Origin of the sequence: Staphylococcus simulans (assembly GCF_003043455.1) — a bacterium.
Taxonomy (GTDB): domain Bacteria; phylum Bacillota; class Bacilli; order Staphylococcales; family Staphylococcaceae; genus Staphylococcus; species Staphylococcus simulans_A.
Genome location: NZ_PZGG01000002.1, coordinates 1 through 57,671 on the forward strand (window position 1 = coordinate 1; position 57,671 = coordinate 57,671).

54 protein-coding genes and 1 riboswitch (1 of these 55 running past the window's edge) are annotated in these 57,671 nt (G+C 36.0%); of the genes, 18 read left to right on the forward strand and 36 right to left on the reverse strand.

The features are described from left to right. Window positions 1-247: 247 nt before the first annotated feature. From nrdF to nrdI, 3 genes are all read right to left on the reverse strand, one after another. The gene (gene nrdF / locus BU038_RS00500) at window positions 248-1,222 is read right to left on the reverse strand and encodes a class 1b ribonucleoside-diphosphate reductase subunit beta (RefSeq protein WP_107604336.1); all 975 of its coding nucleotides are present in this window, start codon (window positions 1,220-1,222) and stop codon (window positions 248-250) included. Between the two features lie 112 nt (window positions 1,223-1,334). After that, window positions 1,335-3,440 carry a class 1b ribonucleoside-diphosphate reductase subunit alpha gene (nrdE, locus tag BU038_RS00505; RefSeq protein WP_107604337.1) on the reverse strand — a complete coding sequence of 702 codons (2,106 nt, stop codon included), beginning with the start codon at window positions 3,438-3,440 and terminating at the stop codon, window positions 1,335-1,337. Beyond that, window positions 3,403-3,804, reverse strand: coding sequence for a class Ib ribonucleoside-diphosphate reductase assembly flavoprotein NrdI (gene nrdI, locus BU038_RS00510; protein WP_107604338.1), 402 nt, complete (start codon window positions 3,802-3,804; stop codon window positions 3,403-3,405). The genes nrdE and nrdI overlap by 38 nt, the downstream gene beginning before the upstream one ends. Before the next feature lie 884 nt (window positions 3,805-4,688). On the opposite strand from nrdI, the gene BU038_RS00515 reads away from it, so the two are divergent. From BU038_RS00515 to BU038_RS00530, 4 genes are all read left to right on the forward strand, one after another. After that, window positions 4,689-5,576 carry a DMT family transporter gene (locus BU038_RS00515; RefSeq protein WP_107604339.1) on the forward strand — a complete coding sequence of 296 codons (888 nt, stop codon included), beginning with the start codon at window positions 4,689-4,691 and terminating at the stop codon, window positions 5,574-5,576. A 2-nt stretch (window positions 5,577-5,578) separates the two neighbouring features. After that, window positions 5,579-6,082: a preQ(1) synthase gene (queF, locus tag BU038_RS00520; RefSeq protein ID WP_107604340.1), complete on the forward strand. Its 504-nt coding sequence runs from the start codon at window positions 5,579-5,581 to the stop codon at window positions 6,080-6,082. Between the two features lie 181 nt (window positions 6,083-6,263). Next, complete coding sequence (locus tag BU038_RS00525; protein ID WP_107604341.1) at window positions 6,264-7,787, forward strand: peptide MFS transporter; 1,524 nt, start codon at window positions 6,264-6,266, stop codon at window positions 7,785-7,787. Window positions 7,788-8,093: 306 nt separating this feature from the next. After that, window positions 8,094-9,596 (forward strand): peptide MFS transporter, encoded by a 1,503-nt coding sequence (locus tag BU038_RS00530; RefSeq protein ID WP_107604342.1) that lies wholly within the window; start codon window positions 8,094-8,096, stop codon window positions 9,594-9,596. Window positions 9,597-9,730: 134 nt separating this feature from the next. Here BU038_RS00530 and BU038_RS00535 read toward each other — a convergent pair whose 3' ends face one another. From BU038_RS00535 to BU038_RS00595, 12 genes are all read right to left on the reverse strand, one after another. After that, the gene (locus BU038_RS00535) at window positions 9,731-10,267 is read right to left on the reverse strand and encodes a 5' nucleotidase, NT5C type (RefSeq protein WP_107604343.1); all 537 of its coding nucleotides are present in this window, start codon (window positions 10,265-10,267) and stop codon (window positions 9,731-9,733) included. 143 nt (window positions 10,268-10,410) lie between these two features. Then, window positions 10,411-11,475 (reverse strand): histidinol-phosphate transaminase, encoded by a 1,065-nt coding sequence (gene hisC, locus BU038_RS00540; RefSeq protein WP_107604344.1) that lies wholly within the window; start codon window positions 11,473-11,475, stop codon window positions 10,411-10,413. 162 nt (window positions 11,476-11,637) lie between these two features. Further along, on the reverse strand, window positions 11,638-13,152 hold the full coding sequence (locus BU038_RS00545) for an ABC transporter permease/substrate-binding protein (protein WP_107604345.1): 1,515 nt from the start codon (window positions 13,150-13,152) through the stop codon (window positions 11,638-11,640). Then, entirely contained in the window at window positions 13,149-14,105 is a 957-nt protein-coding gene (locus BU038_RS00550) for an ABC transporter ATP-binding protein (protein WP_107604346.1), read from the reverse strand. The genes BU038_RS00545 and BU038_RS00550 overlap by 4 nt, the downstream gene beginning before the upstream one ends. A 97-nt stretch (window positions 14,106-14,202) precedes the next feature. Next, window positions 14,203-15,981, reverse strand: coding sequence for a DNA helicase RecQ (gene recQ / locus BU038_RS00555; RefSeq protein WP_107604347.1), 1,779 nt, complete (start codon window positions 15,979-15,981; stop codon window positions 14,203-14,205). A gap of 12 nt (window positions 15,982-15,993) precedes the next feature. Beyond that, on the reverse strand, window positions 15,994-17,865 hold the full coding sequence (locus tag BU038_RS00560) for an ABC-F family ATP-binding cassette domain-containing protein (RefSeq protein WP_107604348.1): 1,872 nt from the start codon (window positions 17,863-17,865) through the stop codon (window positions 15,994-15,996). A gap of 222 nt (window positions 17,866-18,087) precedes the next feature. Next, window positions 18,088-20,034, reverse strand: coding sequence for a polyglycerol-phosphate lipoteichoic acid synthase LtaS (ltaS, locus tag BU038_RS00565; protein WP_107604349.1), 1,947 nt, complete (start codon window positions 20,032-20,034; stop codon window positions 18,088-18,090). Between the two features lie 565 nt (window positions 20,035-20,599). Continuing rightward, a complete protein-coding gene (locus BU038_RS00570) occupies window positions 20,600-21,604 on the reverse strand; it encodes a biotin-dependent carboxyltransferase family protein (RefSeq protein ID WP_107604350.1) in 1,005 nt (334 codons plus the stop codon). After that, a complete protein-coding gene (pxpB, locus tag BU038_RS00575) occupies window positions 21,592-22,299 on the reverse strand; it encodes a 5-oxoprolinase subunit PxpB (protein ID WP_107604351.1) in 708 nt (235 codons plus the stop codon). The genes BU038_RS00570 and pxpB overlap by 13 nt, the downstream gene beginning before the upstream one ends. Before the next feature lie 276 nt (window positions 22,300-22,575). After that, window positions 22,576-23,184, reverse strand: a complete 609-nt coding sequence (locus tag BU038_RS00585; protein WP_241963119.1) for an aminotransferase class IV — start codon at window positions 23,182-23,184, stop codon at window positions 22,576-22,578. A gap of 5 nt (window positions 23,185-23,189) precedes the next feature. Further along, the gene (locus BU038_RS00590; protein WP_107604354.1) at window positions 23,190-24,326 is read right to left on the reverse strand and encodes a chorismate-binding protein; all 1,137 of its coding nucleotides are present in this window, start codon (window positions 24,324-24,326) and stop codon (window positions 23,190-23,192) included. After that, the gene (locus tag BU038_RS00595) at window positions 24,310-24,903 is read right to left on the reverse strand and encodes an anthranilate synthase component II (protein WP_107604355.1); all 594 of its coding nucleotides are present in this window, start codon (window positions 24,901-24,903) and stop codon (window positions 24,310-24,312) included. The genes BU038_RS00590 and BU038_RS00595 overlap by 17 nt, the downstream gene beginning before the upstream one ends. A 365-nt stretch (window positions 24,904-25,268) precedes the next feature. Here BU038_RS00595 and queC point away from each other — a divergent pair, with 365 nt between their 5' ends. From queC to scdA, 7 genes are all read left to right on the forward strand, one after another. After that, complete coding sequence (gene queC, locus BU038_RS00600) at window positions 25,269-25,940, forward strand: 7-cyano-7-deazaguanine synthase QueC (RefSeq protein ID WP_107604356.1); 672 nt, start codon at window positions 25,269-25,271, stop codon at window positions 25,938-25,940. A 1-nt stretch (window position 25,941) separates the two neighbouring features. Then, window positions 25,942-26,367, forward strand: coding sequence for a 6-carboxytetrahydropterin synthase QueD (queD, locus tag BU038_RS00605; RefSeq protein ID WP_107604357.1), 426 nt, complete (start codon window positions 25,942-25,944; stop codon window positions 26,365-26,367). Next, a complete protein-coding gene (queE, locus tag BU038_RS00610; protein WP_107604358.1) occupies window positions 26,360-27,073 on the forward strand; it encodes a 7-carboxy-7-deazaguanine synthase QueE in 714 nt (237 codons plus the stop codon). Before queD ends, queE begins: the two co-directional genes overlap by 8 nt. A gap of 115 nt (window positions 27,074-27,188) precedes the next feature. Beyond that, window positions 27,189-27,791 (forward strand): hypothetical protein, encoded by a 603-nt coding sequence (locus BU038_RS00615; protein WP_107604359.1) that lies wholly within the window; start codon window positions 27,189-27,191, stop codon window positions 27,789-27,791. 83 nt (window positions 27,792-27,874) lie between these two features. Beyond that, on the forward strand, window positions 27,875-28,138 hold the full coding sequence (locus tag BU038_RS00620) for a GlsB/YeaQ/YmgE family stress response membrane protein (protein WP_031262612.1): 264 nt from the start codon (window positions 27,875-27,877) through the stop codon (window positions 28,136-28,138). 183 nt (window positions 28,139-28,321) lie between these two features. Continuing rightward, on the forward strand, window positions 28,322-29,161 hold the full coding sequence (locus tag BU038_RS00625) for an aldo/keto reductase (protein ID WP_428843584.1): 840 nt from the start codon (window positions 28,322-28,324) through the stop codon (window positions 29,159-29,161). Window positions 29,162-29,534: 373 nt separating this feature from the next. Beyond that, complete coding sequence (scdA, locus tag BU038_RS00630; protein ID WP_107604361.1) at window positions 29,535-30,230, forward strand: iron-sulfur cluster repair di-iron protein ScdA; 696 nt, start codon at window positions 29,535-29,537, stop codon at window positions 30,228-30,230. A gap of 172 nt (window positions 30,231-30,402) precedes the next feature. Here the strand turns inward: scdA and BU038_RS00635 are convergent, their stop codons facing one another. The 13 genes from BU038_RS00635 to norA form a co-directional block, all read right to left on the reverse strand. After that, entirely contained in the window at window positions 30,403-31,437 is a 1,035-nt protein-coding gene (locus BU038_RS00635) for a HAMP domain-containing sensor histidine kinase (RefSeq protein WP_107604362.1), read from the reverse strand. Next, window positions 31,438-32,088, reverse strand: coding sequence for a response regulator transcription factor (locus BU038_RS00640; RefSeq protein WP_428843585.1), 651 nt, complete (start codon window positions 32,086-32,088; stop codon window positions 31,438-31,440). It abuts the gene before it with no gap. A gap of 13 nt (window positions 32,089-32,101) precedes the next feature. Next, complete coding sequence (locus tag BU038_RS00645; protein WP_107604364.1) at window positions 32,102-32,575, reverse strand: DoxX family membrane protein; 474 nt, start codon at window positions 32,573-32,575, stop codon at window positions 32,102-32,104. A 40-nt stretch (window positions 32,576-32,615) separates the two neighbouring features. Then, a complete protein-coding gene (locus BU038_RS00650) occupies window positions 32,616-33,044 on the reverse strand; it encodes a DM13 domain-containing protein (protein WP_107604365.1) in 429 nt (142 codons plus the stop codon). A 192-nt stretch (window positions 33,045-33,236) separates the two neighbouring features. After that, on the reverse strand, window positions 33,237-34,616 hold the full coding sequence (locus BU038_RS00655) for a hemolysin family protein (protein WP_107604366.1): 1,380 nt from the start codon (window positions 34,614-34,616) through the stop codon (window positions 33,237-33,239). Between the two features lie 413 nt (window positions 34,617-35,029). After that, window positions 35,030-36,973, reverse strand: coding sequence for a PTS fructose transporter subunit IIABC (locus tag BU038_RS00660; protein WP_107604367.1), 1,944 nt, complete (start codon window positions 36,971-36,973; stop codon window positions 35,030-35,032). Between the two features lie 13 nt (window positions 36,974-36,986). Next, complete coding sequence (gene pfkB / locus BU038_RS00665) at window positions 36,987-37,901, reverse strand: 1-phosphofructokinase (RefSeq protein ID WP_107604368.1); 915 nt, start codon at window positions 37,899-37,901, stop codon at window positions 36,987-36,989. Window positions 37,902-37,905: 4 nt separating this feature from the next. After that, on the reverse strand, window positions 37,906-38,664 hold the full coding sequence (locus BU038_RS00670) for a DeoR/GlpR family DNA-binding transcription regulator (RefSeq protein ID WP_107604369.1): 759 nt from the start codon (window positions 38,662-38,664) through the stop codon (window positions 37,906-37,908). A gap of 131 nt (window positions 38,665-38,795) precedes the next feature. Further along, complete coding sequence (gene ybaK, locus BU038_RS00675; RefSeq protein ID WP_107604370.1) at window positions 38,796-39,284, reverse strand: Cys-tRNA(Pro) deacylase; 489 nt, start codon at window positions 39,282-39,284, stop codon at window positions 38,796-38,798. Between the two features lie 93 nt (window positions 39,285-39,377). Next, entirely contained in the window at window positions 39,378-39,719 is a 342-nt protein-coding gene (locus tag BU038_RS00680; RefSeq protein ID WP_107604371.1) for a hypothetical protein, read from the reverse strand. A gap of 343 nt (window positions 39,720-40,062) precedes the next feature. Further along, window positions 40,063-41,016, reverse strand: a complete 954-nt coding sequence (locus BU038_RS00685) for a lactate/malate family dehydrogenase (RefSeq protein WP_107604372.1) — start codon at window positions 41,014-41,016, stop codon at window positions 40,063-40,065. Window positions 41,017-41,031: 15 nt separating this feature from the next. Beyond that, window positions 41,032-41,844: a MetQ/NlpA family ABC transporter substrate-binding protein gene (locus tag BU038_RS00690; RefSeq protein WP_107604373.1), complete on the reverse strand. Its 813-nt coding sequence runs from the start codon at window positions 41,842-41,844 to the stop codon at window positions 41,032-41,034. A gap of 95 nt (window positions 41,845-41,939) precedes the next feature. Next, a riboswitch (SAM riboswitch) is annotated at window positions 41,940-42,045 on the reverse strand. A 132-nt stretch (window positions 42,046-42,177) separates the two neighbouring features. After that, window positions 42,178-43,347 (reverse strand): multidrug efflux MFS transporter NorA, encoded by a 1,170-nt coding sequence (norA, locus tag BU038_RS00695; RefSeq protein WP_107604374.1) that lies wholly within the window; start codon window positions 43,345-43,347, stop codon window positions 42,178-42,180. Window positions 43,348-43,631: 284 nt separating this feature from the next. On the opposite strand from norA, the gene BU038_RS00700 reads away from it, so the two are divergent. After that, window positions 43,632-44,249, forward strand: a complete 618-nt coding sequence (locus BU038_RS00700; protein WP_107604375.1) for a DUF1361 domain-containing protein — start codon at window positions 43,632-43,634, stop codon at window positions 44,247-44,249. Further along, complete coding sequence (locus BU038_RS00705) at window positions 44,246-44,521, forward strand: hypothetical protein (RefSeq protein ID WP_107604376.1); 276 nt, start codon at window positions 44,246-44,248, stop codon at window positions 44,519-44,521. The genes BU038_RS00700 and BU038_RS00705 overlap by 4 nt, the downstream gene beginning before the upstream one ends. Window positions 44,522-44,596: 75 nt before the next feature. Here the strand turns inward: BU038_RS00705 and BU038_RS00710 are convergent, their stop codons facing one another. The 5 genes from BU038_RS00710 to BU038_RS00730 form a co-directional block, all read right to left on the reverse strand. Then, window positions 44,597-46,135: an SLC13 family permease gene (locus BU038_RS00710; protein ID WP_428843583.1), complete on the reverse strand. Its 1,539-nt coding sequence runs from the start codon at window positions 46,133-46,135 to the stop codon at window positions 44,597-44,599. 277 nt (window positions 46,136-46,412) lie between these two features. After that, window positions 46,413-47,351 (reverse strand): malate dehydrogenase, encoded by a 939-nt coding sequence (gene mdh, locus BU038_RS00715; protein ID WP_107604378.1) that lies wholly within the window; start codon window positions 47,349-47,351, stop codon window positions 46,413-46,415. A gap of 190 nt (window positions 47,352-47,541) precedes the next feature. Next, entirely contained in the window at window positions 47,542-47,829 is a 288-nt protein-coding gene (locus BU038_RS00720; RefSeq protein ID WP_107604379.1) for a hypothetical protein, read from the reverse strand. 25 nt (window positions 47,830-47,854) lie between these two features. Next, the gene (locus tag BU038_RS00725) at window positions 47,855-48,763 is read right to left on the reverse strand and encodes an aldo/keto reductase (protein WP_107604380.1); all 909 of its coding nucleotides are present in this window, start codon (window positions 48,761-48,763) and stop codon (window positions 47,855-47,857) included. Between the two features lie 196 nt (window positions 48,764-48,959). After that, window positions 48,960-49,889, reverse strand: a complete 930-nt coding sequence (locus tag BU038_RS00730; protein ID WP_107604381.1) for a CobW family GTP-binding protein — start codon at window positions 49,887-49,889, stop codon at window positions 48,960-48,962. 248 nt (window positions 49,890-50,137) lie between these two features. Between BU038_RS00730 and BU038_RS00735 the strand changes: the two genes are divergently transcribed. After that, window positions 50,138-50,578: a MarR family winged helix-turn-helix transcriptional regulator gene (locus tag BU038_RS00735; RefSeq protein WP_023015420.1), complete on the forward strand. Its 441-nt coding sequence runs from the start codon at window positions 50,138-50,140 to the stop codon at window positions 50,576-50,578. 115 nt (window positions 50,579-50,693) lie between these two features. Here the strand turns inward: BU038_RS00735 and cydC are convergent, their stop codons facing one another. Continuing rightward, window positions 50,694-52,367: a thiol reductant ABC exporter subunit CydC gene (gene cydC, locus BU038_RS00740; RefSeq protein WP_107604382.1), complete on the reverse strand. Its 1,674-nt coding sequence runs from the start codon at window positions 52,365-52,367 to the stop codon at window positions 50,694-50,696. After that, window positions 52,364-54,004, reverse strand: coding sequence for an ABC transporter ATP-binding protein/permease (locus BU038_RS00745; RefSeq protein ID WP_107604383.1), 1,641 nt, complete (start codon window positions 54,002-54,004; stop codon window positions 52,364-52,366). Before BU038_RS00745 ends, cydC begins: the two co-directional genes overlap by 4 nt. 415 nt (window positions 54,005-54,419) lie before the next feature. Between BU038_RS00745 and BU038_RS00750 the strand changes: the two genes are divergently transcribed. The 4 genes from BU038_RS00750 to BU038_RS00765 all read left to right on the forward strand — a co-directional run bounded on the left by BU038_RS00750 (window position 54,420) and on the right by BU038_RS00765 (window position 57,228). Further along, window positions 54,420-55,319, forward strand: a complete 900-nt coding sequence (locus tag BU038_RS00750) for an undecaprenyl-diphosphate phosphatase (protein ID WP_107604384.1) — start codon at window positions 54,420-54,422, stop codon at window positions 55,317-55,319. A 166-nt stretch (window positions 55,320-55,485) separates the two neighbouring features. Continuing rightward, entirely contained in the window at window positions 55,486-56,187 is a 702-nt protein-coding gene (locus tag BU038_RS00755) for a hypothetical protein (protein WP_107604385.1), read from the forward strand. Continuing rightward, the gene (locus tag BU038_RS00760; RefSeq protein WP_107604386.1) at window positions 56,188-56,640 is read left to right on the forward strand and encodes a YaiI/YqxD family protein; all 453 of its coding nucleotides are present in this window, start codon (window positions 56,188-56,190) and stop codon (window positions 56,638-56,640) included. 12 nt (window positions 56,641-56,652) lie between these two features. Further along, on the forward strand, window positions 56,653-57,228 hold the full coding sequence (locus BU038_RS00765) for a TIGR00730 family Rossman fold protein (protein ID WP_107604387.1): 576 nt from the start codon (window positions 56,653-56,655) through the stop codon (window positions 57,226-57,228). A gap of 70 nt (window positions 57,229-57,298) precedes the next feature. Here BU038_RS00765 and BU038_RS00770 read toward each other — a convergent pair whose 3' ends face one another. Continuing rightward, window positions 57,299-57,671, reverse strand: the 3' portion of a protein-coding gene (locus BU038_RS00770; RefSeq protein ID WP_107604388.1) for a GNAT family N-acetyltransferase. It continues 173 nt past the right edge of the window; only the last 373 of its 546 coding nucleotides appear in the window; its start codon lies off the right edge, out of view; the stop codon is at window positions 57,299-57,301.

Genomic DNA, 57,671 nt, shown 5'->3' on the forward strand with positions numbered 1-57,671 from the left:
ATTTTCACTTACTATCTATCTTATCAGTTTCTCCACTGTTATCAATGCTTTTCAAACTTTTTCAGGACAATTCTTATACAATGATATGCTATTCCCTAATATAAAATGTATTTTTTCTCTCTTTATTTCCATTAACTCTTTTACTCCACGCATTTTTAATCTTGTTTATATTTTTCTCAAACAAAAAAGAGCACTGACTTCAAACTGTTTTTACAGTCAGAATCAATGCTCTTCAAAATAATATTATTTATTTTTCATCATCAAAAATAAAGTCTTCATCACGCAATGCTTCTACGTTTAACGCTAATGTATAGCCGTCACCTTTAACTGAGAAGAAGTCGTGGTTTTTCGTAGACGTATCTAATGCGTTTTCGATAATTGGGTTGAATTCGCGTTCTTCGAAGTAAGGTTCGAAACCTAAGTTAGATAATGCTTTGTTTCCGTTATAACGTACATAATTTAATACATCATCAGTTAAACCGATTTGATCATATAGTGAGTGTGTATAAGAAACTTCGTTTTTGTATAACTCATCTAATAGTTTATACATTTCTTGATCTGCACGTTGTTTTTCATTTTCTGAGAGTTCATTACGCATTTGTTGTGCATCTAAACCTGTGAACACACCGTGGATAGACTCATCTAATAAAATTTTACGGATAATTTCACCAGATGTTGTCATACGACCTTGTCCAGCAAGATAAAGTGGATAGTAGAATCCAGAATAGAATAAGAATGTTTCTAAGAACACACTAGATACACGTGCCATATATTGATCATATACTGATGCATCTTTTCTCCATAGTTTATGGTAGTTGCCCACAATTTTATCTGATTTGAATTTTAAATGTGGTTCTTCAAGTACCCATGTATCTAATAAATAGTTAGTCTCACTAGATGGTAATAACGTTGTGAAAATGTGAGAATAACTTTTCGCATGGATTTGTTCCATCATACCCATAAATGAGTATACAGCTTTTTTACGTAAATCTTTCGTATGCATCATGACTAAAGGCATGCCGTCATCAGCTTGATGTGTATCTAAACCTGTTAAACCTGCAAGTGCCTTCTTAAATGTATCTTGTTCTTCTGGTGTTAATGTTTTCCAACTCGCAATATCTTTAGAAACTTTAAATTCAGTTTCAACCCACATTTGGGAGATGTTTTGTCGCCAAAACATGTTTGTCATATCTTCTTGCGTGTTCCAATTGACAGCAATCATCAAAGTGCATTTCCCCATTCTTGATTTTTAATTTTACTCGTTCAAATTCCGTTTAAAAATTTTATATGATTAGAGGAACAACCTGATAAAGATTGTTCCTGGATAGGCTTCATTAGATTGCGCAGCTTGTACATTCTTCTACGCTTAATAATTTGTTACGTGTATAATAAAGTGATTTTAGACCTTTATAGTGTGCATAAACATATAAACGTGCTAATTCACGTGTTGAAATTTCTGAGTTAACGTAAAGGATTGTTGAGATACCTTGGTCAACGTGTTGTTGAATCGTTGCGACTAAATCAATTAAACGCATTTGATCTGTATTGAATGCTGATTTGTAGAACCACATAGTTTGTGGTGATAAGAATGGCATTGGATAGAATGTTTCTGCGTTGCCATACGTACGACGTTCGATTTGGTCAACAATCGGCATTACTGAGCTTGTTGCGTTTTGTACATAAGAAATACTTTGTGTTGGCGCAATCGCAAGACGGTAAGCGTGATATAAACCATATTGCTTAACATCTTCTGCTAAAGCTTTCCAATCTTCTGCAGTCGGAATTTCTAAACCTTCGAATAAAGGTTTAACTTTTTCGTATTCAGGCACGATATCCGCTTCTGTATATTTCTCAAAGTATTTACCGCTCGCATAATCTGATTTCTCGAAGTCTTTATACGCTTCGCCACGTTCTTTCGCAATTTGCATTGAACGTTCGATTGAATAATAGTTCATCATCATGAAGAACACATTCGCAAAGTCTTTCGCTTCTTCAGATTCATAACCGATTTGGTTCTTCGCAAGGTAACCATGCAAGTTCATTACACCTAAACCAACAGAGTGCAATTCACTGTTTGCTTTACGTACACCTGGTGCGTTTTGGATATTTGCTTCGTCACTTACAACTGTTAAAGCGTCCATACCTGTGTGTACAGAATCTCTGAATTTACCTGATTCCATCACATTGACAATGTTTAATGAACCTAAGTTACATGAAATGTCACGTTTAATTTCATCTTCAACACCATAGTCATTGATGACAGATGTTTCTTGTAATTGGAAGATTTCAGTACATAAGTTACTCATTTTGATTTGACCGATGTTTGAGTTTGCATGTACTTTGTTTGCGTTATCTTTAAACATTAAGTAAGGATAACCTGATTGTAATTGCGTTTGTGCAATCGTATTTAACATTTCACGTGCATCTTTTTTACGTTTTAAGATGTTTGGATTTTCAACCATTTCATCATAGTATTTCTCAAGATCGATATCATCTAATGTCACACCATATTCATTGTAAACCGTATGTGGTGCGAACATATAGAAGTCTTTACCTTCTTTTGCAAGTTCAAAGAATTTAGCAGGTACAATTAAGCCTGTTGAAATTGTTGATAAACGGATATCTTCGTCCGCGTTAACTTTCTTAGTATCTAAGAATTCTTCAACGTCATAGTGGAAGATATTTAGGTAAACAGCACCAGCACCTGGTCTTTGACCTAATTGGTCTGCATAGCTGAAGCCGCCTTCAAGTGATTTCGCTACAGGTAATACGCCTTTTGCGACACCTTTGATACCTTTGATTGCTTCACCGCGTGCACGAAGTTTAGATAAGTTAATTGCGACACCGCCGCCGATTTTACTTAATTGTTTCGCTGTTGAATCAATAAAGTTGATAGAGTTTAAGCTGTCATCTACTTCTAATAAGAAACATGATACAAGCTCACCTCTACGTGCACGACCTGCGTTTAAGAATGTTGGTGTTGCAGGTTGGTAGCGTTGTTCAATCATAGATGAAATAAACTGTTTCGCTTGTGCTTTATCGCCATCTGCTAGATAAAGCGCAACAATTGTCACGTGTTGTGTATAGTCTTCTAAATATTGTTTTTTATCATTTGTTTTTAATGCATAATCTTTGAAGAATTTACTTGCTGACATATAGCTCGCAAATGTAAATGGAATGCTGCGTGCATATTCAGTAATTTCTTTTAAGTCTTCTTCACTATATGTTTGGAATACATCTACATAGAAATCATTATCTACAAGATAGTGCAAACGTTCGATTTCTGAATCGAAATAAATCGTATGATCTTTGATTTCTTCTAAATAAACTTCTAGCGCTTCTTGGTCTTTTTCTAAGCTGAAGAAACCATTTTCTTTACGCTTTGTAACCTCGTTATTTAACTCAATATGATTGTACTGCTTTTCGTTCATAGTCTTCATATAAATGCCCCACCTTATCTTTAAACTCTTCTACGTCTTTTTTTGTACCTTGTACTTCAAATTTCATTAATAGCGGAACGAGATATTCTCGAGAAATGGTCTCGCTGGCTTTCGCAAAGTTTTGCCCCCAGTTACGGTTACCGCTGCCGACCACTGCTCTGATCATGTTTCCGTTATGACTTAAAAATGTTTTGACAACATCTGGCACTTCTCCAAAACCGATTGTACTAGTGACCAATACATAAGGCTCGTCCAAGCGCACATCCGCGCAGTTATCATTTGTAATCTCTAAAGTGTCCTCAAATTCAGTTCTTGCAACAAATCGTTTCACGTTACCAGTAAATGAAAAATATACTACCTTCATTGAATCACCCGCTTTCTTACAAAGAACGCGCTTAATCGTCACATAGCGTCATGCACATATTATTCATAATTAAAAAACATGCCAGGCTGCCGTACTGGTATTGCTGTTTCTAAAAAGAAGTTGTGACTGCTGCATGTTTTTAGTTTATTTCGATATGTTGATGCATTGCTCCCTGCCACTACATATTGTGTTGGCATATTTTCAACCGAGTATTCCTTCACAATACTCTTATCCATATAAGAACAATTATTTTTGTTTCAGTTTGTTTAGACATTACTTGTCATCACAAGATTGAATACGATTTCCTATCTTTACAGACAAACACGGTTAATCCCCTAACCTATCTGTTCATCTTGCAAAATCTGTGTGAAATTGCCATAAAGTAGTGAAATATAATTTTCTTATTTTTGGACTCGACCACAATATATAGTGTTAGGTTCCGTTCTTCAATACTATATTATGTGATTCATTATACCGAACACCTATTATAATTTCAAAGAGATTCACACCTGAAAATTTTCTTTAATTTTGTCAAAATTGATGAAAGTAGCGTCATCTCTATGCTTGACGTTCTTAATTTTTCCCAAAAATCATTTTAAAATAAAAAATTGTAATTTTGCTCTTGATTTTTTGAGAATTTGTGTACCGCTTGTCATCACAAGATTCCGTTGATTTGCGTCATGAAAGGCTTAACACAATTTATTCATCAACACAAAATAATCATTCCTTTCAGTTAGTGACGTGTCATTCAATTTAGAATATAGAACGTATGTTCGTTTTCTAGTATACCACGCTCATTTTCTTTAGCAAGTCTATATAGGCACTTATTTCTATATATGCTAAGATGATATACGTTAAGTTTTGAGGAAAGTTGAGGAAAGTATATGGATCCAAAAATAAAAGGAATCATTGCGATACTTGTTTCAGCTGTAGGGTTCAGCTTTATGTCCCTATTTTTCAGACTCGCTGGTGATTTACCTGTCTTCCAGAAATCACTCGCTAGAAACTTAGTCGCAATGCTTATTCCACTGTATTTCTTATATAAATACAAACAGCCCATGTTTGGTAAATTAAGCAGTCAACCCTTATTAATCGCACGTTCGACACTTGGTTTAATCGGTGTCTTGCTCAATATTTATGCTATCGATCATATGCTGTTAAGTGACGCAGATACATTGATGAAACTCAATCCTTTCTGGACGATTTTACTCAGCATGATTTTCTTACATGAGAAAATACGTAAATATCAAATTACAGCGATGTTGGTCGCAATTGTAGGTATGTTGTTTGTCGTACAACCACAATTCTCTTCAGAAATGATTCCAGGTATCGTTGGATTATTTTCAGGTATTTTCGCCGCATCAGCTTATACTTGTGTACGTGCATTAAGTACAAGAGAAGCACCTTATACAATTGTCTTTTACTTCTCTTTCTTCTCAATTGTTGCTTTAATTCCATTCGTTATCTTTACGTATGTACCGATGTCAGGTCTGCAAATGATTTATTTAGTCGGAGCTGGCTTGTCAGCAGCTGTCGGCCAAATCGGAATTACATTAGCATATAGTTTTGCACCTGCAAAAGACATTTCAATCTTTACGTATGCTTCCATTATCTTCACAGCATTAATGGGTATTGTCATTTTCGGAGAATCGCCAGATTTATATGCTACACTAGGATATGTCATTATTATCAGTGCCAGCTACTATATGTTCGAAAAAGCACGTAGACAAAGCAGAAAACCAACACAATCGTCTCATAGAGGAGGAAAATAAACATGTCACAACAAGGCAGAAGCAAAGAAGATTTAGAAGATCTTACATTGCTTGGTAATCAAAATAACCAATATGACTTTAATTATCGTCCAGATGTGTTAGAGTCTTTCGATAATAAACATCAAGGACGCGACTATTTTGTAAAATTTAATTGCCCTGAATTTACGTCATTATGTCCGATTACAGGACAACCAGATTTCGCTACAATCTATATTTCATATATTCCGAATGTCAAAATGGTAGAATCTAAATCATTGAAACTTTATTTATTCAGTTTTAGAAACCATGGTGATTTCCACGAAGATTGTATGAATATCATTATGAATGACTTAATTGAATTAATGGATCCGCATTATATTGAAGTTTGGGGGAATTTTACGCCACGTGGCGGCATTTCTATCGACCCTTATACAAACTATGGTCGTCCAGATTCTAAGTATGAAAAAATGGCTGAATATCGCATGATGAATCACGATTTATATCCTGAAAAGATAGATAATAGATAATTGCAGATTCACTTGAAGAACAACCTGATTAAATTCGGGTTGTTTTTTATTTTGTGGGAAGCGGATTCATAACTTTTTATTGTAAGAATGTAAAAGGTATCTTCATTAATTTTCAGAATTTTCTTGTATATGCACTTTTAATAGCTTAAAATTATTTTAAGTCATTCTTAGGGGGAAATTTATGAACAAGAAACAATATACACGCGAAGAAGTCATTCAAAGCACACCACGAACTGGTTTCTTTGGTCATCCGAAGGGATTAAGCACCTTATTCTTTACTGAGTTTTGGGAGAGATTCAGTTACTATGGTATGAAAGCCATTTTAGTTTACTACCTGTATTATTCTGTGGCTAAAGGCGGGTTCGGCCTAGACGAATCTGTAGCCATGCAGATTGTTGCCTTATACGGGACGTTAATCTATATGTCTGGTGTAATCGGGGGCTGGATTGCTGACCGAATCACAGGTACACAACACGCCGTGTTCTTTGGCGGTATTCTCATTATGTTCGGTCACATCATTTTAAGCTTACCAGGCAGTTTAACCGCCGTTATGATTGCTTTATTACTTTTGATTATCGGGACAGGTTTATTAAAACCAAACATTTCTACAACAGTTGGCGAATTATACGACAAAAACGACAATCGTGTAGATGCAGCTTTTACCATTTTCTACATGGGGATTAACTTAGGTGCCTTAATTTCACCTATTTTAACAGGTTACTTGCAAACACGTGTCGGTTTCCATGCTGGTTTCGCCACAGCAGCCATCGGGATGTTTATCGGTTTAGTTGTTTACTGGTCTAAACGTAAGAAGTATTTAAACTTAGCAGGGTTATCTGTACATAATCCATTAACAAAAGAAGATACTAAGAAATTCTCTTTAATTGCTTTAGCCATCGTAGCAGCATTCGCAATTTATTTAATCATTTTAAAATCATTCAATGCATTAACAATCGAAAACTTCAGTTTATTAGTTACATTTATCGGTATTGCGTTACCGATTTATATCGTAATTTACATGCTTGTCAGCAAGAAAGTGACACCAGAAGAAAAATCTCGTGTCGGCAGTTATGTACCGTTATACATCACGTCTGTAGCTTTCTGGATGATCCAAGAACAAGGGTCTACTATCTTGGCAAACTTTGCAGATAAGAAAACAGAATTAAGCCTAGCTAAATTAACAGGTGGCGCGATTAACTTTGATATTCCAGCCGCTTGGTTCCAATCATTAAACCCTATCTTTATCGTTGCGTTAGCACCACTTTTTGCGATGATGTGGGTCAAACTCGGCAAACATAACCCGCCTACTGTAATCAAATTTGCATTAGGTGCGATTATCGGTGGGGTTTCTTACTTAATTATGGTAGTTCCTTTAGCAGGAGGCTTAGCACCGGGTGAACTGATTCACCCTATCTGGTTAGTTCTAAGCTTCTTATTAATCACAATCGGTGAGTTATGTATCTCACCTGTCGGTCTAGCCACTACAACAAAACTTGCGCCATATGCGTTTACAGCGCAAATGATGAGCTTATGGATGTTAAGTAATGCGACTGCACAGGGTCTCAATGCGCAGCTTGTAGTCATCTACGCTAAAATGGATTCAGGTCAATACTTCTTATACTCTGGCTTATTAACATTAGCTATCGGGGTATTGCTTGTGATTATTTCACCATTTGTACGTCGTGCAATGAAAGGTATCCACTAATACAAAATCAATCAAATTCAGTCTGAAATTCTTCAAGGATTTCAGGCTTTTTTATATGGTCAATTTTTCACTTTCACTTTTTTGCCATATTTCAACCCACACACTTTATCGCACTTTCTCCAGTAAGTTTCTCCCTCAAACTACGCCTTTTCTTCTAATTATGCTTGATTAATCGCATTTTATATCTTATTCTTTTCTGAAAATTGTCAATATTTTTATTTTTAGAAAATTATTGAAACTCTCTTTTTTACATAGTAGAATCGAATATAATCCACTCCGTTATAGGATAGAAAGGTCGGGGTTAGTTTGCAGAACAATTTACATCAAAAGCATGTCCAAGAAATACCACAGAAAGGTTTCTTTGGACATCCAAAAGGATTAGGAGTCCTCTTCTTCGTAGAATTTTGGGAGAGATTCAGCTATTACGGAATGCGCGCACTCTTAATCTTCTACATGTTCTTCGCTATTAAAGATGGCGGATTAGGCATGGACAAAACTACTGCACAGTCAGTCATGTCAGTGTATGGGTCACTGATCTTTATGACCAGCGTACTTGGCGGCTGGGTCGCAGATAGAATCACAGGTACACGCCGAGCGACAATGTACGGCGCTATTTTAATTATTATCGGTCACGTTTTCTTAAGCTTGCCATTAGCGCAAACAGGGTTATTCATTTCAATGTTCTTTATCATTGTAGGTTCAGGGTTAATGAAACCGAATATCTCTAATATTGTAGGTCGCTTATATCCTGAAAACGATAAACGTATCGATTCAGGGTTTGTTATTTTCTACATGTCCGTAAACATGGGTGCGCTTGCTGCGCCATTAATTTTAGACCAATTCTCTAAAGGTCATATGTTCCACCAAGGTTTCTTAATCGCAGCAATCGGTATGACACTCGCATTGATTATTTATCTTCTATTCAACAGACGTAACTTAGGTGACGTTGGTTCAGCACCGACAAACCCACTAAATACAGTTGAAAAGAAACGTTATTCAATGATTACAGGCATTGTAGTCGTAGTCATCGCACTTGTCTTAATCATCACTGGTTTAACAGGCACATTATCATTCAATTTAGTCAGCACGACTGTCTTAATCTTAGGTATTGCCTTACCAATCGCTTACTTTACAACTATGATCAGAAGTAAAGAAGTCACAGATGATGAACGTTCACGTGTTATTTCATTTATTCCATTATTTATTATCGGTGTGATTTTCTGGTCGATCCAGGAACAAGGTTCTAACGTATTAAACATTTACGCATTTACAGGCACAGATATGAAATTGAATTTATTCGGTTGGACGACTGATTTTGGTAAAACATACTTCCAATCAATCAACCCATTATTCATTGTGTTATTTGCGCCAGTACTGTCTTATGTTTGGAAGAAAATGGGAGAACGCCAACCAAGCCTTGCGACTAAATTTATTTGGGGTGCTTGGTTAGCAGGTATTTCATACATCTTAGTTGCGGTTGTTATGATGACATCTGGCGGTGGCACAGTATCCGTAAACTGGGTAATTCTGTCATACATCATTTGTGTTATCGGTGAACTTTGCTTATCACCAACAGGCAGCAGTGCCGCAGTTAAATTAGCACCAAAAGCTTTCAACTCTCAAATGATGAGCTTATGGTTACTAACAAACGCAACTGCACAAGCCATTAACGGAACACTTGTTAAATTAATTGAACCGTTAGGCTATCAAAACTACTTCTTATTCCTAGGTGTCCTAGCAGTAGTGATCGGCCTCATCGCATTTATGTTTGTACCGAAAATTATTAAAGGTATGCGTGGCATACGTTAACACATAGTAGAAGCATCAAACGCTATTCATAGTAGTGGTTTGATGCTTCTTTATTTATATATCTTCTAATTAAATTACTAATGAAGGGTTATATCGATACAAAAAAGACGGGCACCCCCGTCTTTAAAATTTGCTTATTTATTTCCTAAGAAATATTGCTCAACTTCTTTCCAGTTGTTAACGCGATCGAAGTCTTCATTGTGAATGTTATGTTGTGCAGTATACATCACTGGTTTCCCTGTAAAACGTGCCAGTTGTCTTGGGTTATCGTCAATTAAATAATCTGCTTTGACAATATTTTTTCTGCCACAGAAAACAAATTGTTGCGGATCTAAGAATGGGAAATGCACTCTTAACCATTCATATTTTTCATGGAATGAAGTCGGCACATCCATTGCGGCTGTCGCAATATAAATATCGTAGTGTTCAGCCAACTTCTTCACTACTTCTTGTGAATCTTTAATAACTTCTAGGTTCTTAAAGAAACCAGGTTGTTTTAATACTTCATCAAGTACCCCTTCATGTTCAGGCATAAAGTGACGCAATTTATTCCCATCTAATAATGCCTCTTTAATACCTAAATCTGTACGTTTATTCACTTCTTCAATCAATGCTTTGATTGTATCTGCTAAAACTTCATCCATATCAATCGCTATTGATTCTCTCTTCATCCTGATAGCAACTTCCTTTCCTTTTCTTCTCTTCGAGTATAGCATATTTATTTTATAAAGTTGTCAGGTGTGGTTTAAGAAAATGTTAAGTAAAAAAACAAGTATCTACACGAAATATTGTTGATACTTGTTTTAGTTAGCCATTATGCTTCAAAATCAAAGTTTTTAAGTACTTCAATCATTTTATCATTTTGTTCTGGGAAGCCGATGGTAATACGTACCCCAATTGGGAACTCACGTGTAATACATCCGACTTTTAGTAACGCTTTATATAAATCATGTGGACGTTTCGTATTCACGAAGACAAAGTTCGTTTGGCTGTCGAAGAAATGTTTGTTTTCAGGAATTTCAAAGAATTTTGCACGTTCTTCAGCATTTTTTTGTTGAATGTCTTTTAAGTAATCTTGATCTTGGTAAGCTGCGACTGCCGCATACTCAGATAAGCGTCCTACGTTAAATGGTGGACGAATAATATTATAGTTATGAATCGCTTCTTCTGTCGCAATGATATAACCGACTCTAAGACCTGCTAGCCCATATGCTTTAGAGAAAGTACGCATTAAGAATGCATTTGGGAAACGTTCTTGTAATTTTAACGTGTCCGGGAAATCTTCCGCAGTCACAAATTCAAAGTATGCTTCATCTACTAAAACTGGAATATGACTAGGCACTTTTTCTAAGAATGCTTCTAATTCATCATGTGTCACATATGTGCCTGTAGGGTTATTTGGATTACAAATCCACACTAATGCAGTGTCTTCATCAATCGCTTCTAAAATGCCGTCTAAATCGAATTGACCATTAGATTTTAAAGGCACTTGTACGACTTCAGCCGCTTCCACAATCGCATTATGGTAATACTGACCAAATGTCGCTTGGCTCGTCACAATCTTATCTCCAGGCGTTAACACAGCACGAGAAATCATTAAGATAACCTCATCTAAGCCTGCCCCAAATAAAATACGGTTTTCATTGATGCCCAACCCTTTCGCAATTTCTTTACGTAATGTCGGTGCACCTGTTTCAGGATAATACAATACTTCATCTACATGCGCCTTAATCGCTTCTTTCGCTTTAGGTGAAGGACCATATAAGTTTTCATTTGATGCTAGTTTATGTAATTCAATATCTAAACCGAATTCTTCTTTTAACGCTCTAGGTGATAAACCAGGTTGATACGCTGAGAGCTGTTTAATTTGTTCTTTCATCGATACATCTGCCTCCTCAAAATGTTGTTTCTAATAATTTTAAATTTACTGACAATTATATACCTTTAAGTGACCCTTTGGCAACGACAAATTTATAGTAACTCAGTTTAATGAAAATTAAAAAAGAAAGCCTGAGTTTCAATACCCAGACTTTCTCTCTTCTTACTTAACTAAATTGTGTTTCTCTAAATACTCTTTCGCCACATGATAAGGATCTTCATCTTTAACAGTAACTTTATAGTTCATTTCTTGCATCTCTTCATCAGTAATTTTACCTGCTAATTTATTAAGCGGTTTAATAATTTCTGGATGTTCTTTCAGATATTTCTCTTTAAACATTGGTGCACCTTGATATGGTGGGAATACATGTTTATCATCTTCTAGAATAACCATATCGTATTGTTTTAACTCTGCATCTGTTGAATAGGCATCAATTAAGTTAATGTCACCTTTTTCAACGGCTTGATAACGTAATTTGGGTTCCATTGTCCGTACTTTATTAAAGTTTAAATCGTACGCTTTAGAAATGGCTTTATAACCATCAGGACGGTCATTAAATTCTAATGTGAAGCCAGGTTTGATTTCACTTTCAACTTTATTTAAATCACCGATTGTTTTCAAACCATGTTTCTTCGCGAAGTCACGCTTTACAGCTAATGTATAAGTATTGTTGTATTTCATCGGTTTCAACATCGTCATATCTTCTTTTTTCTCTAAGCTTTGTTTTGCTTGTTCATAGACTTTAGCTTCTTCTTTGGATTTCAATGGTTCTTTAGTTAATTCACCTAGAACTGTTCCCGTAAATTCTAAATAACCATCAATATCGCCAGATTTTAAAGCGTTGAATAAGAATGATGTTTTACCCATGCCATCTTTAACATCCACTGTGTTGTCTGTTTCTTCTTCAATTAAAATCTTATACATATTTGTAATGATAGACGGTTCTGAACCAAGTTTACCGGCAATCGTAACTTTCTCACCTTTACCACCTAACATTGGAATAATAATGACAAGTGCTACAACTAACACGATTGTACCTAATGTAATCAATAACTTTTTATACGATAGTTTCTGCATGAAACGTAAAGCTAAATCGAAGACAATCGCTAAAATAGCAGCTGGAATCGCACCTAATAAAATTAATGAACTGTTGTTACGGTCGATACCTAATAAGATTAAATCACCAAGGCCACCTGCACCGATTAACGCTGCAAGTGTTGCAGTACCAATGATTAATACCATTGCTGTACGAATACCAGCCATAATAATCGGCATCGCAATCGGTAATTCAACTTTCGTCAAACGACGTCCAGGTTTCATTCCGATACCTTTCGCAGCTTCAACAAGAGAAGGGTCAACTTCCTTAATACCGGTATATGTATTACGAAGAATTGGCAGTAACGCATATACAACTAAAGCAATAATCGCTGGCACTGTCCCAATACCGAATAATGGAATCATTAAACCTAGTAAAGCAAGTGAAGGAATCGTCTGCATCACAGCAGCAACGTTGATGACCGCTTCAGAGAAATGCTTCGTCTTTGTCAGTAAGATACCAAGCGGTACCCCTATCAAACAAGCAATTAGCAATGCGATAAAAGAAATTTGCATATGTTCTAATAACGTACTCAGCAATTCTCCTTTTCGCTCTGAAAATGTTTGAAAGAATGCATTCATGATACGTCACCTCTCTTACTTTGAGCTAAAAACTTAAAGACATCTTCTCTTGTTAAGAGATGGTGCTGATCATGCTGCTTAATCACTACACTAGGATAATGTGTTAAATCTTCATATACTTTGTTTAAAGGCGTATCCGGCAACAACACTGGTAAATCATTTGGTGTATCAACTGTTTTAAGCTGTTTGCCTTGTAGAAGCTTTTCAAGTGTTAATTGAGACGTATCAGCATGGTCATATTGGTTAATAAACTGTCTTACAAAATCATTCTTAGGATGTTGCATAAAGCCATCTGGTGTATCGATTTGTTCTACACGTCCGTCATTAAACAAACAAATACGATCAGCTAATTTCATTGCTTCATTAATATCATGTGTCACAAAGACAATCGTTTTTCTGATTTTCGCTTGCAACTCAATCAAGTCTTCTTGTAAATTCGTACGACTAATCGGGTCTAAAGCACTAAAAGGCTCATCCATTAAAATCACTGGCGGATCTGCAGCTAATGCACGTACAACACCTACACGTTGACGTTGTCCGCCTGATAATTCATCTGGTTTACGATCGCGATATGTATCAGGATCTAGATTCACCATCTCAAGCAACTCATCAATGCGTTTGTCTATTTTTCCTTTGTCCCAACCTTTCATTTGCGGTACTTGGGCAATATTTTCCTTAACCGTCATATGCGGGAATAATGCGATTTGTTGAAGGACATACCCCATATCCCAACGCATTTCATAAACTGGAAAATCACTGATTGGCTTGCCCTTGAAATAAATATAACCTTTCGTCAAAGGAATTAATCTGTTAATCATCTTTAATGTTGTTGTTTTACCGCTGCCTGAAGGACCAATTAAAACGAAGAACTCACCTTCTTCAATGTTAAAAATGACATCTTCGACAGCCATTTTATTGCCGTATTGCTTCGAAACGTTTTTTAACTCAATCATGCATCGTCCACCCACATTCTTTTTCTATTTTAAAAAAGAACAGCAAGCTCACACTATCGTTAGCACAGTGAAACTTGCTGTTCTGTATTTAAATCTATTAAACTTGTGCTTTATAATTATGAATCGTTTCAATAAACTGAGGACAGTAATGTTTTAATTTATAACTGCCGACACCATCAATCGCAATCATTTCCTGTTTAGATTCAGGTTTACGTTTTGCGAATTCTTCAAGTGTAAAGTCTGTAAAGATACTAATTGGTGCTACATTTAATTTTTCACTGAGCTCTTGTCTGACTTGTACTAATGCATCAAACAATGCTCTATCGACACCTTCAATGGTATTGATATTGACTTTTTCACGAGATTTTTTCTTGAACGGTACGGTATAAATTTTTAAATCCTCACTTAGTATTTGCTTAACCTTTTTATCACAAGTTAAAACCTCATCATTTTCGTTTAAGAAGCCTTTGAAGCGCAATTCATCAATTAAATGACTGCATTCTGATGTTGTATATTCTTTCATAATACCGAATGTTGATAACTTATCGTATTGGTTATACTTGATGTAATCAGACAGTTCGCCTCTCAGCACTTGGATAATCACACCATAAGTCTCTTGTTGACGCATACGTACAATACAACTGATGATTTTCTTCGCTTCATTCGTCATATCATATGTTTTGTTTTCATTACGACAGTTACTACAACGGCCACATTCTTCTAATTTTTCATTTGGTTCAAAATAGTGAACCAATGTCGCTTCTAAACACTTCTTCGTTTTGGTATATTGAATCATCTTATTGAGTTTCTCACCCATTTTTTCTTTATAGTCATCATCACCCTTAGAAGATGAAATAAAGAATTGATGCAGATTAATATCACGTTCACTAAATAATAAGATACATTCACTAGTTAAACCATCTCGCCCTGCACGTCCTGCTTCTTGATAATAAGATTCTAAATCTCCAGGCATATTATAATGTATGACATATCTCACGTTAGATTTATCAATACCCATACCGAACGCATTCGTCGCAATTACTACTTTAATACGATCAAAGACAAAATCATTTTGCGCCTCATCACGTTCTTTATTCGTTAAACCTGCGTGATAAATAGCACTGCTGATTTTTTGGTCTTCAAACACTTGTTGTAGTTCTTCGACTTGTTTTCTTGTTGAACAATAAATAATTCCTGCTTGTTGTTGGTGTGCTTTGACATAATCCATCACAAATTTTTGCCTCTGATACGTTGGATTGACTTTAAAGACTAAATTAGGACGTTTGATACTCGTTTTGACTCGGTTCGCACTTGAGATATGCAGTCGTTCCATAATATCTCTTTGTACTTCTACAGTGGCTGTGGCTGTTAAGGCAGCAATCGCAAAGTCTTGCGGTAAGCAAAGCACTTTATCAATCACTTGTTGATAACTTGGTCTGAAGTCATGTCCCCACTTAGAAATACAGTGTGCTTCATCAAAAGCAACTAAGTGAATATCTAATCCATATAATAACTGCATAAATTGACGATTTTCAAAGCGCTCAGGTGCCGCGTATAAGAATTGAATCTTGCCTTGACGTAAATCTTCCTCAATCGCACGTTGTTCTTTTTGAGATAAACTGCTGTTTAAAAATGCAGCGTTAATCCCCATCGCTTTTAATTGATCGACTTGGTCTTTCATTAATGAAATTAATGGGCTAATCACAATTGTTACGCCGCCCATTATCAATCCAGGCACTTGATAACATAATGATTTACCGCCGCCAGTAGGTAATACCCCTAGCACATTCTTTTTGTCTAGTATTTTGGAAATAATCTCCCTTTGTCCTGGACGGAAATCTTTATATCCAAAATAGTGCGATAATGTCGTTTCCATAAAATTGACCCCTTATTGTTCTTTTAATTCTTCTAACTCGCTCCATCGTGTCATGTCATCTTCATATTGTGATTCTAATGCTTCTTTTTCAGTATTCAGCTCTTGAATTTTCGCATAATCATCACTCGCGTCTACCATCTCTTGTTCGATCTCTTCGAGACGTGCTTCTGTTTCTTCAATACGTTCCATAATCATGTCGTATTCACGTTTTTCTTTATAAGACAATCCCTTACGTTGTCTTTCTTTTTGAACTTTTGGTTGAGCTTTAGCAACTGCTTGTTGTTTCTCTTGTTCTTGTTTGTAGGTTTCATAATCTTCGAAACTGCCGATGACACGCTCAATTTGACCATCGTGCACATACCAATATTCTTGCGCAACTTTATTTAGGAAATAACGATCATGGCTGACAGTAATAACTGTGCCGCCGAAAGTCGCAATATAGTCTTCAAGAATAGTTAATGTTTCAGTATCTAAATCATTCGTCGGCTCATCAAGTAACAACACATTTGGTTGATGTACTAATAATCTCAGTAAATACAATCGTTTTTGTTCGCCACCGGAAAGCTTATAAACTTTTTTACCGTGCGTTGCGCTTGGGAATAAGAAACGTTCTAACAATTGCGTTACTGATACGGTTGTACCATCTTTTTCTTTCGCAACTTCACTTTCTTCTCTTAAGAAATCTATCACTCTGATATCTCTATCTAAACGTTCATCGGTTTGTTTAAAGTAAGCTGTTTTAACTGTTTGACCAATTTTCAGTTCTCCGCTAAAGTCTGTATCTTCTCCAGCTAATATATTTAATAACGTCGTCTTGCCTGCACCGTTAGGTCCGACAATTCCGATTTGTTGACCGTTTTGAATAATCTGTGTCACATGTTCAAATAACGTTTTATTCGCAATACGTTTCGACACATCATCTAGTTCAAAAACTTGTTTACCTAAACGAGAATGTGCCAAGTTCAATTGTCCGCTCTCACGTGTTGTTTGATTTTTAACTTGTGATTCTAAATCGCTGAATCGATTGATACGCGCCTGTTGTTTAGTTGTTCTTGCTTTAGCACCTGCGCGCATCCAAGCAAGTTCTTGTTTATATAAAGCACGTGCTTTTTGGTTTTGTTGCTGTTCAATTTGTTCGTTCTCGGCACGCATCGCGATATAGTCTTCATAATTTCCAGGATATGTCGTTAATTTACCTCTATCCAATTCAATAATACGTGTGGAAACTTCATTTAAGAAATAACGATCATGAGTTACAAATAATACAGTATGCGGATATTGTTTCACGTAGTTGATCAACCATTTAATCGAATCGAAATCTAAATGGTTAGTCGGTTCATCGAGTAATAATAGGTCTGGTTGTTCAATTAAGGTTTTAGCCAAAATAACACGCTTTTGTTGACCGCCTGATAAAGATTTAACCGATACAGACGTATCATGAATACCAAGTTTTGATAAAATCGTTTTAACTTCTGCACTATAGTCCCACGCTTCTGCTTGGTCCATTGCTTCTTGCATTTTCATCATGTGATTCAAGTTTTGGTCATTTTGCGTTTGGCTATATTGTTGTACCGCTTTTTCATAGTCTCTGATTAACTTTACAGTATCTGTGTCCGCACTCAAGACTTCTTCAAGTACTGTTCTGTCTTTAGTTAAATCTTGCTTCTGAGAAGAATAACGAATGCGATAGTCATTCGGACAATTCACTTCTGCTTCAAAGTCATCATCCAACCCTGCGATAACTTTCAATAATGTACTTTTACCTGTACCGTTAATCCCTACAAGTCCGATACGCTCATGCGCTGAAACAGATAAGTGCAAGTCATCAAAAATCACTTTATCTGCATAAGATTTATGTAAATGTTCAATTTTATACGCTTCCATGTTATGCCTCCACTTATGTTCAGTCCGTTCATTCAATTGAGTTTTCAACCTTTATCTCAATTTTCAGTTCTATATATTATACACCCTTTGCGCGTCAAAAGATACTGTTACAGGTTCATCTTAAGCGGATAATTGTATAAGTTTTGTAAAGGCGTAAATTCCAAAAAAAGCGGGCAAATCCTTAAGAGGATTCACCCGCTGTTGAAATGACTAAGTCATTGATTATTTTTTCTGAGAGCCTTTTGGTCCTGTTTTATATTGGTATTTAGATGGATTTACTTTTTCAAAATCCGGGTTCTTGTAGAATCTGAATAAGTCACCATTAAGAACGCTGTCACTCATTTCTAAGTCTTTCTCAACTTGTTGTTTATTTTTCTGCAAGTCAGCAGGTTCTTTTTCTAATGGTTCGTTCGTTTTATTATCAAATGCTCTACCATTCACATATTTATATTCAGGTGTGATAAAGTCACCGTTTCTGAATGGTACGACTTGTTTATGATCTTTAGATAATAAATCTGTACCTAACATTAAGAAGTTCTTAGTATTAATACCTTCTAAGTGAAGTAATGTCGGCATTACGTCAATTTGTCCACCATAAGTGTTGTCAACGCCGCCTTCTTTACCAGGCACTTTCATCCATAAACCAGTACGGTTCAAGTCCATAAATTTAGCTGGTGTAATTTCTTCCCCAATTAATTTTTCCATTGCTTTATTATGGTTTTCAGAAATACCATAGTGGTCACCGTAGATGACAATAACTGAGTCATCATAGATGCCTTGTTTCTTCAATTCATTGATATATTCTTCTAAAGCACTATCCATGTAGTTCGCTGTTTGTACATAACCGTCTACTGTCGCATCACCAGTGTTAGGTTTTTCAATTCCTGCTTCATCTGGTGATAATGTGAATGGATAATGGTTTGTCAATGTAATCAAGTGTGAATAGAATGGTTTTTTCATTTTAGATTGATATTCTGCTGATTCTTTAAAGAATGGTTTATCTTTCAACCCTAAGTTTTCAATGTTTTCAGGACTCATATCGTAGTAAGTCGCATCATAGAATTTATCAATACCGAAATGTTTGTAAACTTGATCACGGTTCCAGAATGTTTTGTAGTCACCGTGCATAACGTTGCTTGTGTAGCCACGTTTTTGATCAAGAATTGCTGGTAATGATTGATACGTATTAGAACCTTTCAATGAGTACGCTGAACCTTGCGGCAAGCCATATAAGCTGTTATCCATTGTGAATTCAGCATCTGATGTTTTACCTTGTCCAGTTTGGTGGAAGAAGTTTGGATAATATTTATAACCTTCTTGTCCTGAAGACAATTTGTTAAGGAAAGGTGTCACTTCTTTACCATTGACTTTTTTATTGATCAAGAAAGTTTGGAAACTTTCTAAATGGATTTTAATAATGTTTTTCTTTTTACCTGCACCATAATATTCTGGGTTAGGTTCTACTTCTGCTTGTCTTTGTTTTGTGTAGTTCAATACTTTTGTTAAATCATCTTCAGAGGCCATTGCTTTTTCTTGATGGTTTTGAATTGATTTCACACCATCATAAACTGTGAAGTTATAAGGGCCAAGATATTTAACTAAGTATTTATGGTCGAATGTACGTGTTAATAATTCAGGACGGTCAGTTTCTGCAAATGCTAAGTTCAAGAAGAATAAAGCAACTGAAACTGCCATTACAACTGGAACAAATTTCTTGCTGAAAGTACGTGTATCTAACCATTTTGATTTAAAGATCAAAATAAATAGATAAATGATTGTATCTAAGAAATACACGAAATCGTACCATTTGAATGACGCAGATACTGCGCCTCCCATAGATTCAACGTTACCTACTTGGTTTAAAGTACTGAATGTTAAAAAGTCTGAGAAGAATCTAAAGTAAACAACGTTTGCATATAGCAAGAAAGTTAATAAGAATCCGCCGATGAGCATAAACCAAAACGCCTTCTTACCTTTAAAGAACAAGAATACGCTTAGAATTAATGCGAGTAAGCTGTATGGATTCATTAACAAAATCAAGTTTTGGACTAATCCTTTAACTCCTAAAGAAAAATCAACATAATAAGCAAAGTATGTCTTCAAACTTACTGTTAAAACAGTCAGTAAGAAAAAGACAAAAATGCTTATTTTCTTTTTCTGCAGACTCATGTGTGTCTCCCCCGTTATTGTTATTTAGTATTCAATCAATCATCAAACAGTACCATTTCCCGTTTACATTTTAGTATTTGTTATAGAAAAGATTGCTGCTCAATGGCCAATCAATTAAAAGCGAAGCAGTCTTCAGCTGCTTCTAATCTCTGTATTTTCAGTTATTGCGTCATTTTTCATTTTAATTTCTCTAATTTATATTCATCAAAAATTTACATTGCCTACTTCTTTGTAACACTATTGTAACAAAAATCACGTAGTACAGTAACTAAATATAGAACATTTCACACGACATTTCAAGCGAAAACCCAGTCAAAATAAACATATTACACTTTATTTTTTCTATGTTAATTTAATGCTAAGCGAAGATAAAAAGCTTTCATAATGCATGTTAAGGTTGTTCGCTTTTATTTTGAATTCGGATTAATAATATAAAATTATACAGGAAGTCACACACGATTGAATCAGACTCCAGCCTTAGAATTAAGATATTTGTTTTATGCATTAAAAAAACTGAGAAAGCGACTATCTTTCTCAGTTGATTCATTCAAAGTAACGTATCATATTATTTATTCATTTCTTGCATCATACGGTATTCAATCCCATGAAACAGTTGTTGTAACCAACTGCTATATTTCATTAAGTTATTTTCCGCAGTATAAATATCAATATATTGGAATTTCAAACGTGCACCTTGTGGTTTTTGCGCAAGTTTTGTTAAATGATAGCTCGCAATCGTACCTAGTTGCGGATAACTTCCTAAAGTGTAGTGGTCATTCAATAAGATAATTGGTGATCCATCACGCTTCACTTGAATCGTACCACGTTTTACTGATTGGTGCGGTGGCATATCATCATAAAAGGCTTTAACTGGATCTCCTTCTAGAATCATCCCAGCACGATTTGCTTTACTAGTTACTTTATATTCACCATATGTAAAGCGATTTAAAGTTTCTTCATCAAAGTCCTCTGCCCCTTTATTTAATACTACATGGAACATATCAGACATATAGTTGAAAGAAAGTGCGTAACCATCAATACCCCAATCTGTTTTATGTGTTACTTTCAAGTTATCGAATAACTTCAGATGACGCTTAGTATAGTTGCGTTTCATATTAATCGCATCGCCTGCTTGCAATGCACGACCTTCGTAACCACCAATTTTAGATAAGAAATCTGTTGAAGTTGAGCCTAGCCACTCTTCAAGTTCTACGCCGCCGCCGATTGCTAAATAGACACGAGACGTACGGTTAGATTCAGAGAACTGTAAGACATCGCCTTTTTCCACTAAATACAATTTATTTGGCAAAATACGCATGTTTTGTGTCCATGCTTTAAAATTACCGCCAGAAAGCGCAATTAATGTCGGTTCAGTAAATCGAATACGGGCCATTTTAGTCGTCATCTCTAATGTTGCTTCATTTTTATCATTCGCAACCAAGCGATTCGCAATTTCATGTGCTAAGAAATCAATTGCACCGCCAGGAATGACACCATCATGCTCGTAACCTTGACGGCCAAAGTCTTGGAAGCTTGAAAAAAGTCCTGGATTTTCAATTATGATTGACATGATTCACGGCCTCCTACAGTTTCGTTTTCAGGTTCAGCTGGCGTGAACCGTACAGTGTCGCCTAATTTTAACAAAGTGAAATCTTCTTTTTCTGGGTTGAATAAACGAACAGGTGTATAACCGATCACAAGCCAGTCACCGTATGTATCAGTTGTGACTACACCACATTTCTTACCTTCAAGGATAACAGAACCTGCTGGAATAAATTTCTGTTCATCTCCTGTATGGTTAACATAAATACGTTCATTTAATCCTGTTAAATACGGGAATCCTGGTGAATAGCCCATCATAGATACGAAGTATGTTTTATTCGCATGCAATGAAATGAACTCTTCTTCGCTCATTCCGAAGTATTCTACCAATTCTGCTAAATCCGGGCCATACTCGCCCCCATAATAAACTGGTAATTCTACAGGCATTTTTACCGCATCCCCATGTCTCACTTCGATTTTGATAGAGTGCAGTAAGTCTGTCATATATTGGAATGGTGAGGTAATATGATGATGCTTCATCATATCTCGTGCATTATAGACAATCATCATATCAGATTCAGTCGGCACGATTTCTGTAATAAATGGATAATTTTGTTCTAATAGATAAGAACGTAATGCTAACAGATCTTCTGTTGTATGTTGTGTGACTTCTTTTTCCACAGAAACCACAATTGCTTTGTCACCTTGACTATAAATTTTCATAATGCACCTCTAGTCTTCATTGATTATAAAAGATATTAAGTAACCTCAAAATATACGTCATCATCATCTTCATAAAGTAATATATGAGCACGAGTTGGATAAGCAGCATTACACCAACAACGGCTTTTGCTGCTAAAGGTTTCTGTTGTTGTAGGAAATAGCGTGCCAACCGCTTCGCAACCCATATTACCGCAACGATTAATATCAGGACAATTCCAATCATGCTGTCACCTTTTTATACCCTTCTGCTACTTTCAAGTTTAATCATACTTAATTTTAAAGATTAATCTGTATCTCGGCAACCTCTCGCAAGCTATTTATCAAGAAAAGCTCCGCTTCATGTGATTCTAATTTTTCTCTTAACTCATCTATCGTATAATCTTTTTCTTCCACTTTACCCTCGTCTAATAACTGTTCACGCATGCATCCTTTTAAGAAATCATTTTCAAAACAGGGCGTATAGTATTTACCTTCTTCTTTAACCAATACATTGCCGATATCAAATTCTAAAACTTTACCTTGCAAATTATAAAAAAGTACGACATCAGTTTCATGAAGATGTTCTACATGTTCACGATGAGACGTTTTATTGACATATTGCCAATTTGGATAATCCGAACGCATCAATTGCGCTTGAGCAGTGAAGCTACTTTTTTCAGGCAAGTCGACACATTGATAAGTCAGTTCGCCAGATTCATCTGCCATGACTTTCAAACGATAGATGCCTGTTGGATATTCATTTTTAATACCTGCGATAAACGCTTCCCATTTAACTTCAGGTAATGGGATAGAAAGTTGCTTCGCTGACTGTAAAATACGCGCTTTGTGATAATCTCGACGTGGAATTTTTCCTTCGGATAATCGCATTGTCTCAAATAAATACATCATTATCACTCCAATATTCTAGTTTTCGCTTCAAACTCTGCGACTTCTGCTTCTGGATCTGAATCAATCGTGATACCTGCACCTACACCATAGACTGCTTCGCCTTCAATATACTGCACTGTACGTATCGGCACATTAAATATGGATGGACCGTTTGGAATCATTAACCCGATGGTACCACAATAAACATGTCGCGGTGTACCTTCTAATGCTTTAATATAGCGCATTGTATTTAATTTAGGTGCACCAGTAATCGAACCGCATGGAAAGAGTGCAGTCAAAATACGATGTAATGAAGTTGCTTTCGGCAATTGCCCTGTGACCATACTCGTCATTTGAAAGACGGTTTGATAACGTTCAATATGAAACGGTTGATACACTTTTACACTACCTGGCTTTGAAATACGTGCAATATCATTACGTAATAAATCAACAATCATTACATTTTCTGCTTGATCCTTTTTAGACTGTGCTAATTGTTGATAATAATAGTCATCCTCTGTTTTATCTTTCCCTCTCGGCATAGTCCCTTTCATCGGTTTACTCAATACCACATCTTCCATATTCTTAAAGGAACCTCTTTGAAAGAACAGTTCAGGAGAAATTGATGCGATTTGTAATTCATCTGTATCAAGCAATGCTGTGTAGTTGCCATGACTGCTTCGTGTTAAATAATCATACATCTCGCTAATCGGCATACGAATGCGGTCATACATACGTGTTGTGTAATTCACTTGATATGTATTACCTTCTACAATTGCTGCTTGAACTTGTTGGATATGTTGAATCATAGTTGATTTAGTCAAGCGGAACTCAAAGTGCGGACGTGCAAATATAGTCTTATCTTTTACTTCTTCCCTTGTTTCAGGCACTTCAAATATATAGGCTGCTGCGTAAACATAATTGGAAGTTTCAGGTAGATGAACTGCCATTTCAGAATTAAAGGCAGGTGCTGCTTCATAAGGTAAGTACACACAAACAAAATGTCCCGATAGTTGCGCGTGTTCAGCGAAATCAATAACTTCATGTACTTCACTTAAATCATAAGCAATCTTCTGTTCTAAAATAGTATTAAAACTATATTGATACTGCTTACAATCTGTTTCATCTGTGTAATATCTATAATTAAAGTGCGCGTGCAATGTTTTCACCTGCCTGTTGAAGAAATAGTCTGATTTGTGCATGGCCGTATTCACTTAAGATAGATTCAGGGTGATATTGCACACCATAAATCGGATAACTTTTATGCGCCACTGCCATCACAATTTGTTCTTCATTATATGCTGTAACTTCTAGCTCACTTGGCATACGCAATGCATCTGCACATAAGGAATGATAGCGCATGACATAAAATTGCTTAGGCAACCCAGCAAAAATGCCTTGCTCATTTGTCGTAATCAACGTCGTGTGTCCATGCACAGGACGTGAACTATGAATAATAGCGCCGCCATAATGTTCAACCATTAATTGAAATCCTAAACATACACCTAAAATAGGTACACTGTCTTCAAAGTTATTAATGACATCATGTAAAATCGGATAATCACTTGGACTTCCTGGGCCTGGGGAAATCACAATCGCATGTGGCTGCATTGTTTTCAATGCCTCTATATTTACATCATCCACATCAATAACTCTCACATCTTCATTACTTTCTGTTTTCAGATAATCTACTAAGTTATATGTAAATGAGTCTTTGTTGTCTATCATTATAATCATACTCAACTTGTCCCCTTACTCAACATTCTATTTGTTTCGTCGAACAATGCTTTTAACTTCATTTTACAAGATGTCACATGATTTTGTAATAGCAGAAGCAGAGACACCTTGATTTTACCTAGGAAATATATTATTCTATCTATCGACATAGAAACACAGAGGTTCCTAGCTGATACCCTCTATAAAAAACTAGACTTTTACTTTCAATCGTCTATCTTTTATAGAGATAGTCAATATACTACGTCATTGTCTATATCAACTCGAACCTAAAAGCGTTATTTTGAATTATCAAGATACACGCACTTTAGCGTTCGAGTTTTTTTATTGATTTAGCTAGGTCATCACTTTAAAGGAGAGATTGACTTATGGCACCCCATAAACTTGATGATGATAAAGCACTCGTCGTTTTCAGCGGCGGACAAGACAGTACGACTTGTCTCTTTTATGCGAAGGAAAAATTTAAAGAAGTAGAACTTGTGACTTTCCAATATGGTCAACGTCACGATACTGAAATTGAAGTCGCAAAACAAATTGCACAAGAACAAGGATTAAAACATCACATTTTAGACATGTCTTTATTATCTCAACTCACACCGAATGCGTTAACTCAACATGATTTACAAATTGAAGATACTGATGATGGTGTACCGAACACCTTCGTTCCAGCACGCAACTTATTATTCTTATCATTTGCAGGTGCTTTAGCTTATCAGATTAAAGCACGTCATATTATTACTGGTGTATGTGAAACAGACTTTTCTGGATATCCAGACTGTCGCGATGATTTTGTGAAATCCATGAATGTCACATTAAATTTATCGATGGATAAGAATTTTGTGATTCACACACCACTGATGTGGTTAGATAAAAAAGAAACTTGGGCATTAAGTGATGAACTTGGTGTCTTAGATTATGTAAGATATAACACATTGACTTGCTATAACGGGATTATCGCAGATGGCTGCGGTGAATGTCCGGCTTGTCAATTACGTGCACGCGGTTTAAACGCTTATTTAGCAGAAAAAGGAGTGAACTGATTTGTTACAACAAATTTATCCAACAGTTGTCCATCCCTATGCTTTCGAATTAAATAAAGACTTCCATTTCGCAGCTGCACACTATATTCCTTGCGAAGATGCAGGTAAATGTGTACGTACACATGGCCACACATATTTTGTTAACTTGACTATCGTTGGTGACGAGCTTGATCATAGTGGTTTCTTAATCAACTTTGCAGCGTTGAAAAAGCAAATTCATGAACAGTTTGATCATTATTTATTAAATGATTTACCGCAGTTCAAAGATAAAATGCCATCTACTGAAGTGGTTGCACAAACCATTTGTCAGCTTACAGAAGAGATTTTAGAAAAACAGCCGAACCGCCCTAAATGTGCACAAGTTTATTTACGCGAAACACCATCCAGCTATGTGGTTTATCGTCCTAAGGAGTTCCGTCATGGCTAAAATTCCAGTATTAGAAATTTTCGGACCGACCATTCAAGGTGAAGGACGCGTTATCGGGCGTAAAACAATGTTTGTGCGGACTGCTGGCTGTGATTATCGATGCAGCTGGTGTGATTCCAGTTTCACTTGGGATGGCAGTATGAAAGATGAAATTCAAATGATGACTGCAGAAGAAATTTATGACCGTCTTTATGAAATCGGCGGTGATTGCTTTAATCACGTCACAATTTCAGGTGGTAACCCTGCGTTAATCAAAGGGATTCAAGATTTAGTAGACCTTTTTGAAGAAAAAAATATCGAAAGTGCCTTAGAAACACAAGGCAGTCGTTTTCAACCATGGATGCGTCAAATCAATGATTTAACCATCAGTCCTAAACCGCCGAGTTCAGGTATGAAACCGAACTTGCAAATACTAGATGAAGTGATTGATCAATGTGTTAAAGAAACATTAAATCTTAAAGTTGTTGTCTTTGATGATGAAGATTATGCATTCGCTAAACAAATGCACCATCGTTATCCAGATATCCCATTTTATCTACAAGTCGGCAATCCTTACTTAGATGATGAAGTAGAAAATCATACAGCACGTTTACTTAAACGTTACGAGGATTTGGTAGAAAAAGTCATGCAAAGCAACGATATGAATCAAGTCTATGTTTTACCACAACTGCATACATTACTTTGGAGTAATATGAAAGGTGTTTAAGTTTCGGGCTGCAGAATGCCCGAGCTTTTTTAGTTTTAAAGTGTTTTCAAATGCTTAAATGTACTGAAATTGGTATAATATTCCAGTGAATATTAGAAGTCAGGAGACGCACCCTATGCTCATATACATAATTATCAACATTGCGATTATATCAGCTTCCATTTTGATTGATATGTATTTACAATCTAACAATCAAGTCAAATTAAGTACGATTCTTATTGCAGTTTCTATAAACAGTGTAATTAATCTTATCGTTATCGGAAAGTTTGATTTTATTTCGCATGCGATGGTGGCTTTTATACTAATCTGGACATTACTTGCGCTGTTGACTGATCGGAAGTTTAAACCTATTACATTTAAAACCCAAAAATTTATGGCCTTTATAGTCTTCACTTTATTGAGTCTCTCATTATTCATCGTATTCAATACAAGTGAGAAATCCTTTTATATGTCAGTTCCATATTTAGCACCTGTTTTCTTTATAATCGGCGCATCTTTCATCTTCTTAACCATCTTTCAAAGTTCAGAAGATACAACTTTTCGTAGTTATTTTATGAAAAACAAACCTAAATCACTGACAATCGGTACACTATTAATTATTATTTCATTCCTTGTAATGAATTTATTAACTCCTTTTTGGTATGTTTACCTTATTATTTACTTAATATTAATTTTATTTATGTTGTGGACAAAACCTTTCTACAAAAATTTTGATTAATGATGATTATTCTATACGAATTAGTGGTATTAGATAACAAGTACAATAAAAAAGTATTGTCAGTATTGAATTAGGAGGCTACTATTATGGGATTAATATTAATGATTATCGTCGGAGGCCTAATCGGTTGGTTAGCCGGCGCAATTTTAGGTAAAGATATTCCAGGAGGAATCTTAGGTAACATTATTGCTGGTATTGTCGGCGCTTGGTTAGGCTCAGCAATCTTTGGTGATTGGGGGCCATCACTAGGCGGTATTGCGATTTTCCCAGCATTAATCGGTACAATTTTATTAATTGTAATCCTTTCATTAATCTTGGGTGCAATCCACAAAAACAAAAGAAAATAAGACTTAGTACTTAATGAGTATTAATTACTAACTTGCAGCAGCATCATTCATTTGAATGGTGTTGCTGTTTTTTGTTTCATTTTATTAAATAACCTTTAATTTAATTGCGCATCATTTTCTCTTTAATAGTATTACATATCTTTTGTTTGATACAATGAAGAAAAAGTAGAAGGAGTGCGAATCATCTTGAAGAAGAATGTGAAGTTGAATAACGATGTTAAAATCCCCCGTATTGGCTTAGGAGTCTACAAAATTGATGAAACACATATGGAATCTGCTGTAAAAGCTGCTGAAGACTCAGGTTATCGTGCTTTCGATACAGCTTATTTCTATTTCAATGAAAAGGAATTAGGCGAAGCAATTAAAAATAGCAAAGTTCCACGCGAAGACCTCTGTATTACGTCAAAGCTGTGGAATGATTATCAAGGTTATGACAGCACAAAAGCTTACTTTGAGAAATCATTAGAAAATCTTGGCGTAGATTACTTAGATATGTTTTTAATTCATTGGCCATGTGAAGCAGACGGCTTATTTATTGAAACATATCAAGCAATGGAAGAACTTTATAAAGAAGGACGTGTTAAAGCAATCGGCGTCTGCAACTTCCAACAACATCACCTAGAAAAATTAATGGAACATACTGAAATTGTACCTGCAGTCAATCAAATCGAATTCCACCCATACTTAAATCAACAAAATTTACAAGATTTCTGTGATAAACACGGGATAAAAGTCACAGCTTGGATGCCTTTAATGCGTGGACGCGGTTTATTTGAAGATCCAGTCATCGCAAAACTAGCTGAAAAATATGAAAAAACACCAGCGCAAATCATCTTAAATTGGCATTTAATGCATGATAGAATTGTAATTCCTAAGTCTCAAACTCCTTCAAGAATCAGTGAAAACTTTGAAGCAATCGGCTTTGAATTACGAGAGAAAGACGTTAAAAAAATCGATCAATTAAATCAAAACTTACGCCAAGGCAAACATCCTGATGATGTTAGAATTGGCACACTAAAATAATTGTCTCTTAAACATCCATTTTATAAGCAAGAACATATTGCGTTGAATCAATGTATTATGTTCTTGCTTTTATACGTCTATTTTACTTTCTTACTGATATTGGGAATCATTTTCAATTATTCAGAAATTTGTCACAAATGATTGATTTACAGTTCCTTTACACTTATAGTATCAAAGGTAACATTTTTCTTGTGCATTTTAATATTAATAGCCCTTCTTTGCGTTACTTTAATCTCTATACAGGTAAATTTATAATAAATTTCCTTGAAGTTTTTGTAAGTATTACAATAATACTTTTAATTTAGAACACTTTTTGTTTTTATTTATCACTATTCTTCTTATAATAGAGGTGAGTCGAAAAGGAGCGTATATTATGATTACTAAAACTGATATTGTGGCGAACGTTGTGACAGATTATCCTAAAACTGCTGATATCTTCAAACGTTCTGGTATAGATTTTTGTTGTGGCGGCCAAGTTTCTATTGAAGAAGCTGCGAAAGATAAAAAGAGAGTTGTTTTAGAAGATTTATTAGCTGAACTTGATGAAGCAAGTAAACAAAATGCCGGAGGACAAGGTTTAAATCCAAAATATTTAAGCATCCCTTCTTTAATTCAATACATCCAAGATGCATACCATGAACCAATGAAAGAAGAGTTCAAAAACTTAACACCTTATGTGACTAAACTTGCGAAAGTTCATGGTCCAAGTCATGAGTACTTATTAGAATTGAAAGATTTATATACAACATTTAAAAACAACATGCTAGAACATACACAAAAAGAAGATGAAAAAGACTTCCCTCAACTTATCGCATTTGCAAATGGAGAAAATGTTGACAATGTAGAAGCGATTATCGAAGATTTAACTGCAGATCACGATAGTACAGGCAATTTATTACGTAGAATGAATGAAATCACAAATGATTTCCAACCACCTATTGAAGCATGCGGTACTTGGCGTTTAGTATACACGCGTTTAGCTGCGTTAGAAAACGCAACTTTACAACACGTACATTTAGAAAACCATGTTTTATTCGAAAAATGTCGTGAACAATTACAACAAGGCTAATTAACATTTATATTTAGCATGAATATTTATATAACTAAACAGACAAGGCTGAAGATGTAACGATATCTTCAACCTTGTCTGTTTTTCTTTTTAATTCATTAGAGGCTCGTTCTTCTCTTTTATTTTAATACTTACTTTTATTTTCTATGTTTCTTCTTGCACTTCTACTGCTTTATAATTTTGGCAACGATACTATCATCGTAGTCCCTACTTCAGGTTCACTTTCAACTTGAATCGTACCGCCGATTTGTTTTACAAGTTCTTGTGTAATATATAATCCTAAACCAGAACCCCCAGTATGATAATTTCTGGAATCTTCAACTCTGAAAGTGCGTTCAAAAATACGCTTGATATCTTCTTTCGCAATTCCGATACCTTTGTCTTTGATGTAAACTTGAATATGTTTGTCGCTTTCTGCAAGACAAATATAAATCGGACTCCCAGACGGCGAGAAGTTCATCGCATTATCAATTAAATTGGTAATAATACGTTCTAAAGGTTGCGGATATTGTTTGAAAGGTGCTAGCTTATCACAAAACTTAACTTCTAAATGTCTGTTGTCTATTTTCATGCGTTGTTCATAGCCGTTTAGTATATTCAATAACAATTGATCAATTTGAATCATTTCTACTACATACGTATTCGGAGCATCTAACGTTGCGACATGTGTTAACTCATCAAACATTTTAGATAGGCGATTAGATTGTTTGATTAAGGTATCATAGGCTTCTTGACAATCCGTTTGTGAGTGAACGACGCCATCTTTTAAAGCTTCTGAATACGAAATAATACAAGAGAGCGGTGTTTTTAAATCATGCGCTAAGTTTTGAATCAACTCATACTTCTCTTGTTGTTCTGATTTGATTTGTGCCATTTGTTTGGTAATCTCATGTGCCATTTTATTAAAGGAATGACTCAGTTCTTTAATTTCTCTCGGCGAAGTAAATTGTGTAGGTTCCATCTCGTAGTTACCATCTGCGACTTGTTTCGTTCTGACATTAAAATGCTTAATCTTTTGAACAAGCGGTGTTAAAAAGAAACTGCATATAAATAAAGTTAAACAACTCGATACAATAGCACTAATCGTCAATAATACAGTTGTATGACCATTAAACAACATAAGTTTATATGCGATGCCAAGTATGGTAGAGGCCAATAATACACTGGATAATACACCAATAATTACTTGTGTTCGGATTGAAAACATTTAGTCTACTTTCCTTTCGAACTTATAACCCAGACCCCAAACTGTGGTAATGGTATATGCATCGAAATGAAATTGTTCGAACTTTTCCCTGATGCGATGTATATGTACATTGACTGTACTCGCATCTTCGTAATAATCATAACCCCATACTTCTTCTAACAATTGCGATTTAGATATCGCTTGATTTTCATGTGTTGCTAAATACCACAACAATTCAAATTCTTTAATTCTCAAGTTAACTATAGCTCCATTAATTTCTACACTTTTCTGCTGATCATTCAACTTTAAAGTATCAAATGTTAGAGCAGTTTGTGCTGTCTGGCTGCGCTTAACACGGCTTAACAAATTATTTGCACGCAACACGAGTTCTCTGGGACTGAAAGGCTTCTTCAAATAATCATCCGCGCCGAGTGTCAAAGCATAAATAGTATCATGTTCTTTCGTTTTTGCAGACATGTAAATAAACGGAATGTCGAGTTGTCGTTGCTTCATTTCTTTAATCACTTCATAACCATCTACATTCGGCATCATGATATCTAAAATGATTAAATCGATTGACGGATCAAGCTGGTTCAAAGCATCTTCTCCATTATGTGCGGTTAATACTTTATAACCTTCATATTCAAAATAAGTTTGGCAGATGTCGACCATGTCTTGTTCATCATCAACGATTAAGATTGTGTTCACGTCTTGTATCACCTTTTTCTTTAATATATGCGATTACAGCACTCAATGAAATTTGTTTTAATAAGTTTTTATTCATTAACAATATAATAAAGAGTGCTAATTGAACAGGATACGTAAATATCATATCTGATAAAATATAATTTAGCATAACAAAGGCGCCAAAGAAACTTGCAATATGTGACAGAATTCCTAATATTAACCCTAAACCAATCGCAATTTCCCCTAAAGGTATAATTACATTAAAGACGGGAGCACTGTGCGCAACAATATGTTCAAAAAAGAGTTTGAACCAGACAGGAGAATCTTCATTCTTAATCACAACAGGTATCAGCGGTTCTATTTTAAAACCACCTGTTAACTTCTCCCAACCTTGAGCTAAAATATAACCGCCGGCTACGATGCGTATTAAAAATAAAATTACGAGTTCAATCGTACGTAGATAACGCTTCATAAAATCACTTCTTTTCTCGTTGAATTATTACTATAATGTTCTATTTTACTTTTGCGGCACCGAAGATAACGTGTGCTTTCTTACAATAAATAGTCACTTCATTATATTGATCTAAATCTGCATCTTTGATGTCGAAAGTTTGAGTTGGTTTATTATAATCCACCATTTCTAGTTGTTTACCTTCTTTGATATTGCCGTCTTTTGTCAGATAGACATATAAATCTGGACCTTTCGCAGATTTAAAATCAGTCAACTTAATTTGATGATTTTCAATTTTAACGTGACCAGATACTTCTTCTTCACCTGATTTAAACTCACCTGTCAGCACTTTGTGATAATCATGTTTGTGTTCATGTGAAGTCTGTTCCGTTTTCTCTTTTGGCTGTTCATCCTTTTGATTATTACAACCTGCTAAAGCAATACTAGTTGCTAAAAGTGTTGTGGCTAATACATATACTTTACTATTCATTATAAACCCTCATTTCATTTTATTTTTGTAATGATTAAGCTTATTATAAATGAGGGTTATATATCATACCATTAACTATTTATTAACTAAGTTATAACTTCAATTCATGTCAGATTTGTGTCTGAACACTAAAAAACCCTTTTAAACCTAGCACTCTCAGTGCGGTCTAAAAGGGTTCTGACTGTGTTTCGATTATTCATCGTTATCTCTTTTACTTCTTTTATTATTGCTATCATCGTCTTCATCTTCTTCTGAAAGAGACTGACGTTCAGCGTTATATTCATATTTTAAAATGACTGTGATGATTTGGTGATTTTCAATATCTGAAATAATCCAGCGATCAAAATACGTATCGACGTAGTCATTTTTCTGTAAGTTCGTGTTATGTGCTTGTAACCATCCACCGATGGTATCGATATCTTCAGAATCATCAAACTCAATACCTAATTGATCTGTTAAATCTTCTAGCAACACACGACCATTGATTTGGTATGTGTCATCATTTAATTTAATCACATCATTTACTTCATTATCATCAAATTCATCACGGATTTCACCCACGATTTCTTCTAAGATATCTTCCATTGTTAAGATACCAGCAGTTCCGCCATATTCATCAATTACTAAACTGATGTGTACACGTTCGCGTTGCATTCTGATTAATGCATCACTAATACGTGTTGTTTCTGAAATCAACGGTAATTCATGAATATAATTTGCAATCTTGATAGGCTTGCCTGAAGCATATTCTGTTAAGAACTCCTTCACATTAATAAAGCCTTTGATATGGTCTTTGTCGCCGTCTTCTGTAATTGGGTAACGGGTAAATTGGTATTCTCTAAGTGTCTCTAACAATTCGTCTACAGTAAAAGGTTCATTTAAAGTGACCATTTGTGTTCTTGGAACCATGACATCTTTCGCTTGTCTCTCATCGAATGAGAAAATATTTTGCATATAAGCAAGTTCTGTCTGGTTAATCTCACCGCTGTTATAGCTGTTGTTGATAATCATTTTAATTTCTTCTTCTGACATCGCGTCATTATTTTCATCTGGATCAATACCAAATAGACGGATAATCATACGTGCTGAACCATTCATTAACCAAATTAACGGTTTCATGATTAAGCCGAAATAATAAAGCGGACGTGCATAAAGTAACGCAACTTTCTCAGTGTGCTGAATCGCAAATGTCTTTGGTGCTAACTCACCTAATACTACATGCAGATATGTCACAACTAAGAATGAAATAACGATTGAAATAGTTGTATTTAATGCATCAGGTAATGGTATCAGTTCAAAAATAGGATGTAATAATTTAGAAAAGACAGGTTCACCTAACCAACCTAGTCCTAAAGATGTAACAGTGATACCTAGCTGACATGCTGATAAATAATAGTCAAGATTTGATATCATTTTCTTAACGACAGCTGCACTGCCGTTACCTTCTGCAACCATTTCTTCAATTTTAGTAGCTCTGACTTTCACCAAAGCAAATTCTGATCCAACAAACACAGTAGTCAGTGCGATTAAAAATATAAATATTAACAAGTTTATTATGGTCGTACTATCCAATTAGTTCCCTATTGCTAGGGATTCACCTCCAAGTTATATGCCGCTATGTACGGCAATGATGTTTAGCGCATCGTTTTGAGCAATGTGACAAATGCTTAGTTCATCCTTCCCATTTCCACAGCGACACCTCCCAACTAGCGTAAAATCTAACAAGATTATCATATCATAATCACTATTGAAATAGTAATTTTTTCAGACTGAATTCAAGTTATTTTTTTGTATTTTATGATACCTCTTTAAAAATAAAAATAAACAGCTAAGAAGCGAGTCAGCCCGATAAACAGGCTGTCTCTCTCTTAACTGTTTATTCGAATATACATTTACCTACCACAGTAAATTAGATTCGTGATGCGTGTCATTTCTAATAGCACGCCTTTACTATAATGCGCTAAATCCTCGTAAAATTCAACTCATTATTCATCCATTGATTCAGATGCGGCAATTTCGTCTGCTGTCGGTTTACGTTTAAGGAATCCATAAATAACTGCAGAAATCGCTGCGCCGACTAAAATGGCTAGAATCGTTTGTAATGAGTGTGAGAAGTCCGTACCTAAGATAACAAAGATACCGCCATGCGGTGCACCGATAGATGAACCTAAACCAAGAGCAATCGCACCACCGATACCTGAACCTACCATCATAGATGGGATAACACGAATCGGGTCAGCTGCCGCAAATGGAATCGCACCTTCTGTAATGAATGATGCCCCCATCACAAAGTTAGGCAAGATTGAACCACGTTGTGTTTTTGTAAACTTACGTTTAAAGAACAACATTGAAAGAGCTAACGCAATCGGTGGAATCATACCGCCGACCATTGCTGCTGTAATAGGTGCAGCGTTACCTTCTGTTAATGCTGCTGTTGCGAAGACATAAGCTGCTTTGTTAAATGGACCACCCATGTCAATTGCCATCATAGCACCAATGACTAAACCAAGTAACATGATATTTGTACCTGATAAACTGTTTAAACCATTTAATAATAAATGATTGACCCAAGCTGCTGGTGGATTAAATACATAAACCATCAACAGACCTGTAATTGTTACAGATAGAATTGGATAAATTAATGTCGGTTTTAAACCTTCAAGTGATTGTGGCATACGACGCGTCATCACTTTGATACCTTCTGTTAAATAACCTGCTAAGAAACCGGCAATAATACCGCCGATAAATCCAGAGTCACCGCTCATTGCTAACATACCACCAACTAAACCAGCTGCCATACCTGGTTTTTCAGCAATACTACGAGCAATGAATGCTGATAGAATTGGAATAATTAAGAAGAACGCACTGTTCTTACCAATGTTCCACAGTTGTTCTGCGAATGCATTATACTCTGAAGATTTCGGGTCGAATGAGTTTGGCCCGAATAAGAATACAATTGCCATTAAAATACCACCGGCAATTACTAATGGCAACATGTTAGAAACACCATTCATCAAGTGTTTATAAATCGTTTTGCCGACACTTTGTTTTTCTTGTTTACCGCTTGCTTGACCTTTACCTCTGCCTTCTCTAGCTTTAAATGGTGTGCGGTCTGTCGCTAAAGCAAGGTCGATTAGTTCTTCAGGACGTTTGATGCCGTCAGCAACTGGCACTTCCACAACATTTTTACCATCGAAACGATCTGTTTCTACATGCACGTCTGCTGCAACAATGACACCTTGTGCTTTATCGATATCTTCAGCAGTTAAACGGTTTTTAATACCACTTGAACCATTTGTTTCAACTTTCATTTTGACGCCCATTTTCTTCGCTTGTTTCAATAAAGCGTCTTTCGCCATATACGTATGTGCAATACCTGTTGGACAAGCCGTCACACCGATAACATAAGGTTCTTCTGAAGAAGTTTCTTCTTTTGTTTCAACAGGTGCTGCTTCCTCTTCTTCGTCTGGCGCTTCATCATCTGCACGATCGATAATTGCTAAAACTTCATCTGGTGTTTCAGCATTTAATAATGCTTTTCTGACTTCGTCATCCATTAAGACGCCTGACAATTTAGCTAAAGCGTCTAAATGTGTTTGTGCTCCGCCTTCAGGTGCTGCAATCATAAAGAATAAGTGTGCAGGTTGTCCGTCTAAACTTTGATAATCTACACCTGCTTTAGATTTACCGAAGGCAATCGCTGGTTTTTTCACCGCGTCAACTTTCGCATGCGGAATCGCAATCCCTTCACCAATACCTGTTGTACTTTGTCCTTCACGTGCCATAATCGCATCTTTAAATGCTTTGACATCACTTAAAATACTCGCATGATCTAATTGATCCACTAAGGCATCAATGACACCTTCTTTAGATGTCGCATTTAAATCCATCGCGATTGTCTCTCGCGTTAACAATTCAGTGATTCTCATATTTTTCTCACTCCTATTTTAAGTCCGTTAATTCAATTTCAGAACGTACTTTTTCTATCATTTCCTTGTTCGCTAAATCTTGACTGAATGCTGTTGCTGTTCCTGAAGCTACCGCATTTCTAAAAGCTTCATGTACATTAAATCCTTGTGCTAAGCCTGCTAACATCCCTGCGACTGTACTATCTCCTGAACCGACTGTATTCAATACATTACCTTTCGGCACAGAAGCTTTAATACAATGTTCAGCATCGATATAAATCGCGCCGTCACCGCCTAATGAAACAATGACTGCTTGTGCACCTTTATCAAGAATAGCTTTGCCATATGTCACTACATCTTTATCAGAAGTGATTTTTGTATCAAACATCACTTCAAGTTCATCTTTATTCGGTTTAATAAAGAATGGATTATAAGGCAATACTGTTTCGACTAAATCTTTTTCAGCATCTACAACTAATTTTGCGCCTGTCATTTGTGTGATTTTCGCAATCTGTTCATAAGCATCACCAGGAATACTTTTCGGTACACTTCCTGCCACAACAACCGTATCATCAGTGTTCGTATTTTTTATTTGTGTTAACAACCCTTCAAACGCTTGGTTTGAAATTGCGGGTCCTCCTGCGTTGATTTCTGTTTCTTGACCAGATTTTAATTTCACATTGATTCTTGTGTCTTCTTCTACTTCAATGAAGTCATTTTTTATACTTGCTTGTTGTAACGCATCTTGGATAAATTTCCCAGGAAATCCACCAACAAATCCTAATGCAGTCGAAGGTGTTTCTAAAGTGTTCAGCACACGCGAAACGTTAATCCCTTTGCCTCCTGCAAATTTATACGTTTCTTTGGCACGGTTAAGTCCGCCTTCTTGAAACGTGTCTACTTTCATAATGTAATCAATCGATGGATTGAAAGTTACTGTATAGATCACTTTATTACACTCCTCTTATCGAATAATGGTTGCGATATGTTTTCATTTCTGAACGTTTCAGCGCTTTTGTTGAGGTCAAAATTTCAAATGGTATATCTTTCGGTACATTGACACACGCAAAGTAAGTCGGTCCGAATTTAGAACTATCTAATAGAACAAAAATTTGATGTCCCACTTTCATCGCAGTTTCTTTTACATACGCTTCTTGTTCATCAGGTGTTGTCAATTTACCTTCTGCATTCATACCATTCATACCGATGAATACTTTATCGAAATGATAATGTTTCAAAGTTTCAATTGCTCGCGGTCCTACAGAAGCTAACGTGCTCGCTTTCACATCTCCTCCGATAATCAACGTTTTAATTCCACGTTGTAATAATGCTTCGACATGGGTTAAACCATTAGTAACTGCGACAATTTCTTGTGCTGTAATGTGTTCTATCATTTCATAAGTTGATGTCCCTGCATCAATATAGATGCAATCATGATCTTCAATTTGAGCAGCTGCGATTTTTGCGATTTCACGTTTTTCTTGTAAGTTTCGCTCTTTCTTCTCTGACATTTTCGGTTCACTCAAGGCTGTTGTTTTGAGTGTGGCCCCGCCATGAACGCGTTGTAATTTACCCATTTTCTGTAACTTAGATAAATCCCGGCGAATCGTTGAAGCGCTGCATCCTGTTAAATCAATAATTTCTTGTAGTGTTAAAAACTCTTTTTCTTTTAATAGTTGTATAATCAGTTCAAACCGTTTTTGCGTTATCATATCGCCACCTCATTTCTTCTTTATTATAAGCGCTTTCTTAGTCGTTTTCAATCAAAATCTTTCAAATTCATTCAAAAACAATCACAATTTGATAAAAAAGATGAGCATATGCTCATCAACACTGCTCATCTTTAATTGGCTTCATGTGTCGCAACATCCGCTACTTTTGCCTTAGTTGCTTGAATTAATTCTGAAACCTTCACACCCATTTGAACACCAGGCTGACCTCCGCTCACAAATATTCTTTCATGTTGTTGTGCAGATTGGTCAATCACTGTTGGAAATAGATGTTTCATGCCAATTGGAGAACAACCTCCTCGAATATAACCTGTCACTTTCGTTAATTCATCCAACGGAAGCAAATGCAGTTTCTTTTCATCTACTGCTTGTGCCGCATGTTTCATATCTAAATGATGTTCCACTGGAATCACAAACACATACGGGTCGTGATTATTATTAATAAATAAAAGTGTTTTAAACACTTGATCCGGATTGGCATCAATTAGTTTAGCGACTTCTTGTCCTTCAATATGATCTTTACCCATTTTAAATGTACGCATTTCATAATCGATGCCTTCGCGATCTAAAATACGCATCGCATTTGTTTTCTTTTGTTTCATTGCGTTCACCTCACTCTTAATATAGCATGCGAACACAAATCATGACATAAAAAAACAAGGCGTTCTAACATAACTTCAACTCTATAAGTGAGTTCAGTTGTCAAAACTGCCTTGTTTTGGAAAATGCTGAAGCCATTGATGGCTCAACTCATTTGTGATCGACGTCAATGAAATCACAAATAATGAATTAGATTCAGCTTCACTCTTATGCGCTGCATCTGCATGTTGTGTTGATGGTCCCCCTGCCGCTTTACGGTATGTTGGCGGCGCATCTGAGGCTGAATGATCAGATGAGACCTGTTTGTCACTTTGCATAAACGTAGATACTCCATTTTGGAATTTTGCGAGTTCATTTTCATTTGTGACTAATACTAATAAGAAAATCAAACAACATGAAAGAATGGCAGCGGACACCCATAAAATAAACGCTCTCATTCCTAATACCTCTTAACCTCTATTTCGTGATTTCAATATTAACATAAAATATACGACATTTTGGTAGGTAGTAAGCTATTTAAACCAAATGTAATATACGTAATATATGTAACAGAACCGACACGAAAAGAAGCAGGTTAAAGTTTAATTGTGTAAGAGCTTTCAATAGTGTGTTAACTGTCTTTCAGAAGCTAAATTAAATTATATTTTCTTTTTATCATATTCAGAAAATGACAAACACACGGCTTGTATGACAATATATTACGATTGAGTATGATTATCAAAGGATTATTACAAAAATCAAACAAGCAACCCGGTTTCAGATTGCTTGTCTCTCTAACTCTTATGCTTGTGCTTGAATTGCCGCTTCTCCTTGTTCAATCGCAGTTTGAATGAAGTTATGCGCCGCTTCCAATTGCTTTTGTTCTTCGTTAGACAACTCAATCGGCAAACGTTGCTTCATACCATTTCTATCAACCAACGTTAATAAGCTTAAGGCACCATCGACTAAACCATATGCACCTTGAACTAATCCGCTGACAGGTTCAATACTATGTTCATCAAACAATATCGATTGTGCAAGTTGAACAGCTGCTCTTGAAATCGCTGAGTTTGTCCAACCTTTTTTCTTGAAGACATCAAAAGCTACTTCATCGATTGCCGTAGAAATCGCTCCGCGGTCAATTGGCGCATGACCCGTTAATTGTTCAAATTCCGGTAATTCAATTCCATGAATACGCACGCGACTCCAGATTGGTACACAATGCGAACCGTGTTCTCCTAATACAAAGCCTTCCACATCTTTAGGATCCACATTATAGTGATCAGCAATTAAAGTACGAAAACGTGCTGACTCTAAAATGGTACCTGTACCAATCACTTTATCTGATGGATAACCGGCTTGATGTGCAAGATACGTCATCGCATCCACTGGATTTGAAATTAAAATGACGATAGCTTCTTTCGTCACAGCCGATAATTGTTTAAACACATCATTTACGATAACACTATTAACTTTCGTTAATAATGTACGATCTTTCATGTCTGGTGTGGAAGCCGCACTCGCTGACACAATTACCACATCCGCATCCACTAAATCTTGATAACCACCTACTTGAACTTTTGTACGATGTGTATGATTCAAACCTTGTATATGATGATGATCTAACACTTCACCTTGTGCTAAATCATGATTAGTATCAATCACGACAATTTCTGAGAAAAGTCCTAAATACTGCGCATCTGTTAAGACTTGGCTGCCGACACGTCCTACACCAATAATTCCTAATTTTGCCATATTCATTCGACTCCTTTACTTCGCTTCATATGGAATAACGTCTTTACCGTATTCTTTCTTAATGAATTCTTTCATATCTTTAGACTGTAATATTTTGATTAATTCTTGGAATTTTTTATCGTCTTTATGACCTTCTTTAACTGCTAAAATATTCGCAAATGGTGATGATTCATTTTCCATCACAATCGCATCTTTAGAAGGTGTTAAACCATTATCAATCGCATAGTTTGAGTTCATAATAACAGCTGCACCTTCACCGCTTTTATATGTTTTAGGTAAGAACTCTGCACCTTGTTGATTATTGAATTTTAAGTCTTTTTTATTTTCAACAATGTCATCGAATTTCGCATCTTCAATTTTCACGCCATCTTTGATTTTCACTAACCCCTCATTAACGAAGAAAGATAAGAAACGTCCTTCTTCAGCAGGATTGTTTGAAACGTAGATTGTTGAACCTTTTGGAATATCTTTGATGTTTTTATATTTTTTACTGTAGACACCCATTGGTGTTGTGAAGACTTTGCCTACTTCTTCAATTTTATAACCATGTGATTTTCTTTCAGCTTTTAAATAGGGTACGTGTTGGAAAAGATTCGCATCCACGTCGCCTTTATCTAACAACTTATTTGGTACTTTATAATCATTAACGACTTTAACTTCTAAGTCATAACCTTTATCCTTCATAGCTTTTTTCGCATGTTCTAATACCTCACCATGCGGAGCTGGAGAAGCTGCTACTGTAATTTTCTCCTTGTCTCCACCCTTGCCGCACGCTGCGAGTACGACCAGTAATACCAATAACCCGATTAAACTACTTACTTTCTTCATTTCCACTGCACCATCCCTATGTAATATTTATCAAACCACCCTCATCAAAAGAAAAAAGCCTTCTCATTAAAATAAGAGAAAGCTTTTCATTCTTTCTCTCATCTTCAAAAGTCTATGACTTTTTGTGAATTAGCACCACTTCGTTTACACGATGGTTGCTGGGCTTCGTCGGGCACATCCCTCCGCCTCTCTTGATAAGAGTTCTATTTGATTGAATTGTATTAAGGTTACCACCGGTGACATATTTCGTCAATATCATTTTCAAATTTTTCAGATAAGTCTATGCTAAAAAGTATGCTGTTGATACTCAACAGCACACGCAAGTTATTGTTATTAACTTTGTTTCAGTTTTCTGCTTTTTCTAATTGTCTTCTCAATCATAATAATTACAATCCCTAATAACATAACTGTCATGGACATATACAATGGGAATTCTAAGTTCACATCATATAATGTCCCTGCAACGAGCGGACCTGCAAAGTTCCCCATACTTGTGAAAGTAGAGTTTAAACCGCCTGCTAAGCCTTGACGATTACCCGCAATATTTGAGAAGTAATTAGTTATGGCTGGACGTATCATATCAAAACCGATAAATACAATAAAACTGATAATCATAATGGACCAGTAATGATGTGCAACAATCAATAAAAACAACATGATTGCTGAATAAAGCAGTGATAATTGTATAAATGTTAATTCTTTAAAGTACTTCATAAATTTATCGAATAAGAAGATTTGGAAAATCGCACCTGCTAAGCCACCGCCTGTGATCGCAATTGAAATATCTTTCGGTGCATAGTGCGCTTTATCTGCAGTATATAATGGATAAAGCGTTTCAAATGCTGCAAGTCCGAATGCTAAAACAAACGTAATGATAACCGGGGTAATAAAAGCTTTGATATTAATTTTAGCTAAATCTTGCGGTTCGATAACTGTATGGAAACCATCTGTCGTTTCGCGTTTTGCGCCTTGAATGAAGAATAAGGAACAAAAGAATGCCACAATACCTAAGCTTCCGGCAAAGTAGAATGGTAAACGGTGAGAGAATTCTGCCATAAAGCCGCCAAAGCCAGGTCCTAAAATGAAACCGGAGTTAATAATTGCTGACATATAGCCGAAGTTCTTCGCTTTGTCTTCAGGACGTGAAATATCTGCAATCATCCCTGTGACACCAGGCATAACCATTCCTGCACTGAAACCACCAATAATTCTTGAAACAATCAAAAGTGGATAGTTGCTGCTCATCGCGAAGATAAACTCAGAAACAGCGAATAATACTAAACCAATACAAATAATTAATTTCTTTCCTAATTTATCAGCTAAGTTGCCTCCGAATGGTGAAATTACCATTTGCGCTAACGCAAAGGCCGCAACAAGAATACCTAAATCACTTCCATTTAAACCTAAGTCCTTTAAATAGACGGGTAACACCGGTACAACTAATCCGATACCTAAGAAGACTAGAAAAATATTAAAATATAAGGTGATTAATTGCTTACTCATGATTTCCTCCTTTATTGCGTAGTTTAATTCAGTCAATTTTCATGACTACCTATTATACACCAAAGTTATTCTGTGGCTCAATCAAATAATATTGAATTATTTTAGTCTGATTCTTCCCTCATTTCATATTTCTATGCTTAACGTCTCTTGCTAGTGCTATACTTTTAATTGATATCTAGGTTGAAAACCTGTAATATATTCATCTAAATACGTCTGAAAAACCAATTTTACGGTTTTCAGATAATCCATCCATTAGCATGGATGTTTAAAGAGAGGACTTTGAAATGCAATCACGTTATATTGCACGCATATTATTTGTGATATTAATGCTGCTGACATTGCCTTTAAATCAATTTTATCAATTTATGGCATTGAACTTATTCTTAGCATATATTCCTTTCGAACTCGTTTGGTTACTTAAATTATTTATACCTAAACGACGTTTCGAATGGCCGCTATTTATTATTTTCGCAGCAATCTTTGTCTTAATCTTCCCTAATACCTTTTATATGGTGACAGATCTGATCCATCTTAATCAATTTGCTTTTAGTATTATGCAAGGTGTCAGACCTATAGAATGGTTGTACTTCACCTTCTTAGTCGGCGGTGTATGTTTTGCGGTTTATTGCTATATCTTAATTAATATTGAATTATTCCATTTAACGAATAAACCTTTATTCAACTACATCATTGTGATCGGCTTGATGTTTGCGAATAGTTTAGGAATTGCGATGGGACGCTTCTTAAGATTCCATAGTGTCTACTTAGTCACACAACCTCTATCTATTATCAGAGATGTTGTTCAATTCTTAGACGGGAGAGGTCTTTTCTTCTTATTCGTCATGACCTTGCTACAAGCAATCATATTGATAATGGTGAAAGGAGTGCGCATGGCAAAATGACAATGCAACTTCTTGTTTTTATTGCGGTACTGATAGTCATCCAACTGATTATCGGACACTTTATCCATGAGATTGGCTTTTCATTTCTAGTCAGTATCGGTTTAATGTTGTTACCTCTAGGTATTGGTATCTACTTGCTTCAAATCGCTTATTTTGAACAAAAGTACCCAAATTGGGAAGTACCATTTAATGTAAAACTACGTTTGAAATATATGTATCTTTTAACATTCTTAGAATATATCGCACTTTATGTGTGCTTCTTTGTATGGTAACACTAAAACTTGCATGTTATTTCTATAGAAAAGACGATGGATCTGACCATCGTCTTTTTTGAATTCATTATGATTTTAAATTAAACCTAACCATTTCCAGTATGTGAAGCTGAAGATTAGAATCAATACATAACCTACAACTGTTAATGGAATACCTGCTTTTAAGAAGTCTTTAACTGTAAACGTGCCTGAACCATATGCCAACATGTTTTGTGGTGCACTTACTGGTAGTAAGAAACCGAAACTGATGACAAATTGTTGTATCAATACAAAGCCGATACTTTGATCGCCTAAATGTAATGTTGCAGTTAAAGAGATGAAAACTGGAATCAAGGCAGAAGATAAACTTGTTGCACTTGCGAAACCTAAGTGAATTAAGATATTAAATAACGTAATTAATGCGATCGTCGCAATCAATGGTAAATGTTGTAATCCCATTAAACCGAACGTCTTATCACTTAACCACTGCGCACCGCCAGTATTTAACAATATGTTTCCTAGTGAGATACCAATACCAAAGACAATAATTGTACCCCAAGGAATATGTTTTTCCGCTTCCTTCCAATTCATCACACCAATTTTAGGCGTTAACATAATCGCCATCGCGACTAAAGTGATTGAAGATGAATCAATCGGATGTAATACTTTCTCAGTTGACCAGAAGAATAGTAATAAAATAGAAATCGCAATTAAGCGCCATTCACGTGGTGAGACTGGACCTAATTTATTCAGTTCTTTCTGTATTAATTCTTTACCGCCCTTCACTTCTTTTTGTTCTGGCGGCATGACTTTCAACATAATAAAATAAAGTGCAATCGACATTAATATAGACCAAGGTGCTGCATATAAGAACCATTGGCCCCATGAAATATCATGACCGAAACTTTGGTTGATAAAGTTTACCGCTACGATATTCTGAGCTGCCGCTGTTTTAATACCGATATTCCAAATCGATACAGCTTGAACTGCAGTGATAATTAATAATCCTGCAAGTTTACTTTCTTTAGAGGCTTTAAACGCCGCAATCATCCCTAATAAAATAGGTACGACCGCCCCGGCACGCGCTGTCGCAGAAGGTACGAAAAACGCTAAAATAATAGATACTATAATCGCGCCTGCCACAATACGGTTGGTCTTATTGCCCACAATCGATAAGACTAATAACGCTAAACGCTTATGCAAATTAGTAATCTGCATAGCTGCTGCTAGGAAGAGTGCTGCTGCTACTAAAGCTACGGCTGAAGTTGAGAAACCGCTGAATGCTAGTTTTAAAGCATTGCCTGTTCCAAATAAATCCGCACCATGTAAAGCGGCACCGTTAGCTTTCGGATTTCCTAGTTTTTCTGCTAAATTTTGTACAGGACTAAATCCTAATAATAGTATCATCAAGGCAACAATCATCGTTGAAGATACTGGATAAGAGACCGCTTCTGTCACCCACATAATTACCGCAAAGGCTAAAATCGCAAGCGACATTTTAGCCATTACCGGAATACCGCTCACTGGTATCAGAACAATCGCAATCAACACGACAAAACTGATGATTATCCATAGCGGTTTAACACTCTTTTGTTTCTTGTCAGATTTCACTGTTGTTTCCTTTCTTGTCATCATGATTTCCTCCCTCATTTGTTCGCTGTACTTAAATCGTACATATGTTAAATATTTAAAATGCAGCATGCTGATTCAACCCATACATAAGCATGCTTATTTTCGAAATATTTAATCATTTTCATGTCCATTATAACAAGAATGCGGTTACAAAAAGAGGGTTATTCGAAATTTTGTAAAATTTTTCACAATGACACTATAAAGTACAAAAAAAGAGACGAACGTGTTAGAAGCATCCGTCTCCTGTTCCAATATATAATAATTTACTTTACCACCAAATTTATGAATATTTTAAAGCACTTTTCACTTCTTCTACTGCATCTGCTGATGCTTTTAATTGTGCTTTTTCATCATCAGAAAGTTTTGTTTCTATGACTTGTTCAACACCATTTTCACCAATTAGTGTCGGAACACCTAAACAGATATCATTAAAGCCATATTCACCTTCTAAATACGTGATTGCAGGTAATACACGTCTTTCATCTTTCAGTATCGCTGCAGCCATTTCAAAAATCGCAGCGGCTGGTGCATAATATGCTGATCCATCTCCAAGCAAGCCGACAATTTCAGCACCGCCTTTACGCGTACGGTCTACAATCGCATCGATTTTATCTTGATCTAATAATTCAGTTATCGGGACGCCGCCTACTGTTGTCGTACTTAATAACGGTACCATCGTATCTCCGTGGCCGCCTAATACTAATCCAGACACATCCGTACGGGCAACATCCAATGCTTCTGCGATAAATGTACGATAACGTGCTGTATCTAAAATACCTGATTGACCTAACACACGATTTTTAGGAAAACCTGATAATTTATACACCGCGTACGTCATCGCATCTACAGGATTCGTCAGCACGATAATCGTGCTATCTGGTGCATAAGTTTTGATACCATCTGTTACTTGTGCCATCACAGATTCATTAATTTGAATCAAATCATCACGACTCATACCCGGTTTACGTGCGACGCCTGCAGTGATAACCACAATATCTGATCCTGTAATATCTTGATAATCAGATGTTCCTTTAATTTTGTTGTTGAAATTGAAAATCGGTCCGCTTTCTGAAATATCTAATGCTTTGCCGCGTGCTGGTTTTTCATTTTCAGGTTTATCTAATAACACCACATCTGCCAATGTTTTTTCAGCTAACATAAATGCCAAGGTTGCACCTGTATGACCTGCACCAATAATCGCGACTTTTCTTTTCCCCATCTTGAATCCCCCTTAATACGAATTTTTTGTCTCTATACATTCTTATTTACTTTAAGAATATCAAAGCTAGTCGCATTAATAAAGAAAACGTTTTCATTTCTTTTGAATACTTTATGACATAACAAAACTCCCTCTATATAAAGCGTTGGAAAACACTAATAGAGGGAGTTCAATTTAATGATTTAATCACTTAGTATCTGCCCGCAAACTGAGCAGTTGCTGAAATGGTAAACATAATACCGACAAAGATAGTTAATACTAATAATAAAATCATCGTACGTGTATAATGCTTAATAAACGCAACGAATAACAACACTGCGTTATAGATGAAGAAAATACCGAATAATGTCAACACAACGGTTGGTGCTGAAATAATCATCGTAAAGAAAAAGATGATAATCGCAAATATAATATATGGAAATACGATAAGGTTACGTTCAAAGCGCATACGTGCCCGTGATTGTTCTTCTGAATTCATTTCTTATTCTCCTTTATTTCACTTATCAAGGGATATCTTGACCTAAGACTGCCACATAAATATCAAACCATTCTTGGTCCGTTAAATTTAATTCTAATCCTTTAACCGCATCTTGCATGCGTTCAATTTGACTTGTACCCATAATCGGCATAATTGTTGCCGGATGTTTCATCAACCAAGCTGTGACAATGCTGGCTGGGGCTACATTATATTTATAAGCAAGCGGACTGATAATAGCCATCACACGTTTGGATTTCGCATCTTCTACATTTAGTAATTTACCGCCTGCAAGCGGACTCCACGCCATGATTTTAACGTCATCCTGATACATATGATCAATCGTTCCATCATAAATAGGTGCTGCATGATACGGTGAAACTTCTAGTTGATTCACTGCGATATGCAGTTTATGTGATTTGATGCCTTGGTTTAGCAAATCATATTGTGTGTTATTGAAATTAGAAACACCGAATGATTTAATTTTACCTTCTTCTACTAAAACATCAAGTGCATCTCTCACTTCATTTGGATTCATCAGTGGTGATGGACGATGAATCAATACAGTATCAAGTGTGTCTGTTTGTAAATTGTGCAATGAGCGATTGACCGCTTCTACAATGTGTTGTTTGCTTAAATCGTAACGATGGCCATCAAATTGTGCGAATTGGTCTGTCGGCAAGATAATTCCGCATTTCGAAACTAATTCAATTTGATTCCTAAGTTCTGGTGATAGTGCCAAGGCTTCACCAAATAACTGTTCACAACGATAATCTCCATAGATATCTGCATGGTCCATTGTCGTTACACCCATTTCGACTAATTGATGCAAATAACGGTTTAAGTCTTGGGCTGACATCTGCCAATCATGCAATCTCCAAAAGCCTTGAATAATCTTTGAATAAGTTACGTTACGATTGATTTTAACACGATCCATTGCGTTTACCCCTCTCGCTCATTTCAATTTAATTACAACTTATGTTAGCGCTTGCTAAATTTAAAAATGAGGTTCACTATAGTGTAGTAGGGATTAATAATGGATTAAAATATTTTAGTATTGTATTCCCTACAAATTCCTTGTACTATTAAACGTTGTATTCATTATAGTGTTACCTTGATATGCACGTCAATTTTCAAGTGAACTGCAATGCATCCAATTGATTGCGTAAACGCTCTTTATCGAGTTGTTCGCCAATCAATACGATAGTATTTTGCACATCATCTTGAATCGGTTCGTAATCTGGAAGCCCATTGGCGAATTGGAATAAATACGTTGTTTCTGGTGCATCTCTGAATCTTACATATCCTTTCAAACGATAGACGTTGTCTGGCAAACGTAAGATAAACTGGTAAAACATTTGTCTGTCTATAGGCGAAGTGAAGGTATAAGCAATTGAACTGATACCTTGGTGATGTAAATGTTGGTGTTTCGGCTGCATATTGACTGGCTCTAACGCTTGTAATTCATCAATATTGACTTGACCATAGGTTGTAAAATAGATGGCATCACTCGAATTGATTTGTTTTAAAGCTTCAATCAGCACTTGCTGCTCATCTTGGCTGATTAAATCTGTCTTATTGACAATCAGCGTTTGGCTGACTGCAAGCTGTTCTTCCATCAAGGCTTGCGTTGATTCAGAATAATCCGCACGATGTAAAAATCTAGGTGCGTCAACTAAACCGACCACTAGCGGCGGATTCACATAGTCAGCAAGCAATGGATCATAACAAGCTTGGATGAGTTGGAGTGGATGCGCAATCCCTGTTGCTTCTATAATGACAAATTGTGATTGGTTTTGGTTGATTATTGCTGATAATTGCGCGATAAGGTCTTGTTGCAAATCACAACAGACACATCCGTTCTGCAAGGAAATCGTTTGAATTTTATCTCCTAAGATTTTACTATCGACATCAAAATCACCAAATTCATTCATAATTACAGTGATTTTCTCATCTCTTTTTAATAATTGCTCAGTATAATGTTTAAGGAAAGACGTTTTACCGCTTCCTAGAAAACCTGTTACAATACAAATAGATAATTTACTATTATTATTTCGTTCCAATTTTAACACTCATTTCTAAAGGACTTAATGGTACAATCATTAATGGACATATTATATTATGTTACAACTTGATTTAATGCAAGATATCTTCTAAAATCAATGCATACTTTAATTTTAACATGGCTTGTGAGGAGTCGACAAAATAGATAAAATTTCCACTTTTGTCACTGCTCAAACTTTCACAACAAGACGGAACGAATTCCGGTACACAGAAAAATATAACGGATAGAATGTCTGGAGGAGAACTTATGACTGAAAAACTTAATTTAGGCGGACGTTTATGCTTTAGTTTGTACAACGCTCAAAGACAAGTGAATCGCTACTATTCAAACAACGTTTTTAAGAAGTACAAATTAACTTACCCGCAGTTTTTAGTATTAACAATTTTATGGGAAGAATCACCAGTTAACGTGAAGAAAGTCGTTACTGAGCTTGCGTTAGATACTGGTACAGTATCCCCACTTTTAAAAAGAATGGAACAAGTAGATTTAATCAAAAGAGAGCGTTCTGAAGTCGATCAACGTGAAGTATTTGTTCACTTGACTGAAAAGAGCGAAGCAATTGAAGAAGATCTAGGCGGTGCTTGCAACCACTTAGGCGATATCTCTGGATTAAACAAAAAAGAAGAAAAAGAATTGAATCGTTTATTAGATAAACTGATTGATTCTTTAACTAAGCAAAATTCATAATTTCGAATGCCATTAAAATTAGAGTGATAACTTGCAGTTTTTTCACTTTTAAATAAAGCAAAAACAAAGCGGTTGAGACTTCTGCCATAGAGGTCTCAACCGCTTTTTGCATTTACTAACTCGTTTGATTTAAAGTTACCATATCATAAAGAGCACCACGTTGTTGAAGTAAACCTTCATATGTGCCGCTTTCAATAATTTGTCCCTCAATCATCACTACAATACGATCAAATTGCGGTAACAACTCTAAATCATGCGTTGCGACAATAAGTGTCGCGCTTTCGTTAAAGAGCCTTTGCATGACGTGATGACTATTATGCCAGTCTAGTGCACGCGTGGGTTCATCTATTAACCAGACTGGCGCTGTTCTTAAGAATAGTCTTGCAAGACAAAGTCGTTGCAACTCTCCGCCTGATAGTCCTTCTCCACTCATAGTAATTTCATAATCTAAGTCAATATATGCTAAACCTAAATCATCTAAGACAGCACGCATTTCATCATCACTTTGATCTGATAATAAATTATCACGCACTGTACCATCAAAGAGTTGTTGTTGTTGAAGTAATACATTGAAGGTCTCTGCTTTAGCCGCTTCAGACATCTCATACACAGATTGACCATGATAAGTAACAGTGCCATGTGCAGTTTGGTATAAGCCAGCTAGCACTTGAAGCAAAGTACTCTTGCCTGAACCTGAAGGTCCAATTACCGCAAGTTTTTCTCCTGAATGAATATCTAATTGAATATGTTCTAATACTTTTGTGACTTGATGTTCATATTGGAATGTCACATCATCGACTACTAATGCCTGAGCATCATTCGTTTGTTTCATTTCTTCAGATGTCTTTGGCACTTCTTGTAAGACTTCTTCGATTTCTACTAATGCTTGGTCTGTATCTGCTTTAAAGTAAGCTACATTACTCATCGTTACTGCTTGTTCAAACAACGTCAATAACATCAACACAATACTCGTTAAATAAATAACATCTAATTGTCCGTTTTGAACTTGTATGACACCCAGCCATACGCAAAAGAATAAAGCTAACATAGAAACTAAATCTAGCATAAACTCATAGAGCGTTAAAAAGCGTTGTTCATTACGTTGTTGATGGCTGTATTTAGATAATGCCTTAAGTACAGATTGATGATAAGATTTCAATTGTTTGAAGCGTGCCAGTTCCTCATAACCTTCCTTATAATCGTAGAAACGACTTAAAAACGATGAAGCATCTTGTGCTGCACGTGCATTCAATAGTTGTGCACGCTTCGCAGAAATCCATGGTAAGATTCCTAATGAAATCAGCATACTTACCAATAGCAAGACTGCATGCATCCAAGAAAAGAACCATAGGGTCAATATGGTAATACCTGCTGTGATACCAATCACTACAGGTGGATAATAAACACGTAAATAGATATTCTGTAATGCTTCTACACGCGATACCATTCGCGCAATCAAGTCGCTTGATTTAAATTTACGGTAAATATCCGGTACGACTTGAATCAGACCGCTGAAAAATTGTGTTCTGATATCCCTTAACATCGTGAAAGTTGTGCGATGTGAGTATAAACGTTCAAAGTAGCGCATAATCGCACGGATAATCCCAAACATTTTCACACTGACCACCAAGACAATCAAACCATATAACGGCACATTTTTCGCAGCTTGCGCAATCATTAAACCGCTAAGAAAGAACATGCCGATTGCGACTAAGCTGCCGATTACACCAAATAATATCGCTAAAGCTAAATCTTTATCTAACTTAAATCGAATACCGTGTCGTTTCATTGTCTATCACGTCCTTTATCTCTTTGTGTGGAAATGACTTGGTCATCTGTCACAATACGCCCCTCTTCCATATAAATACGACGTTGTGCCATACGAATCGTACTTTCACGGTGCGCAATCATAATGACTGTACTGTCTTTAAAATAAGTACTTAACGCTGCTTGAATCGTACGCTCTGTCCAAACATCTAACCCCGTCGCAGGTTCATCAAAGACTACCAACTCTGGATGTGCTAACAATACACGAGATAATTCAATACGTCGCATTTGTCCTCCAGATAACATTTCTCCGCCTTCTCCGATATACGTATCAATACCTTGAGGCAATTGATTGATTTTCTCCATCAAACCAACCGCTTCTAGCACTTCAATCACCTTTTCATCATCTGTGTCTTCAAACATTGAGACATTTTCTTTAATTGTCGCATTGAAAATATAAGGTTGTTGACTTAACACACCCATTTTCAATCGTTCAGATTGAAAAGAGATATAACCAGCTGTCGGTTGTCTGCGTTGCAAGATTAATTCAGAAAGTGTTGTCTTCCCTGCACCACTTGGACCGACTAAAGCAATCTGTTCACCTTTATAAATATTAAAAGTCACATCCTTAACTGCTGCTCTATCTGCTTCTGGATAGTGATAGCTTACTTGTTCTAGCTGAATCAATGCATCTTGTTGAGGGTTAATATATCGTTTCGTTAAAGTAGTCTCGTCAGCTTCTTGATCTAATGCCTCAAATACTACATCCACAGCACCTTCACTTTGTTTACCTGTATGGAACGCTTGACCAAGGTCTTTAATAGAATTGTAGAACTCTGGCGCTAAAATAATCGCAATCGCAGCGGTTTCAAAAGTAAGATTATGAAAGAGTACTAAACCAAGTCCTGCTTCTAGTGCAACTAAACCAATTCCTAATAAGCTGATGAATTCCAATAACAAACCAGATAAAAAGGCACTACGCAAAATTTTCATTGTTAAATCTCTAAAGCGTGTACTCTCTTGATAAATGGCTTGCTCAGCTTGTTTAGAACGATTAAATAGTTTTAAAGTGACTAAGCCTTGCGCTAGGTTTAAAAAGCGCTGGCTGAACTGCGTTAAATATGTCATTTGTTCTTTAGATTCATCCCGTGTTTTTAATCCAAAAATAATATAGAACACGGGAATAAAAGGCGCTGTAATCATCATAATAATCGCTGTATTCAAATGAATAAAACACATTGCGATAATAATAACTACAGGTACCAGCACTGCCTTAAATACTTGAGGAAGATAGTCTTGATAAAATGGTGTAATACCATCAATACTTTCAGTCATCACGCTCATTTGTTCACCGACAGGTTGTTTCGTAGGATGATCTACCATACGACGACGCAATGTATTTTTGACTTTGTATGCAAGTTCTGTCCCCATCCGTTGATTAGACATGTTCAGTACTGCACGTAATAATAACGCTGCTAATAAGATCATCAACATTGTCTGAATACTATAATGATGTGAAGTTTTAATCAGCATTTCGTCTAACACTTTCGCAATGGTCACATTTTGAATGACTACGATGACAGCTAACATCGCACAAATGATGCCCATAATGATCGGGTATTGCTTGTATTTCAGTGCATAACGCATTAAATGTTTCATCTTTTTCACCCTTTTATTTTAATCAGGCCATTGATTTCGACACAACAAAGGTGGAACACGTATGTATGTCATGCATACCTGTCCCACCCATTTTACTTTCGTATCATCTTTAATTAATAGATATCAGGACGTCTGGTGTCCTTTATAGTCATTTGTGTCAAAAATGTCTTACCTTCAACTTAAAACATATAAGTAGAATTTTCAATTTATTCGCCTCAAAATTAATTTTAATTAAGAAATTAACCTTCATAGTTTTGTCATAATTTTTAATACTCCTACATCTTAAGTCTTATCTTTCAAATTACTGCGAGAATTAGTAGCACAAAGAATTTTTTATATGCTATCATAAAAGTTGTTTCAACTGGTATTTACATACATTCATACAAAATATATTTTGAAATAAGGAAGGTACGCTATGTTATTGTTAGAATTACTCAAAGCGCTGATTTTGGGGATTGTCGAAGGTTTGACAGAATTTGCGCCCGTATCCTCAACAGGACATATGATTCTTGTAGACGACATATGGCTGAAATCGACGAGCTTCTTAGGTTCAGAATCTGCATTCACCTTTAAAATTGTCATACAGTTAGGTTCTGTATTTGCGGTAGCGTGGGTATTTAGAAATCGTTACTTTGAAATGTTCCATCTTGGAAAGTATAAACATACGGCACAATCTTCGGAACTTACAGAAGGAGAAAATTTAAGCAGAACAGCACAATCTAAACAAAAACGTCTAACGATTTGGCACGTTTTAGTAGGGATGATTCCTGCTGGTGTTTTAGGTTTATTATTCGATGATTTAATTGAAACATACTTATTCAGTGTGCCGACTGTTATGATCGGACTTTTATTAGGTGCGTTCTATATGATTTTCGCACAAAAGTTCAGCCGTCGTTACGCACACCGCGAACACCTTGATCAAATCACTTATGTTCAAGCATTTATTATCGGTTTATCACAAGCAGTTGCGATGTGGCCAGGGTTCAGTCGAAGCGGCTCAACAATTTCAACTGGGGTTTTAATGAAATTGAATTATAAAGCTGCCTCTGACTTCACATTTATTATGGCTGTACCGGTTATGTTAGCCGCAAGTGGTTTGTCATTGGTAAAACATATGGAATATATTCATTTAAATCACATTCCATTTTACTTAATAGGCTTTATCGCCGCATTCTTATTCGGATTATTATCTATTCGTTTATTCTTAAACTTAATTAACCGTATTAAATTGGTACCTTTTGCGATTTACCGTATTATTTTAGTTATCTTTATCGCGATCCTTTATTTCGGATTCGGAATCGGAAAAGGCATTTAATTGATACATGTGCCAGCATTGAAATTCAATGCTGGTTTTTTTCATGCCTTCAACCACTGTCGCTTTAACCGTTCAAAAAAGTTGTGTATGATACAAGGGTATTCGTTTATCCCCTAATCACTCGGGGTATTTAAATGTTATATACTAATAAATGGAGGCCATTCAAATGGAGAAGAAACGATTAATTAGAACATTGTTAACGGTATTACCTATCATTCTTGTACCTTTAATTGTGGAAAGAAAACGCATCAAAGACCATCCTGATGTACAAAAATTGAATGATAAAACCGCAGGTCTAAGACAAAGTGTCTCTGACAAGTCTTCACAATTTGCGAGCGGTGTATCAAATAAATCTTCTAAAGCTGCGTCAGCGGTTTCTAATAAATCTTCTGACCTTAAACAATATGTAAGCGAGAAGAAGCAAGAAATCGAAGAGAAACGCCAAGCTAAAAAAGAAGCGAAAGCCAACGACCCAGAACGCATTAAAGCAAAAGGCGACAAATTAGAAAAACAAAATGCTAAAGAAGCTGAAAAAATGGCGAAGAAATTAGAGAAAAACATCGAAAAACGCCATAAAAAAGAAGATAAAGATTCAGAAGCAACACGTAAACGTCTTGTTAAAGAATTAAAAGACGCTCAGAAATATGAGAAAAAAGTTGGACGTGTACCAGGTGGTCAATCTGACAAACAACTTCACAATAAAGGTGAAGAACTTGAACAAGAAAATAAAGATGAAGCTTATGATATGAACCGTATTTTAGAAGATCGCATTGAACAACGTTTAAAAGCTGAAGAAGAAGCAAGACGTGCCAACGAAGAAGAACGCATCGCGGAAATTCAAAAACATGAAAATAAGCCGAATCTTTAAATGACACAAGTCATTATTGATGGTGATGCTTGTCCCGTTACAGATTCAATTATTCAATTGACTGAAGGGACAGGCATTTTTGTTGTGTTGGTACGCAGTTATGCACACTTTTCAATGCGAGACTACCCTGATCATGTACGTATCGTTTACGTCGATGATGGTCCTGATCAGGTCGATTATAAAATTGTTCAATTAGCCGAAGCAGATGATATCGTAGTCACACAAGATTATGGTTTAGCTAATCTGCTGATTAATAAAGTTCAGTACGTCATGCATCATAATGGTATGCTATATAGTGATAAGAATATTAATTCCTTACTCGAACAACGTTATTTGAATGCGCAAACCAGACGCCACGGCGGACGTCATAAAGGTCCGAAGAAATTCTCAGAAGAGATGCGTAACAATTTCGAGCAAGCATTCAAACGTGTGATTAATAAGATTTCTTCTTAGGAGATGACAGTTATGAGCAAATTAAAACGTATTGCAGTATTTTGCGGCGCAAGCAGAGGGAAAGATAAAGTTTACATGGAGCAAGGCTACGCTTTAGGTAAGTATATGGCAGAAAATGGTTATACTTTAGTCTATGGTGCTGGCTCTGTCGGTGTGATGGGCGCGATTTCTAATGGCGTTTTAGATAATGGCGGAGAAGCAATTGGTGTTATGCCAAAAAGCTTAGATGATAAAGAAATTACGAGCCAACGGTTAACGGATTTAGTATTGGTGGATTCACTTCATGGTCGCAAGGCCAAAATGAGTGAGCTTGCCGATGCCTTTATTTTAGCTCCCGGCGGTGCTGGTTCACTTGAAGAGTTCTTTGAAACTTATAGTTGGGCACAAATTGGTATTCACGATAAACCGATGGCTGTTTTTAATATTAATAACTTTTTCGAACCGCTTCACCATCTCATTGACTCTATGATTGAAGCTGGCTTCATTGATGATAAATATCGCGGCTTGGCTCCACTATATAATAATTTAGACGATTTATTCGATGGTTTAGAACATTATCGTTCTGTCGGTACACGTACTTATGATTAATACATCTAAATAACTGATAATAACTTCATTCATAACAAAAAGCGAGAAACATCACCTTGAGTTTCTCGCTTTATTCATTCAGCTTTTTATAATATCTGACTTGTGTTTTGAGCGGATGTGCTGCTGACACATTCGGTAATTCATAGTCTTCTAAATAATGCATACCGATTTTTTCCATCACTCTTCTTGAAGCCGTATTTGTTTTGGCTGTCAGACTATAGACTTCTTCAATACCTTTATCCTTTGCATATTCAAGCACTGCTTTTGCCCCTTCTGTTGCGATACCATTGTCCCAAACCTCAGGTATCAAACGCCATCCGATTTCAAAGAAAGGCAGATCTTTAAATGGATACTGGCTACGTTTAGGAAGGTAATTCAATCCAATAAAGCCGATCCATTCTCCGCTTTCTTTTAATTCTACCGCAAACAAACCAATACCTGAT

Excerpts from the sequence above, each read along its gene's own strand:
- nrdF (WP_107604336.1), bottom strand. The coding sequence starts at position 1,222 with ATGATTGCTGTCAATTGGAACACGCAAGAAGATATGACAAACATGTTT.
- nrdE (WP_107604337.1), bottom strand. The coding sequence starts at position 3,440 with ATGAAGACTATGAACGAAAAGCAGTACAATCATATTGAGTTAAATAAC.
- nrdI (WP_107604338.1), bottom strand. The coding sequence starts at position 3,804 with ATGAAGGTAGTATATTTTTCATTTACTGGTAACGTGAAACGATTTGTT.
- BU038_RS00515 (WP_107604339.1), top strand. The coding sequence starts at position 4,689 with ATGGATCCAAAAATAAAAGGAATCATTGCGATACTTGTTTCAGCTGTA.
- queF (WP_107604340.1), top strand. The coding sequence starts at position 5,579 with ATGTCACAACAAGGCAGAAGCAAAGAAGATTTAGAAGATCTTACATTG.
- BU038_RS00525 (WP_107604341.1), top strand. The coding sequence starts at position 6,264 with ATGAACAAGAAACAATATACACGCGAAGAAGTCATTCAAAGCACACCA.
- BU038_RS00535 (WP_107604343.1), bottom strand. The coding sequence starts at position 10,267 with ATGAAGAGAGAATCAATAGCGATTGATATGGATGAAGTTTTAGCAGAT.
- hisC (WP_107604344.1), bottom strand. The coding sequence starts at position 11,475 with ATGAAAGAACAAATTAAACAGCTCTCAGCGTATCAACCTGGTTTATCA.
- BU038_RS00545 (WP_107604345.1), bottom strand. The coding sequence starts at position 13,152 with ATGAATGCATTCTTTCAAACATTTTCAGAGCGAAAAGGAGAATTGCTG.
- BU038_RS00550 (WP_107604346.1), bottom strand. The coding sequence starts at position 14,105 with ATGATTGAGTTAAAAAACGTTTCGAAGCAATACGGCAATAAAATGGCT.
- recQ (WP_107604347.1), bottom strand. The coding sequence starts at position 15,981 with ATGGAAACGACATTATCGCACTATTTTGGATATAAAGATTTCCGTCCA.
- BU038_RS00560 (WP_107604348.1), bottom strand. The coding sequence starts at position 17,865 with ATGGAAGCGTATAAAATTGAACATTTACATAAATCTTATGCAGATAAA.
- ltaS (WP_107604349.1), bottom strand. The coding sequence starts at position 20,034 with ATGAGTCTGCAGAAAAAGAAAATAAGCATTTTTGTCTTTTTCTTACTG.
- BU038_RS00570 (WP_107604350.1), bottom strand. The coding sequence starts at position 21,604 with ATGTCAATCATAATTGAAAATCCAGGACTTTTTTCAAGCTTCCAAGAC.
- pxpB (WP_107604351.1), bottom strand. The coding sequence starts at position 22,299 with ATGAAAATTTATAGTCAAGGTGACAAAGCAATTGTGGTTTCTGTGGAA.
- BU038_RS00585 (WP_241963119.1), bottom strand. The coding sequence starts at position 23,184 with ATGTATTTATTTGAGACAATGCGATTATCCGAAGGAAAAATTCCACGT.
- BU038_RS00595 (WP_107604355.1), bottom strand. The coding sequence starts at position 24,903 with ATGATTATAATGATAGACAACAAAGACTCATTTACATATAACTTAGTA.
- queC (WP_107604356.1), top strand. The coding sequence starts at position 25,269 with ATGGCACCCCATAAACTTGATGATGATAAAGCACTCGTCGTTTTCAGC.
- queE (WP_107604358.1), top strand. The coding sequence starts at position 26,360 with ATGGCTAAAATTCCAGTATTAGAAATTTTCGGACCGACCATTCAAGGT.
- BU038_RS00615 (WP_107604359.1), top strand. The coding sequence starts at position 27,189 with ATGCTCATATACATAATTATCAACATTGCGATTATATCAGCTTCCATT.
- scdA (WP_107604361.1), top strand. The coding sequence starts at position 29,535 with ATGATTACTAAAACTGATATTGTGGCGAACGTTGTGACAGATTATCCT.
- BU038_RS00635 (WP_107604362.1), bottom strand. The coding sequence starts at position 31,437 with ATGTTTTCAATCCGAACACAAGTAATTATTGGTGTATTATCCAGTGTA.
- BU038_RS00640 (WP_428843585.1), bottom strand. The coding sequence starts at position 32,088 with ATGGTCGACATCTGCCAAACTTATTTTGAATATGAAGGTTATAAAGTA.
- BU038_RS00645 (WP_107604364.1), bottom strand. The coding sequence starts at position 32,575 with ATGAAGCGTTATCTACGTACGATTGAACTCGTAATTTTATTTTTAATA.
- BU038_RS00650 (WP_107604365.1), bottom strand. The coding sequence starts at position 33,044 with ATGAATAGTAAAGTATATGTATTAGCCACAACACTTTTAGCAACTAGT.
- BU038_RS00660 (WP_107604367.1), bottom strand. The coding sequence starts at position 36,973 with ATGAGAATCACTGAATTGTTAACGCGAGAGACAATCGCGATGGATTTA.
- BU038_RS00670 (WP_107604369.1), bottom strand. The coding sequence starts at position 38,664 with ATGATAACGCAAAAACGGTTTGAACTGATTATACAACTATTAAAAGAA.
- ybaK (WP_107604370.1), bottom strand. The coding sequence starts at position 39,284 with ATGAAACAAAAGAAAACAAATGCGATGCGTATTTTAGATCGCGAAGGC.
- BU038_RS00680 (WP_107604371.1), bottom strand. The coding sequence starts at position 39,719 with ATGAGAGCGTTTATTTTATGGGTGTCCGCTGCCATTCTTTCATGTTGT.
- BU038_RS00685 (WP_107604372.1), bottom strand. The coding sequence starts at position 41,016 with ATGGCAAAATTAGGAATTATTGGTGTAGGACGTGTCGGCAGCCAAGTC.
- BU038_RS00690 (WP_107604373.1), bottom strand. The coding sequence starts at position 41,844 with ATGAAGAAAGTAAGTAGTTTAATCGGGTTATTGGTATTACTGGTCGTA.
- norA (WP_107604374.1), bottom strand. The coding sequence starts at position 43,347 with ATGAGTAAGCAATTAATCACCTTATATTTTAATATTTTTCTAGTCTTC.
- BU038_RS00700 (WP_107604375.1), top strand. The coding sequence starts at position 43,632 with ATGCAATCACGTTATATTGCACGCATATTATTTGTGATATTAATGCTG.
- BU038_RS00705 (WP_107604376.1), top strand. The coding sequence starts at position 44,246 with ATGACAATGCAACTTCTTGTTTTTATTGCGGTACTGATAGTCATCCAA.
- BU038_RS00710 (WP_428843583.1), bottom strand. The coding sequence starts at position 46,135 with ATGATGACAAGAAAGGAAACAACAGTGAAATCTGACAAGAAACAAAAG.
- mdh (WP_107604378.1), bottom strand. The coding sequence starts at position 47,351 with ATGGGGAAAAGAAAAGTCGCGATTATTGGTGCAGGTCATACAGGTGCA.
- BU038_RS00720 (WP_107604379.1), bottom strand. The coding sequence starts at position 47,829 with ATGAATTCAGAAGAACAATCACGGGCACGTATGCGCTTTGAACGTAAC.
- BU038_RS00725 (WP_107604380.1), bottom strand. The coding sequence starts at position 48,763 with ATGGATCGTGTTAAAATCAATCGTAACGTAACTTATTCAAAGATTATT.
- BU038_RS00735 (WP_023015420.1), top strand. The coding sequence starts at position 50,138 with ATGACTGAAAAACTTAATTTAGGCGGACGTTTATGCTTTAGTTTGTAC.
- cydC (WP_107604382.1), bottom strand. The coding sequence starts at position 52,367 with ATGAAACGACACGGTATTCGATTTAAGTTAGATAAAGATTTAGCTTTA.
- BU038_RS00745 (WP_107604383.1), bottom strand. The coding sequence starts at position 54,004 with ATGAAACATTTAATGCGTTATGCACTGAAATACAAGCAATACCCGATC.
- BU038_RS00750 (WP_107604384.1), top strand. The coding sequence starts at position 54,420 with ATGTTATTGTTAGAATTACTCAAAGCGCTGATTTTGGGGATTGTCGAA.
- BU038_RS00755 (WP_107604385.1), top strand. The coding sequence starts at position 55,486 with ATGGAGAAGAAACGATTAATTAGAACATTGTTAACGGTATTACCTATC.
- BU038_RS00760 (WP_107604386.1), top strand. The coding sequence starts at position 56,188 with ATGACACAAGTCATTATTGATGGTGATGCTTGTCCCGTTACAGATTCA.
- BU038_RS00765 (WP_107604387.1), top strand. The coding sequence starts at position 56,653 with ATGAGCAAATTAAAACGTATTGCAGTATTTTGCGGCGCAAGCAGAGGG.